The sequence below is a fragment of the Rheinheimera sp. genome, from assembly GCF_030824435.1.
Classification (GTDB): domain Bacteria; phylum Pseudomonadota; class Gammaproteobacteria; order Enterobacterales; family Alteromonadaceae; genus Pararheinheimera.
In genome coordinates, this window is sequence record NZ_JAVBXS010000051.1 from 1 (window position 1) to 47,960 (window position 47,960).

The window sequence follows — 47,960 nt, forward strand, 5'->3', positions numbered from 1 at the left end:
CATCGCCTTTAAACTGCTCGTTGGCCGGTGTGGAAATGGCATAACCATTGTTACGGCAGAAAAACAGCACTGGCGCTTTATGCACAGCGGCCATATTTAAACCGGCGTGGAAGTCGCCTTCAGAAGCGGCGCCTTCACCAAAATAACAAATGGTCACGTTGGATAAACCACGTAATTTTTGCGCGTAGGCATAACCTGCCGCCTGAGGGATTTGTGTTCCCAACGGGCTGGAAATGGTCATGTAATAAATATCTTTAGAGCCGTAATGCACTGGCATCTGACGGCCTTTACCCAGGTCTTTTTCGTTGGAAAACAATTGGTTCATAAATTGTTCCAGCGAAAAACCACGGTAACGTAAAGCACCCTGTTCACGGTACTGCGCCATGATCATGTCTTTGTCATCCAGCGCAGCAGCGCTACCGACAGTGGCGGCTTCTTCACCTAAACACTGCATATAAAAGCTGATACGACCCTGACGCTGCGCAGCGAGCATCCGCTCGTCCAGCACCCGGATAAAACTCATGCTGTGATACATTTTCAGCGCAGTTTCTTTATCCAGCTCAGGTGCCACAGCACCAGGATAAAGAGTACCGTCGTCCTGCAGAATACGAAGAGTTGGGATCTGTAACGCGTGCCCACTGATAAATCCGGCTGTATGCACAGTCGAAATGGTGGCGTTGTTAGGGTTGGTCATAGGTCTCTCTTTAGGTTTCGGGTAACGCGGACCTTGGTTGTTTGCCGGCATTACCTTGAAATTGAACCAGACTGGTGGCGCACCATTGCTCTTTGGCAATTATTGGCAGGCAAAACCAGCTTCTCCCCATGGTGCGACTTGCATTGTTAGCCTGAGCAAACGCTTTGCTGGTATTCAGACTTCTGCGAGTCTGTACTTTACGTGAGCGTCAACCCAAGCTGTGCTGGCAGCACCCGCTATTCTCGTTTTTAGAATGCGATCGATTTTAGAATGCGCCGCAACTTTACCTTTACGTAAACTGCATTGCAACCGGATCAGCCATTAAAAATTAGCAGAAAGCAGAAAATACGCTGGCGCTATTTTAGTGTTTTGGCTTTTTGTTGGCCGGTAAAGCAATGGCATTTTGCTGGTTCACAACAGGCCAAAGCCCCTGATGTTCAACATTTGCAGCCTGTTACAACAAAAAAGCTGCCAACAAAGGCAGCTTTTACAGAGGAAAAAAATAGCTCAAACCTCAGGCGGTACGGCCAGCCACTGACACTGGTTTGACCATCAGCATAGCTCTTTGGCCAATGGCCACTTTGGCATTCGGGAAAATTAACGCTTCACCCGGCTGATCCACCTTATATTCAATACCTTGATCCCGCGCCAAAACAGTCCCTATCGGAAACTGGGTAAAGTTTTCGATATTGGCCGCAAAACAAAGCTCAAAAGCTTCAGTTTGTTTGTTAATGGAGCGATACACTTCGAACAGCTGAAAATCAGTTTCTACAAAGGCTTTGGTATTTATCACTTCGCCGCTGATAAGTTGACGCAAAAGCACAGCAACCTCGGCAAAACGGCTATGGTCGTTTTCGCCAAAAGGCCGTGCTTTACCAAGCTCCAGCGTAAATGCGTGGGCGTTATGGCTTTGGGCACCGTAATAACTAAAAGTAGTGGCTGGTGTTTGCATTAATAAAAAGGTGTTTACCCCACAACTGCCCCATAAACTGAACTGCTGTTCAGACCAGGGTTTGTCATGTAAATACGGATACACCGCAAATTTTTCAAACTTAGAACCACGAATAGCGGTATGTAAATCGTATAAAGCACGTTGCCGCCCTGTGGGCATCACCTGGTAAAAACGGCTAACGTATTGCTCTAACCGGGCACAACGTAATTTTTCAAATGATAAACCAAGCTGCTGTGCCTGATTTTCAAAGGCTGCCGTTGCCAGCACAGCAGCATCTATCTGATGGGCACCGGAAAAAAACCTGTTCATATTGTCTGTTATTTCGCGCACCCCGGCATTCATCGCCGCTGGGTTACCAAATAAAAACAACACTCTTTCTGTCAACTGCAGCTTTTCCTGCAGAATGTCTTTGGTAAGTGCAGCGCAAATTTCAATTGGCGCAGTTTCGTTACCATGTACACCAGATGACAACACTATGTCGTTATTGCCATAACGCACAGGCGTAAAACAAATCACGCCGGTGTCCCAAATTTCACATTGCGTTCCGTTATTAAGTACAAAACTGCTGGCCGGGTAAAATTCAGGGTGTTTGAGCGTAAAAGCCAAAAAGTCGGCATCGGCAAGTTGTTCGGGTAAAGCAGATGACATAACTGGTCCTTGTGGTTTTATTTGCCGGTTTTGTTGCCGGCTATTGTAGACAGCAAGGGCCTAGTTTTGCAGCAAAAAAATGACGGCCAAAGGCCGCCATTTTGAGAGAACAACAAAGTTTATAACGAGTGGCCTCAGTGCGGCGAACTGCTGTTATAAAGAACGGCTGTTCTTTATGGGCAGGCGCTGCCATAAATTGAGCTCGCCCATTGTGGGTTGTCGATAAAAGGATTGCGGTTTTTTTGCAGTTCATAAATCCTGTTATTACGGCGCTGCTCAAAACTATCGACCGGATCGGCCAGATGCCAGGCCAACAACACACAAAGTTTGCCCATTTGTGGTGCTGTGCTGCCGGTTGGTGCAATATTTGGAATAGATAAGTCTGGTGTGCCGCTGTCATCACCGCCCTGATAACGGACGTCCATATAAAACAACATCCGGGCTACGTCGCCTTTCACCGCTGCGCGCGGTTCAAAACTGTCGCTGTCGGTTTTGTTTAATGGCGCTTCAGCAACTGCAGTACCACCATTATCAAAATCTTTATTACCGCGGGTGGAATTAAGCGACACGTCTTCCGGCCTTAAATGATGTAAGTCGGTATGGGCATATTGGCTTTCATCCGGAAAACCATGGCTTTTTGCCCAGACATGCTCGCGGTTCCAGGCGTCTAACGAACTGCTGGTGTTTACTTTAAAGGTTTTTGGCGTGCTGCGACCCGCGTACAACAAAATTACATTGGCGGTATTGGCCGGATCTTCATCGGTATAACTAATGGCATCCCAGACTTCGCTGTAGCTAAAACGGACATGGCCACGCAAAATATTGTTTAATGCGGTTTTAAGCGCCGAACCGGTTAAACCTGTGGTGCCGACATAATAAGTCGGCAGATTGACAGTGCCGGAACCGCCTGTATCACCACCACCGCCATCACAAGAAGTAGCCAGTAACCCAGACCCCGGCGTGCCTGCATTGCTGCTGACCTGCCAGTCGGCTGCTGTGTTGCTGTCCGGCACGTTTTTGCGTGCGACAGATTTATCTACAGCATTTAAACCCCAACCGCTTAAGGCATTTTCAAAAGCAACCAGATCAACGTCAGTGCTGCCCTGGCGCAACTTAACATAATCACCGCTGTTGCCAAGGGATAAAGTCATACCGTTTTGATTGGCACTTTTACCGGTTAGTGCCAACAAAGCACTGCTGTTTTTTGCCACCACAAAATAACCACCGGCGCTGATAGTGCCGGTTAAGTTAAAGCTGCCACTGTTATCGGCCAGGTTATAACCGGTCAGACTGACGGCTGCGCAGCTATCGTTATAAATTTCAACATATTCTTCGGTACTGTCGTTATTAGGTGCGTCATACAGCACTTCCGACAATAATAATTTGGCTTGTACAGGTTGTAATATAAGGCAGCAACAAGCCGCCAATATCAGACGTTTCATCAGTTCCCCACTTTTTTATATTGTTTGTCTTGTGCTATTGGCAGCAAAAACTACTGACAACAATCACTGTCACTGATCTTGTATAGACCAGCCCAACAGCATAAAGCAGGAATATGACAATTGTCTTATTTAACTTTACCTTATTAACAAATGTCTGACATTTCGAAACCTGATGTTTCGAAATCAAACACTCAAAGTCAGATATGACAAACTAAAGTGGCGTCCACTTTAAGCCCACATCACCAAAATAGCGGCCAGCACTATCAGTCCAAGCCCCAGATAATGTTGTTTTTTCAGTTTTTCTTTAAAGAAAAATGCTGAAATAAGCAAAGTAAACAGCACTTCCACCTGCCCCAGCGTTTTGACCAAAGGCACTATTTCCAGGCTCATAGCGGTAAACCAGCCCAAAGAGCCAATACAACTGGTGACACTGGTCAGCAGCGTTAACCTGGGTCTGAGCCATAAAGCACGCAAGGTTTGGGCGTCACGAACAACCAGATACAACAGCAATAGTACTGTTTGTAAACTTATGACAAAAAGCAACACCCAGGCCGCACCATAAGGAAATGGCAAACCAAGCGCCAGACTTGCTTCACGCACCCAAAGTGAAGTCAGCGCAAAAGCCAGACCAGAGGCTGAACCTATCAGCACAGTGGGCCAACTGATGCTTTTCATACTGCTTAAACCGCTTAACAAAAATACCGCTATGCTGCCGAGTAACACCCCAAGCCAGCCAAGCAGTGTGAGGGAACTTGCAAAAAACAACACCCCAAGCACAGCAGCAAAAATGGCTTCACTTTTGGCAAGCCCCACCCCAATGGCGTAGTTTTTTTGTTTAAACAGCACCACCATTAAAGCCGTTGCCAGAATTTGCATTAAAGATGCCGCCACCACATAAAACACAAAACTGCCGTTCAATTGTGGCAACTGCGCAGTGGGCTCCCGATATAACAACCACAGATACAAAGCCGCCAAGGGGCTGGCGTAAATAAAACGCGCCAGCGTCACGCCAAGCACATTCACATCCACACTTAGCTGTTTTTGAAAGGCATTGCGCCAGGCCTGCATAAAAGCGGCAAGCAAGGTAAATAAAATCCACATAGGGTTATTTTCTCTTCGGAACTTATCCGGTTTGGCAATTACAGGCGACAAAACTGCTTGTATTGTCGCAAAAAGCAAACTGCCAGATGGCCGGATGGATGTGATCTATGGTGTTAATGTAACGGATTTTGGCAGCATGTATTGTGGATATTCTGCAGAAACCGGTTAAAAACCCAGCAGTTAAACCAGAAGAGCCAGACATTCCGTTGCAATCAGGGCGAAAAGCATTATGATAAGCCGCAATGTCGGTACGTAGCGCAGCTTGGTAGCGCACTTCGCTGGGGGTGAAGGGGTCGGAGGTTCGAATCCTCTCGTACCGACCATTAATCCCCTGTTTTATAAAAGCTTTCTCATAAACTCATTGGCGTGCTGTAGTGCACTCGTTCTGCGTACATAGACAATAGCCAAGCGTACTCTTTATCCTTTAAATACCTGATAACCATAACGAAGCAGTTTATTGCGTAATAACATATGGTGTTTTATCCATCTTTGCCCTTCTGCCCAGGCAAGTTCATTTACATCTGCATTGGTATAAAATTCAACAGTCTTGACACGTTTAAGCGCAAATTCTTGTTGTAGCAGAAGATATAACAACAAACGCCCAGGCGAATAACATGCATGATTTGGATCATGAGCTGTTTTTAGTAAAATCAACATCTCTGCAGACAAAATGCATAATTCCATCGCGACGGATTCACCACCAAACATCAGTTCATATACACAGGCTTGACCACTACCGGCGAAGTTTTCCATCATCGCCTGATAAAAATGGCCTTGTTCATTTTCAACATGCACAGCAGTGCCCTGAGTTTGCTTCCAGCCTTTTGATTCCATGTCGCCAAAACGCGTGATGGCTGAATGCATTTGCTCCGGATCTTCTATCTGCTTCAGGCACAGGTCATAACCTGCTTCCCGTACTTTTTTAAAACGCCGGGACAGATTATTTCTGAATCTGGTGGTGCGGGACGCCAGATAATCATCAAAACTGCCGTTATCCAGCCTGATATTGATAGTTAAAGCGTGTTGAACAGGGGCACTTTGCCAGTCGGGCAGTGTGTTATCCAGCGGGCTGTAACAAGGATCCTGACAGGGAAAGTCCAGCCCAAGCAACAAGCCAGGCAGCTTTGGCAATAAGGTCCTCAGGTCTTGTGGCTGGGTTAAGAATAAGGGTGTGATCTGAGCCTGTGCCGGAGTAAAAACCGACCATTTGGCCGGGCCTTTTGGTTCAATTAGCAACATACCATCAATAGTTTCAGCACTGCGATGCACACAAAGTTGCACCTGATCATTGGAAAAATATTTTAATAAAGGTGCAATAAACTTGCTGTCAAAATAAGGATGGCCAGCAAACAAAAAGGCATTAAGCCGGTCCCATGCTTGTTGATACTCACCAAGGCCATTTTTTGCCGGATATAAGCTCCAACTCTGCACTGCCTGCCCCTTTCTAATCAGAACTTATATGCCAGAACCAGCACCGGCTCCGGCCTGAGGTTAGTGTTGATCCCGACTGATACTTACAACTTGGTTGTTGTACAGGTAGAATAAAAACCGGTTTTTATATCTGGTTGAATTCTCTGACTATCAGCCACTACAGCTGAGCATAGCAAAAACAGTTGTGCTGAATATTGTCGCAGGAAGATTTATCTGTCACTGCCTGCAAAGTTGTTTTTTTATAGTGGTTTAAGTTTGTTGTCACTCAAGGATTATCGATGTCAAAAAAAGTTTATTGTATAGCGCAGTTTTTACCCAAAGCCGGCCAGGAACAGGCGTTGTTTCAGGTATTGCAAAGTCTGGAAGCCAATACCCTGCGTGAAGATGGGTGTTTGCAATACCGCGTCACCCGGCAAATTCCAAGCCCTTTTGCTGAAGGCAAAAGTTTCCCTATTGTTTTTAACGAAATCTGGGCCGATTTAGCCAGTTTTGAAGCCCATTGCCAGCGCCGTGAAATTCAAACCTTTTTCAGCCGTTATTGCCTGGCTGAAGATGGTCTGGCTGCGGACTGGAATGTGTGTATTTATTCAGACGAACCCCAAGGTTATGACGCGCCGGTATTTGAGCACGCAGGTTAAACTGCCTGCTCAAACTTGTATTACTTTGTTTGTGTTTAAGCCTGTGATTAATAAAACCAACCCAGCCACTGTTGATAAAGCGGTAAACCAAACAATACATTCACCGGAAAAGTAATACCCAGGGCGGCCAGCATGGCAAGACCAATATTGGCGCCCGGTATGGCCGCTTTAATAGCAGCAGGCGCTGCAATGTAAGAAGCACTGGCACATAATGCAGCCAATACCAGCGCACTACCCTGAGGTAATTGCAACACAAGGGCAGCTGCTATCCCCACCCAGGCCAACACAAAAGGCGCTATGGCGGCAAAAGCCAATAAACGCCAGTGCTGCAGTGGCAAAGGTGAACAAACCCGGGCGGTACAAAGCCCCATTTCCAGTAAAAACATCGCCAGCATGGTTTTAAAACCACCGAGCAGCACTGGCGATAACGGCGCTAAACCTTCAGGACCATAAGTTGCGCCAATCAGCACACCACCACCCAATAACAACACACCACGGCTGGTTAAAGACTCACGCAAAATGCCACCTGCACTGCCCTTGCCGGTTAAACGCCGGTGCAACCAAAGCATCATCACAATGGCGGGTAGTTCCAGCAATACCAGATATAAGGTGGTTTCGGCATTCAGTGGCAAACCAGCCTGCTCGGTAAGCGCCAGCACCACGGCAAAAGTACCGGCACTGACAGAACCATAATGGGCGGCGATACTGACGGCATCATCCTGATTCAGCCGCACCAGAGTACGTAACACCGGATAACAGAGCAGCGGCAAGGTAAAACCCAAAGCGGCGATGGTTAAAAGTTCAGGAATAATTTGAGCTGAAAGCTGGCCATGCAAAGCCAAACCACCTTTAAGTCCAAGCACCAGCATTAATAAAATGGATAAAGTGTCATAAATCGACTGTGGCACTTTTAAATCAGATTTTAATAAACCGGCCACCAGTCCCAATGCAAAAAACGCGATAACAATATCTGGCACTTTCCCCTCCAGCGATAAAAAAGTTGTTTAAAAACCAGGGTTTTATCCGGCTATAACTAAGCCAGATAAGCCCCTGTTGTTGCTGGCTGGCGATTTTGCCTGCCTTTGGGTATATTGAATAATTAAATCTTTCCGAAACATGTATAGATAATTATCAATGGATATTCGTCATTTAACGTTTCGTTTGCTGCAGGTGTATGTACAAGTGGTGCGGCTGGGATCGGTTTCGGCGGCAGCCAGAGCCTTACACCTGACTCAGCCAACAGTGTCGTTGCAGCTGAAAAAACTCAGTGAAGAAATTGGCTCGCCGCTTTTTGAGCAGCGCCAGCAGCAGATGGTACCTACCCATGTGGGTCAGCAGCTGTATCAGGCCGCTTGTGATGTTTTGGGGCGTTTTGATGATTTTTCGCTGACGCTGACAGAAGCGGAACAAGGTATGTCCGGCCATTTAAGTTTGGGTATTGTGACCACTGCCAGTTATGTGATGCCACACATTCTGGGTGGTTTTTACCGGCATTTCCCCAATATTAAAGTCACGCTGAATGTGGGTAACCGCGCTCATATGCTGGCGCGTTTTGAGCAGCAACTGGATGATTTATATCTGTTTAGTCACCCGCCTATTGGTCATGCAGTGCAGGCAGCCCGTATTCTAAAAAACCCCTTGTGCCTGATTGCACCAGCTTCGCACCCTGTTAGCACCACAAATAACATGCTTAATATGGCAACTTTACGCCAGCACAGATTTTTATTACGAGAGCCCGGCTCTGCCACCCGGCTGATGTTCGAATCCTGGCTCAGCAGTCAGGGCATTGAGCTTAGCGATACCATGCAGATAGAAAACAACGAAGCCATCCGGCTTGGAGTGGCTGCCGGTTTGGGTTTAGCCGTGGTATCGGCCCATAGTTTGCCGCGCCAGCCTGAAAACGATATCAAAGTGCTGGACGTGGCCGGTTTTCCGCTGGATGGCCACTGGTATCTGGTACGGCGAAAAGACCGGCGTTTACCCCAAACGGCAGAGCAGTTTGTGCGTTTTATCAGTCAGCATATTCACGATTGTGTAGCGCCGCAGTGGATAGTGCCAGGTATTGAAAATTTAACAACGGCGCTTTCAGCAACGGCAGTTTCGACAACGGCACTTTCAACATCAAAACAGCCAACAGCATCACAGTGAAACCTACCTTGTTATCAAGTCGCTGCACTTAACCTTTGCACCGGCACAACTGCCGCAGCCGCATATTGTTTTAAAGCTGTTTCAGGCACAATAAAGCGCTTTTTTTGATACAGACCCAGTCTTTACCCGGTTTTGTCACAACGCCTTAATCACCCAAACGATGCAAAAGCAGGAAGGTTTTATGATTGATTTACGCAGCGATACTGTCACCCGCCCAAATGCCCAAATGCGCGAGCTGATGGCCAAAGCCGAAGTGGGTGATGATGTCTTTGGCGACGATCCGTCGGTCAACCGGCTGCAAGGGTATGCAGCAGAACTGCTTGGTTTTGAAGCGGCCTTGTTTGCGCCAAGCGGTACTATGACCAACCTGATTGCGCTGATGAGCCATTGCCAGCGTGGTGATGAAGCGATCCTGGGCCAAAACTGGCACACCTACAAATGGGAAGCTGGTGGTATGGCCGTATTGGGCTCTATTCAGCCGCAACCTTTGCCACATCAGGCTGATGGCTCTATTGCCCTTGCTGATATCGCCGGTGCCATCAAACCTGATGATCCGCATTTTGCCCGCACCCGACTGATAGTGATAGAAAACACCACAGGTGGTCAGGTATTGCCTGTTGCATATATGCAGCAGGTGCAAAGGCTTGCGAAACAACATGGCCTGGCCTGTCATATTGACGGTGCCCGCATTTTTAACGCTGCCACTGCCCTGGCGGCACAAGATGGTGCTGATGTTTATCAAAAAGCACGGGAACTGACCGCAGGTTATGATTCAGTGTCCATTTGTTTATCCAAAGGACTAGGCGCACCTGTTGGCTCTTTGTTATTGGGTTCAACAAGCTTTATCCAAAAAGCTATCCGTATCCGCAAAATGCTGGGCGGCGGTATGCGTCAGGCCGGTATTCTGGCTGCTGCCGGTTTATTCGCGCTGGAGCATCAGGTGCGGCGTCTGGCCGACGATCACCAACATGCTGCTTTGTTGCAACAAGGTCTGATGGCACAGGCAGAAGCTTTTGGGCTTAGTGATGTTTTTCAACCAGCACCAGTGCAAAGCAATATTCTGTTTTGTGATTTAGCGCCTGAATTTGCGGCTTTTTACCAGCAACAATTACAGCAACAAGGTATTCTGTGCACCGGCGGTCGTTATCAGGCCAGCCAGGGCCCAAGGGTGCGGCTGCGTTTTGTCACTCATCTGGATATTAGTGCAGCACAAATCCAGCAAGTGTTGTTGGCAAGTGAAAACGCACTTCGGGCCTGGTGTTTAACACAACAATAACGAATGCGGAAACAATCAGTTTCCTCAGTTGCAGCTGTTGCTGCTTTTCGCTTTTGTTAAGCTGTGTTGTTATTTTTTAGCTGTTCCCACAGGTTTATTCCGCTGTTTTTAACGCTTTGTGATGTAAAGCTTTTTAGTTTCAGAGCTGGTGTTTTAAAAGTATTTTTTAGTGAAGGTATTTATGCTGCGTTTTTTCGAAAAACTCACCCAACCCTTTCCGGCCGGCGAGCCCAGTCAGCCGCCCCAGGGCTTATGGGCTTTTTGCCGTCATTACAGTCAGGGCATGACAGTGCCGCTGCTGGTGATGGCGACCCTCACCGCTTTGTTAGCCATGCTGGAAGTGTCGTTGTTTGGTTTTATGGGGCAGCTGGTGGACTGGCTGATTGAAAAAGACCCGGCCACTTTATGGCAAAGCGAAAAAGACACCCTTATTCGGATGGGCTTTTTAACTGCTATCGGTATTCCGCTGTTGGTGTTGTTACATTCGGCCGTTATTCACCAGATGATCCTCGGCAATTTTCCTATGGCCATCCGCTGGCAGGCGCATCGTTATCTGCTGAAACAAAGTGTTAGTTTTTATCAAAATGACTTTGCCGGCCGTATCGCCACTAAAGTAATGCAAACTGCGTTGGCCGTGCGGGAAACCGCCACCAAATTGCTGGATGTGATGGTGTATGTGTTGGTGTATTTTGGCTCTATGTTGTATCTGGTGGCCGACGCCGACTTTCGTCTGGTGTCGCCGCTGCTGATATGGCTTTTGTGTTATATAGGCCTGAATATTTATTTTGTGCCACGGTTAAAAGCTGTGGCCAGCCGTCAGGCCGATGCCCGCTCTGAAATGACCGGCCGTATTGTTGACAGTTATACCAATATCAACACCATCAAGTTGTTTTCGCATACCAGCCGCGAAGCAGAATATGCCAAAGACAGCATGTCGCAGTTTTTATTGCCGGTGTATCAACAAATGCGGCTGGTCACCTGGCTGACTTTTTCAGTACAAACCCTGAACTACCTGCTGGTATTTGCCGTCGGTGCTATGTCTATCTGGTTGTGGACAGAGCAGGCGGTCAGCATTGGTTCTATCGCTATTGCAGTCAGCCTTTCATTACGTTTAAACGGCATGTCGCAGTGGATCATGTGGGAAGTCAGCAGTTTATTTGAAAATATCGGCACAGTGGCCGATGGCATGACCACCCTCGCCCAGCCGCAACAAGTGCAGGATATGCCCGCAGCCAAACCACTGCTGGTGAACGGCGGTGCTATTGAGTTTACTGATTTAAGCTTTAACTACAGTAAAGTGGTCAAAGACAACCGCGGCCCTGTGCTTGATCATTTAAATCTGCAGATCCAGCCCGGCGAAAAAGTGGGTTTAGTGGGTCGTTCCGGTGCCGGTAAGTCCACTTTAGTGAACTTACTGCTGCGTTTTTACGATGTGGAACAAGGCAAAATTCTGATTGATGGCCAGGATATCAGTCAGGTGCAACAAGAAACCTTGCGCGCGCAAATTGCCATGGTGACGCAGGATACTTCGTTGCTGCACAGGTCGGTGCGGGAAAACATTTTATACGGTAAACCCACAGCCACTGAAGCTGAACTGATTGCCGCCGTGCGTGCTGCAGAAGCCGATACTTTTATCGACGAGCTGACTGATCCTAAAGGCAATTCTGGTCTGGATGCTCAGGTGGGCGAACGGGGTGTAAAACTGTCCGGTGGCCAGCGCCAACGTATTGCTATTGCCAGGGTGCTGCTTAAAAACGCACCTATTTTAATTTTGGATGAAGCCACCTCAGCACTCGATTCTGAAGTGGAAGCTGCTATTCAGCAAAGTTTAAATACGTTAATGGCAGGTAAAACTGTGATTGCCATCGCCCACCGGTTGTCGACCATAGCGGCGATGGACAGGCTGATAGTGCTGGATCAAGGCCGCATTGTTGAACAAGGCAGTCATCAGCAGCTGATTGCCCAAGGTGGCATTTATGCTCAGCTGTGGGCGCATCAAACCGGTGGTTTTATTGGTTTGGATTAACCAGTTGTCTTGCTGGCTTTTATCTGGCACACCCGTTGTTTTCGGCTGTCACTGAACAACAACGGGCTTTCAGGCTAACTGCTTTGGTTACAGCAACACCTGTTAAGACAGACGTGGATCTGTTTCTGCAACACCGGCATGCTGTGCTGCAGTCACCACAAATTCCAGTAATGCGCTAAAAGGGGTTAAATCCGCAAGTTTGCGAAACGAAGCCCAGTCCAGCAAAGCATACAAACTCATTGCCAGATAGTTCCAACGGGCAAACTCCCCTGCAGCCGCTTTTTGCTCAAGCACTGCCAACACAGCTTCGGTACGTTCACGTTGCAGATTAAAAAACAGTTTATTGTCATTGGTGTCAAAACCACTGCGCTGGCATAACAAAATTTCAACCAGTGAATCATTCACCGCATTGATCAGGGTTAAAGTATTTTCTTCATCCCAGCTCAGTGGTGAAAAACCGAACTTGGCCGACAGATAACGATAAATCACACCTGAGTCAAAAATAACCTGTTCGCCGTCCATCAACATCGGCACCTTGCGGGCTGGGTTAAGTTTGATCAGCCTTTCCCGGTCGGCTGATTCAAAAATATTCATGCCGATAAATTCATAAGTTTGCTCTGCCAATAACAGACGTAAACGGCGGACAAATGGTGACGATTGTGAACCATATAATTGCATGTTGACTCCCTTTTTAATAACAAGACGCCCGCAATGCGGGCGTCTGACTCATCTTTTTTATTCGATCTGCCGGTTTGACTCTATCGGCCTTTCCTGCCGCTCAACTGGGGGTTGATACACAGGCTCTGGCTGTTGGTACACAGGTTCTGGCTGTTGGTACACAGGTTCTGGCTGTTGATACACCGGCTCTGGTTGTTGATACACCGGCTCTGGTTGTTGATACACCGGCTCTGGCTGTTGATACACAGGTTCTGGCTGTTGATACACAGGCTCTGGCTGTTGGTACACAGGCTCTGGCTGTTGGTACACAGGTTCTGGCTGTTGGTACACAGGTTCTGGCTGTTGATACACAGGTTCTGGCTGCTTATATACGGGCTCAGACTGCCGGAATATTTCATTTCGCCGCTCGCGTTCAAGCTCAGCTGGCACTTCGTTTTGAAGTTCAGGCTGTGTTTCTAAAGACTCGCGGGGAGTTTCGACCACAGTGCCAAAACCTGAACCTTGTTGCAGCGTCGTGCCTGAGTCGCCGTTGTTGCTGGATTCGGGCATAGGCTCAGGCAATGGCGCCGGATCCTGTTCAAATTTTGGCATTCTGCCACCACGACCTTCACCTGGTTCTGGTCGCTCGCGGTTCTGGCCGCCTCCGTCGTTTTCTCTTGGCATTGGTGTCAGCTCCAGCTCTGCCGGATTTTGCACCGTATCGCCTTCCTGTTCAGTGACTTCCATCCTGTTGCCACTTTGCCCGGTGGAACTGTCATTCTGCCGTTCAATCACTGGCGCTGTCTGACCAGGGACTCTCATCAGGTCGCGATCAGCTGGCACCCGTTCAAAATCATCAGCTACATCAGGTCGCACCTGCTGTTGCGGATCACCGGATTGTTCTGTGACCGGATATTGCTGTCTGATGTTTTGATCACCAGGCAGCACCACATTCTGTTGTTGCCGTTGTTCGACCGCCCAGCGTCTTCTTTCGCCAACATCATCCTGACGATAGTCGTTGCCGCTTTGCTCGCGGGTTGGCTGATAACTGGTGTGATAGACCACACCATGACGATGGCGCGGATTATGCCGCCAATGACGGCGCTCTTCATGACGGATAATGTCGTCATAACGGTAATAACGGTCGGGTCTGTGGTAATGGTTAATCACCACTATTTCGCGCCTTGGCCAATAAAAAGTGGAAAAATAAAAACCAGTAGACACCCGGGCACCACTACCCCAGTACACCATGGACGCATGATTGCCATAACCAGGATGGGGCCAGTGAATAGGTGGGTAATCACGCCACCACCAGTCACCATACACCACACGGGTGTCGTATACAGGTACGTACACAACTTCGCGTTGACGCGGTTCGATAATAATGACTTTTTCTTTTTCACGGCGTTGTACTGTGATGTGTTCCTGATCTTTCAGGTTACCTGCCGCATATGCTTTTTCACGCAGTGCCTGCACAGTTGCCATTACTTGTTGTTGCTGTACCAAAAAGGCATCACCGAGTTTTTGTGTCCACTCCAGCTCGTTATTCATTTTGGTAAGCAGCGGTGCAAAAGCCACTAAAGCACGTACGCTTGGGTCCCAGGGCTCGTTCTCAGCAGCTTTAAGCGCTTGTTCCGATGTCATGCCTTTTTGTGCACTCAACCAGCGGGTTGCTTTGACAATTTCGAGCGGATAAGTAGCAGCTATTAACACGTGCGACAACACTGTGTCCGGATACAGCGCCACAGGGGCCAGCATTTGGTCAAGTTCGGCCTGACTAAAGAGTTTTTGTCCTGCAACTGCATTTTGTTGACCGGCAGCCGTTGTTGTGGCGTTTTTTGTACTGCCCGCCGACACTGTTTTGGTCTGCCGTTTTTGTGCTGCAGCATTGGGCTCGGCAGCGTCAGCAGGAGGCAGTTGCAATGCCAGCGCAAGACTAAGCGTTATAGTTGAAAACCGCAACACTGAGCTTTTCATCAACGAACTCCTGCTGCCTTGGCAGCTTTCATGCTAAAGATGCCGGTTTGTGTTGATTCAACCAGACCAGCTTTATAGGTGTTATGACACAATGGATCTGAACAGGTTCTGAATTGAGGTGATAAGCAGTTATCTTTTTGCCCATAACTGCACTGGACGAAAACCTGTGACCAGAGCAGTGCCCGTTAACACTGCCAAAGCGCCAAAAGCTGTATGCCAGCCGACTTGTTCACCCAAAAACAAAGCGCCCCATAACACACCAAAAACAGGTATTAAAAAGGTCACTGTCAGTGTCTGTGTAGCGCCAACTTCCTGCACCAGCTTAAAATACAATAAATAAGCGACACCGGTACAAACAACCCCCAATGCCAGTACGGCCAATGCAACGGCCGGGCTGATATCGGTTTGTGGCCCCTGTATAAGCGCTAAAGGCAGCAACATCAATAGCGCCCCCCACATACTGCCATGTGCATTGGCAAAAGGCTCCACAGCTTTGGCCCGGCGGGTGTAATGTGTAGCAATGCCATAACAACAAGCCGCACTTGCAGCAGCTGCCACCGCTAATAAAGCGCCAGGTTTTACCAGCACAGGGTCAAACCCAACCAGAATAGCCACACCGCTGACACCAAGCACAAGGCCAGCCATTACAGACACTGATAACGGCTGACGGAAAAACAATATACCTATCACAGCACCCCAGATAGGTGCAGTTGCGTTCAGAACCGACAACAACGAAGCGGTTAGCACAGTGGCGCCATAAGCAAACAGTAAAAAAGGTAAAGCGGAGTTAATAAATCCAAGTTTGATGTAATGTTGCCAGTTGTCCCGCCAATACAGCTTTTTATGCAGAAAAACCGCGATCAAAGATAAGAACAAAGCCGCAAATAATACCCGACCGCCCATCAGCATGGCTGGACCAAGAGACGGTACTGCAATACGGATAAATAAAAACGAAGCGCCCCAGATAGCAGCCAGCAACAACAAACGACCAATATTTAACAACGACATCATGTATTTCCCTGATTGCCCTGCCGCCCTTTGTCATTTGGCAGCGGTTGATAACTGTTAAATATGCAGTAAAACTGCAATCTTCTGCAAAAACACGCTTGCATGACTTCGCAGATTTATTGCATAATCACCGCGCTTCATTTTTGCTTTATTGCTTCCGCCCATGCATTTTTGCATGGGCTTTTTCATTTTGGTGGATCTGTAACTGGCAAGCTGCAAATATTCAGCGCCCTGATACTTTGTCGTCCTGATTAATCCGGCTTGCCACTGCACCTGTTTGTTGCTGATACTTGGCGTCTGTTCTTTTGTTATAAGGCCTGTCGGCCGCACCTGTCATCAGTTCAAAATTCAGCGCACCAATTTTCATGCCCGGACGCAATGCCAGCGGTAACCGGCCACTGTTATAAAACTCAAGCACTATATTGCCAGACCAACCCGGGTCAATCCGGTGGGCAGTCACGTGCACCATTAAACCCAAACGCGCAAGACTTGAACGTCCGTCCAACCAGCCAACAATGTCGGCAGGCAAAGTGACAGACTCAAGGGTGACAGCCAGCGCTAATTCACCCGGGTGCAGATAAAATGCTTCATCGTCTTTGAGCACCAGCTCATCACTCATCACTGAATCAAGTGCTTGTTGTACTTCTTCCCTTGGGCCACTTAAATCAATAAAAGGCGCAGCATAAGCGGTAAAGCTTCTGAATTTATGGCCAAGGCGGATATCTACACTAACGCCACTGATCATGTCCTGGGAGGGCATAGGGTCAATACAAATTTTGCCGTCTGCCAGATAGCGTTCGATGTCGCGGTCACAAAGTCTCATGTTAATCGTCCGTTATAATAATTTGTGGTTGTTGGGCAATTTTGTGCTGGGCTTGCCAGTATAAAGCGAAGATTAGTTGCCTGGCTATTTTCTGATAAATTTCAGAAGATTGTTCATTTTGATTCAGCACTACAGGGCTGCCATTGTCGCAGTGTTCGCGGATTTGTTTTTGTAGTGGCAGCTGGCCTAAAACCGGCACCTGATAACGTTCTGCTAACGCGATGCCACCCTTGCTGCCAAAGATATCGTCAATATGACCACAGCTGCTGCACTGGTAATAACTCATGTTTTCCACAAGGCCAAGCAATGGAATATTCACTTGCCGGAACATGTTTATGCCTTTTTGTGCATCGGCCAAAGCCACGTCTTGTGGTGTTGTCACAATAATTGCGCCCGCCACCGGTAACTTTTGTGACAGCGTCAGCTGAATATCACCAGTGCCTGGCGGCATGTCTACCACCAGATAATCAAGTTCCGGCCATAAGGTTTCGTTTAATAGCTGCAATAACGCCTGACTGGCCATTGGGCCACGCCAGACAGACGCTTGTTGCGGGTCCACCAGAAAACCAATAGATTGCATAAAAATGCCAAATTTATGCTGTGGCGCTAAGTGTTTATCATCAGGTGAAGTGGCTTTACTGCCGACAAGTCCAAGCATAGTAGGAATAGAAGGGCCGTAAATATCAGCGTCTAATAAACCAACCTTAGCGCCCTGTTGTGCCATTGCTATTGCCAGATTGACTGCGGTGGTTGATTTACCTACACCACCTTTGCCCGATGCCACCAGAATAACCTGGCGGATGTTACCAAGGCTCGGTGGCAAAGGATTCTGATACGTCAGAGACACATCACCACTAAAACCAGCTTCGGCCAGTGCCTGACGCAACGGCGACAATATGGACGTTGCAGCAAAAGGTAACTGGATACAAAGACTGTTATCGCTAAGCTCAATATCGGTGGCAAGCTGCGATAACGCCACCGGTATCTCTTCGGTCTGAAAATTATCCAGTACCTGTTGTTGTGCACTGCTGAGCTTTGTTGTGTTTTTGTTTTTCCACCAACCAAACATCGGATACCTGCTATGAAAAAACCAGTTTATGGTTTGGGGTTTTTGACGCAGGCGCACTTTAACAAAAAAACTGCCGGTGCCAGCAACAGAAAAGCTGGCGGAACTGCAGCAGCGGGAGTGCGCTTTAACGGCCGTTATTGTATCATGATGCCATCTCTTTTCAGTTATTTATGCATTCAGAGTTCTATTTGATGACACAACGTAAAATTTTGATCACAAGCGCCCTGCCATACGCCAACGGCCCTATCCATTTAGGCCATTTATTGGAATATATTCAGACCGACATCTGGTCGCGTTTTCAAAAAGCGCGCGGTCATCAATGTTATTACGTCTGTGCTGACGACGCGCACGGTACCCCAATTATGCTCAAAGCGCAGCAACTGGGTTTAACGCCTGAGCAAATGATTGCACAAACCTCTGTTGAACATCAGGCTGATTTTAAAGAGTTTTTAATCGACTTTGATAACTACCACAGCACTCACAGTGATGAAAACCGTGTTTTTGCCAGTGAAATTTATCAAAAACTCGATGCCGGTGGTTATATCAAACGCAAAACCATCAGCCAGCTGTTTGACCCGGAAAAACAAATGTTTTTACCGGACCGTTTTGTCAAAGGCGATTGCCCTAAATGTGGTGCTTTGGATCAAAACGGCGACAGCTGCGACTCCTGCGGCGCCACTTACAGCCCGACTGAACTGAAAAACCCACGTTCAGTGGTGTCAGGCGCCACGCCGGTGTTAAAAGATTCCGAACACTATTTCTTTGATTTACCTGCCTTTGAACAAATGTTGCAGGACTGGACCCGTGGCGGTTCGTTGCAAAGTGAAATGGCGAATAAACTGCAGGAATGGTTTAAAGAAGGCCTGCAGCAGTGGGATATCAGCCGCGACGCGCCTTATTTTGGTTTTGAAATTCCAGGTGCACCAGGCAAGTTTTTTTACGTTTGGTTGGATGCGCCAATCGGCTATCTGGCGAGTTTTAAAAACCTTTGTGATAAAACCGGTATCAACTTCGACGACTTCTGGAAACTCGATTCTGACGCTGAGGTGTATCACTTTATCGGCAAAGACATTATTTATTTCCACAGTTTATTCTGGCCAGCCATGCTGGACGGCGCCGGTTACCGCAAACCAAGCAGCGTTTTTGCCCATGGTTTTGTTACTGTCAACGGCGCCAAAATGTCGAAATCGCGTGGCACCTTTATTAAAGCCCGTACTTATCTGGATAACTTAAACCCTGAGTATCTGCGGTATTATTTTGCCTCAAAACTCACCTCAGGCATTGTTGATCTGGATTTAAACCTCGAAGACTTTTCGCAAAAAGTGAATGCCGATTTAGTGGGTAAAGTGGTCAATATCGCCAGCCGCTGCGCCAGCTTTATCAGCAAAAAATTCGACAGCACTTTATCTTCCGACATCGCCGAGCCTGAGCTGCTGGCAGAATTTGTGGCTCAAGGTGAAAGTATTGCCGCTTCATTTGAACAACGGGAATATGCCCGTGCTATCCGCGACATTATGGCGCTGGCTGATAAAGCCAATCAGTATATTGACGCTAAAGCGCCATGGGTGCTGGCCAAAGATGAAAGCAAACAAGTTGAAACCCATCAGGTTTGTTCTATGGGCATCAATCTGTTCCGCGTGCTGATGCATTATTTAAAACCCGTGCTGCCGGCCATGGCCGCTGAAGTAGAAGCCTTTTTAAATATTCAACTGCGCTGGGACAATTACCAAAACGCTTTGGTGAATCACCGCATTAAGACTTTTAAAGCTTTGATGCAGCGGGTTGATCCGCTGAAAGTACAAGCCATGGTGGACGCGTCCAAAGAAAATTTACAAACAGCTGAGCCTGCAAAAGCTGCAAGCAAAACTGCGGTAAAAGCTGACGGCAAAGCCGACGAGAAAAATGCAAAAACAGCTGATGCAGCAGGATATGAGCCGTTAGCGCCGATGATTCAGTTTGATGATTTTGCCAAACTCGATTTGCGGGTTGCCCGTATTGTCAGTGCTGAGCATGTGGAAGGCGCGGATAAACTGGTGAAACTGCAACTGGATTTAGGTTTTGAAAACCGTCAGGTATTTGCTGGTATTAAATCAGCTTACGACCCTGCCGATTTAGTCGGTCGGTTAACTGTGATGGTCGCCAATCTGGCGCCACGCAAAATGCGCTTTGGTATGTCCGAAGGCATGGTGATGGCGGCAGGCCCTGGTGGCGCAGATATTTTCCTGCTCACGCCGGATGATGGTGCTACACCTGGCATGCAGGTGAAGTAACTAAGCTTGATATAAAGCAAATAATCACCAGAGCCAATTCTATAGCTAAAAAGTAAGTTGTATACCCAAAATTATTGACGTTGCAGGTAGGCGACAAGTAAGCGAATCTCCAGGAGCATAGTTGTACTATGTGACTGGGGTGAGCGAACGAAGGCAACAACCCTGCGGCTTCAAGGATGAAGGGTATAGCGTAAGGACAGCAGATGTCTGCCACAATCCGCTCATTTTCTTCGTTATACCTCGCCACTTTACTGATGGTATTGGCGGCCGGTTTACTGACTACTTATCTGGGTTTACGCCTGGCGGCTATTGACGTTTCCAAAATATGGATTGGCGCCATGATGTCAGCTTATTACCTTGGGCTGGTGGCGGGTTCTAAAATTGGCCACAGGTTAATAGCCAGAGTTGGCCATATCCGGGCTTTTGTGGCGACGGCGGGTATTGTCACTGCGTCGGCGTTGGGCCATGCATTGATTGACGATTTAAACGTCTGGTTATTGCTGCGGCTGGTGGTTGGTATTTGTATGATGTGCCAGTACATGGTGCTGGAAAGCTGGTTAAACGAACAGGCCGACAGTAAAAACCGCGGCACTGTGTTCGCAAGTTACATGATTGTCTCTTATTTAGGTTTGGTGCTTGGTCAGGGCGCGATGAGTTTAAACCCTGAACTGACGATAAAACCTTTGTTATTAGTGGCGATTTGTTTTGCGCTTTGTATCGTACCCTTGGCATTGACCCGTCGTATTCACCCGCAACCTATGCGCCCTGCACCGCTGAAGATTAAAGCTTTTTGGCTCAAAGTGCCGCAGTCGCTCACCACCATTGCTATGGCGGGCATGATAGTGGGTTCTTTTTATGGTTTAGCCCCTGCTTTTGCCGCAGCTCAGGGTATGAATACCGAACAGGTTGCCGCTTATATGGCAACTACAGTGGTCGCTGGTTTATTAGCACAGTGGCCTATGGGTAAATTGTCAGACAGAATAAGACGTTCGCGCCTTATTCGCACCAATACAGTGATCTTAGGTGTATTGGTGCTGGCCATCGCTTTGTTGCCTTTGTCCGGTTACGTACAACTGGCCTTTACCTTTTGTTTTGGCATTCTGGCTTTTACTTTGTATCCGCTGGCCACTGCAATGGCCAATCAACATATTGAACAAGATGAACGGGTTGCACTTTCTGCCACCATTTTATTAACCTTTGGTTTAGGCGCCAGTACCGGCCCTTTAATTGCGTCGGCTTTTATGCAGTTTGGCGGCAGCCGGATGTTATACGCTTTTATGGCACTGGTCGCTGCCCTGCTGTTTTTGCGGTTAACTCAGGTAAATTATCAACAGAAACAACAGGATAAATCGCAACCAAAAGATTATGTGATGGCATCAGGTGACTTGGTTTCGTCGCCATTGGCAGCAGCATTGGACCCAAGGGTGGATCAGGCCACTGCCCAGCAACAGCTGATGGCCGAGCCACAAACACCGGTTGTTGAACCTGGTCAGGGTGTGCAGCAGGAAATGATGTTTGAATACCATGCTGCAGCCAGAGCTGCGCAGAATTCAGCAGATTCAGCTGCAACAACAGCAACTGATCCCGGCGGTGTTGAAGCTGATGCAGCGATGATTGCAGAGCAACAAGGTAAGCCTGCTGACCACAACAATACAAAACCTCAGTAAATACATCAAAACATCATCTTCCCGGAGTGTCAGCCCTATTGTGGGCTGATACTCATGGACAGATGCTTAACACCAGTTTGCCGACAACAGCGTTATTCGCCAGCAGCTGATGGGCTTTGTCAGCCTCTCGCCAGTCAAAGCTTTGCGCTATCAGCGGGCGGAGTGCACCTGTTGACAAGTGCCCGCCAAAACGCTGTAAAAAAGTCTGACAAAGTGCCGTTTTGTAACTATCAGTGCGGTTGCGAAGTGTTGAACAAATCAGCTGGCCGCGTTTTTTAAACATCAACGCCAAATCAAAAGCCGGAACCTGCCTGCCGCCCATCATCGCCAGCACCACAATACGACCATCGAGCGCCAATAATTGCAAATCTTTGGGGATATAATCCCCTGCCACAGGGTCGACAATAACGTTAAAACCTTGCGGCACTAGAGCTTTGAGCTCAGCAGAAAAATCAGCATTTTTGTAATTAATACAAAAATCAGCACCCAGTGCTTTGCAGGCAGCGGCTTTTTCATCTGATCCAACCGTCACAGCAACAGTGGCGTTCATTGTTTTGGCCAGACGGATGGCGGCAGTACCAACACCGCTGGCGCCGGCATGAATAAGCACAGCGCCGCCTGCAGAAAGGCCGCCGAGCTCAACCATGGCCTGATAAGCCGTTAAAAACACTTCGGCTGTGCCTGCCGCCTGTAAAGCGCTGATCCCATCCGGACGCTGTAAAATATGGCCTTTATGCAACAGCGTATATTCGGCATAACCACCACCAGGTACTAAACCAAATACTTCCTGGCCCAGCCAATGTTGCTGACTGTTATCACCAACAGCGACCACAGTGCCGGCAACTTCTAAACCGAGAATGGGGCTTTCCCCAGGTGGTGGCGGATAAATACCGGCCCTCTGGGCTAAATCTGCTCTGTTAATGCCGGCAGCAGCCACTTTGACCAGCACTTGATCCGCTGAAGGCACCGGCAGTGGCAACTCAACAAATTTGAGTGTGCTGTCTGGCCCCGGATGTTCTACATCTATGGCACTCATGGTTTTGGGTAGTGATATGTTGTTGGATAACAAAGTTGTGGCAGCTAAATGTGGCATAGAGCATCCTTTTATTCTGCTTTTATACAGCAGCTTTTTTGCGGTTATGCAGAGCAATAGTTTTAACATAAGGGCTTAAACCACAAACTCCAAGCAAAACACCAGGCAAGAACAGAAGTTTTGCTTTAGCTTTATACTTTTCGTGCTTAAAATGCGCCTCTTTTATTTTCAGGTGGATATCCCAACATGACAGCCAGCATCATTTTACAAAGCGACCGCGACAAATCGTTAAAACGCCGCCATCCATGGGTGTTTTCACAAGCAGTCAAGCAGGTGCATGGCACTCCCAATTCAGGAGACACTGTGGATATCCTGACCGAAGATGGCAAATTTGTTGCCCGCGGTGCTTATTCGCCCAATTCACAAATCCGCGCCCGAGTCTGGACCTTTGATCAAAACGAACTTATTGATGTAGAATTTTTCCAGCGCCGCATTCAGCAAGCCTGGTTTTTGCGCCAGCAACTGTTTGATTTAAACCAAACCAACGGGATCCGGGTGGTGGCTGCTGAGTCTGATGGTTTACCTGGTGTGACTGTTGATTTATACGCCGATGTGCTGGTTTGTCAGCTGTTAAGCGCCGGCGCTGAGCGTCAACGCAAACACATAGTAGCTGCGCTGAAACAGCTGTTTGATGGTTACAGTATTTATGAACGTTCTGATGTGGACGTGCGTAAAAAAGAAGGTTTAGAACCACGCACCGGCTGGTTACATTTGCCGCGCGAAAGCGGTGAAGTCACCATCAAAGAAAATGGCCTGAATATTCTGGTGGACGTCATCAATGGCCATAAAACCGGTTTTTATCTCGATCAACGCGACAGCCGTGCCGCCGCTGGCCGTTATGCCAAAGGTAAAACTGTACTGAACTGTTTTAGCTACACCGGCACCTTTGGTCTGTCGGTATTAGCAGGTGGCGCCACTCATGTGACCAATGCCGATTTATCTGATCTGGCGCTCGCAACAGCAGAGCGCAATATGGAACTGAATCAGCTGGATTTATCCAAAGCCACTATGACCAAAGCCGACGTGTTTAAACTGCTGCGCCAATATAAAGAAGAAGGCAAACAGTTTGATATGGTGATTTTAGATCCACCAAAGTTTGCCGAAAACAAAACCCAGTTGGTCGGTGCCTGCCGGGGTTATAAAGATATTAACCGTGTTGCTATGCAAATTGTGAAACCAGGTGGTTTGTTATTAACCTTCTCCTGCTCTGGTCTTATGGAAGAAAGTTTGTTCCAAAAAGTGGTAGCAGACGCAGCCCTTGATGCCAACCGTGGCTGTTTATTTATTGAAAGGTTAAGCCAGGCGAAAGACCACCCTATTGCCAGTTTTTACCCTGAAGGCCATTATTTAAAAGGTCTGGTTTGTATTATTCAATAAGTCAGTATTTTCAATAACAGGGCTGGTGTTGCGCTTTAGCACCAGCCTAACGTCCCACTGCGATACACATCTTTATTCCTTTTGTTGCTTCTGACTTTTGCCAGCTTTTTTCATCCGGGGCAAAACATTAAATTCATTAACTTTTGCTGGTTGTCATGGCTCGACTTGGTTACCATCAGCCTGTTGTTGTTTCAGTCTTGCCAACACAGGCAAAATCCATTCAAACAGGAGTTTTTATGCGTTTATTATTGGCCGCTGTTGCCCTCTCCACCAGTTTTGCAAGTCAGGCTGCCTGGCAGCTGAGCCCTGAACAATCCCAACTGCGTTTTGTGTCGGTAAAAAACGGGACTGTGGCTGAAGTACACAAGTTCAGCCAACTGTCGGGCAATTGGGCTGATGATGGCAAAGTTTCCATTCAAATTCCGGTGGCAACTTTAGATACCATGATCCCAATCCGTAACGAGCGCATGCTGGAGCATGTATTGAATGCTAAAAGCTTCCCGCACATCAGCGCCAGTGCCCGGATTGAACCAAAACTGCTGTCTGATTTAACAGTAGGCGCCAGTATGCAGCACAGCACTGAGCTGAGCCTGACGTTGCTGGATAAAAGTCAGACTTTGCCGGTGCAGCTGACGCTGACCAAACTAGCTAACGACAAAATTCAGGCAACAACCACAGCGCCTGTGCTGGTGAACAGCGCGGCCTTCCAGTTAGACACCGGAGTGCGTAAATTGCAGGAAATCGCCAAGCTGAACGACATCAGCCTGTTGGTACCAGTCACTTTCCATGTGGAATTTAAACGCAACTAAAAGCGGCAATTCTCTAAACGCCTGAATAAACGGCAGAAAAAAAAGACAAGATGAACCTTGTCTTTTTTTATTTTAAATCAGCAACCTGAGATAAAAACTGGGTTTTATTAAACCTATATTAAAACAGTATTAAAACAATAAATGCGCCATACCAGCTATCACCGGCAACGTTACTAAAGTACGCAGCAGGAATATCAGCAACAAATCCCATAAAGTGACCGGAATTTTACTGCCAAGTAACAAAGCGCCCACTTCAGACATATAAATCAGCTGAGTCACTGACAAAGCAGCAATCACAAAACGGGTCATGTCACTGGGCACTTCGGCAATAAGAATCGACGGCACAAACATATCGGCAAAACCCACCATCACAGCTTTAGAAGCGTCCACCGCAAAAGGAATTTGCAAAAGCTCAAATAAAGGCACAAAAGGTGCGCCAAGCCAGCTAAAAACAGGCGTGTACTCGGCAACCATTAAAGCGCAGGTGCCAACCGCCATAATCACAGGCAATACACCAAACAACATGTCCAATACAGTTTCAACACCCTCACGCGCCGTTGCTTTGACACCAGGCGCCATACTGGCCCTGTGTAAACCATGGGAAAATGCCCGGCGCCAGACCGATGTCTGGTTAAAGTGGCCACCTTCGGCTTTCATATGATCAAAACCATCAATAAAAGTGTCAGGTTTACCACGAAGTGGTGGCAGATAAGGCAACACTATTGCGGCAACAATACCCGCAAGACAAATGGTGCCATAAAATGGCACAAACATATGCTCAAGCTTCACCTGCCCCAGCACCACTAAACAAAAAGTCACTGAAACCGCAGAAAAAGTAGTGCCAATCACCGCAGCTTCGCGCGCTGTGTAAAAACCTGCTTCGTATTGTTTGCTGGTCAGCAGAATACCCACACTGCCATCACCGAGCCAGGAAGCGATACAATCCACAGCCGAGCGGCCAGGCAAACGGAACACCGGCCGCATTATTTTGGTCATCAGGGTGCCAATCATTTCCAGCAAACCAAAATTCAGCAGCAAAGGCAAAAACAAACCGGCAAACACAAAAACACACAAAAGCACCGGCAATAAGTCGTTAAATACTAAACCGCCGGTCGCGCTGCTATGAATGGCGTTGGGTCCAATGGCAAAAAGCGTGGCAAGAATAAACACTGCGCCTGTGAGGCGCACCCATAACCAGACGGGCGCTGGTTTAAACAATTTTTGCCAGACATGATGTTGCATAAAAGCCGCTGGCTTCACAAAGGTCCATAGGGTCAATAAAGCTGAGCTACTGACAATAGTTGCCAAAATCCAGGGCATCATCGCTGCCAAACTGGTTTTTAGCCAATTGGCCAGCACAGCCACCGGAATGGTCAGGCCTTTTTCTGCCGGAATAGGCGTCATAAACAAAAATAGCCCGAGCGCCGAGGGCACAGATAAAACGGCGAAATTACGCCAGCTGAAATAATTAGTTGTGGTGTTGGCTGACATCTTTTATCGATAGAACAAGATTAAAAGTGCGGCAAGGGTAAAGGCTTTAGGCTGAACTGTCATCCAGAAAAAACGTACAAACACTGTGAATGCTGATTTTTTAACTTCTTCCCGTCACGGATATAAGTAGTGAAACTCATACTTTATAGTAGCGATAACAAGTAAATTACTGGAAAAAAACCAATAAAAACAGTTAATTCATTTCAATAAAAAGCAAACCCAACAGATATAAGTCTTCACTTTCCTGTGCACAACGCACCACTTTAGCATGAGCATCTAATGGCGCCACACTGGCGTTATTGGAATCAAGCCGTACATGCAACATCATGCCCATTTCCAGCGGTTCATCCACCTCAACCGACATGCCTGTTGCACTTAAGTCACGGCAAATACCGTCAAGCTCACGGCCTGACTCCGGATCGTTAATCAGGATCTGCACGTCACAATTAATCATCATCCTAAAATAATTGCGTTTGTCATTTCTGCTCAGCATACAATCCCCGGGCTTTTTTTAGGCTCTGCATTGTTATAATGCCAATAAGGCTCAGTGTAAAGGCAATAATCCGGCACTGTCAGGCCGCAATGAAAGCAAATAAGTCTGTCTGTTATTTCAGCTCCTGCACCGCCAGCAATACCCTTTTACCGGAAATTGGGTAAGGTGTGCCCAACTGCTGCGCGAATAACGACACTTTGAGCTCTTCCAGCATCCAACGAATGGCTTCCACCTCTGCCGGTATTGGCTTACCGGCAAATTTGCCCAACAGATTTTTATAAGCGTCTTCAGCTTTTTGATACTCGTGCATCATTAATCTGTCACGTTGTGGATCCACCGGCAGTTTCTCCAGCCGTTTTTGTAAGGCCAGCAAATAACGACGGACATCATCCAGCTTTGCCGCGCCATGTGCCGACACAAAACCTTTAAATAACAAGGTATCAAGCTGTTGTTTAATATCAGCATTGGCATAAGCCAGGGCTAAATCCAGCCGGCCGCGCAGCCTTTTCGAAATATCATGGCCAATGGTCAGAATTTGTTCGACTTTCAGCGCAATTTGCAGCACTGTGTCGCCAATCTCAGCGCGTACTTTGTCACGAAGCTGCACAAAATCCTGCTGATTTTGTGGCCATGGCTGAATTGCGATGAGCTGGTCGACACCCGCAGCAATACAATCATCAATCAGCTCCAGCACTTTGCCAAAAGGATTAAAATACAAACCCAGCTTGGCTTTATTGGGCAATGAATCCTGCAAATACTTCACCGGTGACGGAATATTTAAAAGCACTAAACGACGAAGGCCCAGTTTTGACAAAGCAGCAGCTTGCTCTGGGTTATCCAGCAATTTGACCGACACACTGTGCTTATCATCCACCAAAGCCGGAAAAGCTTTGATCTGATAACCACTTTGCACCTTGATATATTCGCGTGGCAGCTCGCCAAAACTCCATTCAGTGAGTTTGTCCTGCTCTATACCCTGCTCGGCCACTGCACTCAGGCTTTGTTGTACCTTGCCCTGCAGTTCTTGTTTTAACAAAGCTAAAGAGCGGCCTTGTTTCAGGGTATTGCCTTTATCGTCCACCACTTTAAAGTTAAATTTTAAGTGCGCGTCAAGCAGGCTAAGCTCCCAACTTTCATCGGGGATAGTGACGCCGCTCATGCGTTTTAAACGTTGTGCCACGACTTGCAATAAAGGCCCATCGCCTGGTTGAATGGTTTGCATCAGCGCATCGGCATAATTAGGCGCCGGCACAAAGTTACGGCGTAGGCTTTTCGGTAAAGATTTTATCAGCGCTACTAACAGTTCATGCCGAAGGCCAGGAATAAGCCAGTCAAAACCTTCATCTTTAAGCTGATTCAGCAAAGTTAAAGGCACTATCAGGCTAACCCCATCATCAGGCGCACCAGGTGAAAAATGATATTCCAGCGGCAATGTTAAATTATCCTGACACCAAATCTCCGGATAACTGTCGGCGGTAATGCTGTCGGCATTGTGTTTACGCAGCTGCTCTGGGTCAAAATTCAGATAAGTGGCATCTTTTTGTTTTTGTTGTCGCCACCATTTTTGAAAATCAATGCGGTTATTTGCCCAAAGCGGTATTTTTTCAGCGTAAAAACCGGCCAGGGTGTCTTCATCCACCAGAATGTCACGCCGTCTGGATTTGTCTTCAAGTTCAGTGACTTCGTTAATCAGCCGTTCGTTAAAACTTAAAAAAGCTTCATTCAGACCAAGCTCCTGATTCACCAGCGCTTCGCGGATGAACAGCTGATGACAAAGCGCTTCATCAATTTTGCTGTACAGCACCGGTCTTTTGGCAACAATAATCAGGCCATATAAAGTCACTTGCTCATAAGCAATCACGGCACCGCGTTTTTTCTCCCAGTGCGGCTCGGCATAACTGCGGTTTACCAGATGCTGTGCCAGCGGCTCTATCCACTCAGGCTCAATTTTGGCGAGAGTCCTGGCATATAAACGGCTGGTTTCCACCAACTCGGCGCTCATCACCCACTTCGGTTTTTTCTTAAATAAACCACTGCCAGGGAACACAAAAAAGCGGCTTTGCCTTGGCCCCATATAATCAGCTTCAGCATCACGCTGACCAATCTGGCCCAATAAACCGGTTAAAATGGCGCTGTGAATACTGTGATAATCGGCAGGCTCAGTATTGAGTTTGAGCTGCATTTCGTTACAAACCTGCGACAGCTGACCAAATAAATCCTGCCATTCACGCACTCTTAAATAGTTCAGCAATTCCATTTTGCACATCCGGCGGAACTGGTTGTTGCTGAGCGCTTCTTGTTGGTTTTGCAGATAATCCCACAGCTTTAACATCGACAAAAAGTCAGAATCAGGCTCGGTAAAGCGGCCATGCAGTTCATCCGCTTTTTGTTGTTTATCCAGTGGCCGCTCACGTGGATCCTGAATAGACAGTGCAGCCGTGATCACCAAAAGTTCGCGTAAAGCATTGGTGCCAGCCGCGGCCAGCACCATACGCGCCAGTTTTGGGTCGACCGGTAAACGGCTTAACTGTTGCCCCAGTGGCGCCAGTGCCAATTGGTCGCCGCGCCCGGGTTTTAACGCGCCCAGCTCTTCCAGTAAGCGAATACCATCGTTGATAAAACGGCTGTCTGGTTTTTGTAAAAACGGGAATTGCTGAATATCGCCCAAACCAAGCGCCAGCATTTGCAAAATAACGGAAGCAAGGTTGGTACGCAGAATTTCCGGATCGGTAAATTCCGGCCGGCTTAAAAAGTCTTCTTCACTGTAAAGCCGGATACAAATACCAGCCGCCACCCGACCACAACGGCCTTTACGCTGATTGGCGCTGGCCTGACTAATAGCTTCTATCGGCAGCTGCTGCACTTTAGAGCGGTAGCTGTAACGTGACAAACGTGCAGTACCAGGGTCTATCACATAACGGATACCAGGCACTGTTAACGAGGTTTCTGCCACGTTGGTGGCAAGCACAATACGACGGCCGGTGTGACTCTGGAAAATGCGGTTTTGTTCGCTGGCACTTAACCTGGCATATAACGGCAACACTTCAGTATGCGGCAGTTTGAGTTTATCCAGCGCATCAGCAGTGTCACGGATTTCCCTTTCACCATTTAAAAAAATCAGAATATCGCCTGGCGGCTCACGGTACAGCTCATGCACGGCGTCAAAAATGGCTTGCAGCTGATCGGCGTCTTTATCGTCGTTATCCATGGGGCTTCGGTAACGCACTTCCACCGGATAAGTGCGGCCCGACACTTCAATCACAGGAGCGTTGTTAAAGTGTTTGGAAAAACGCTGTGGGTCAATAGTGGCCGAGGTAATAATCAGTTTGAGATCGGGGCGACGTGGCAACAACTGCTTTAAATAACCCAGCAGAAAATCGATATTCAGACTGCGTTCGTGTGCTTCATCAATAATGATGGTGTCGTATTGATTTAAGAATCTGTCTTGTTGAATTTCGGCCAGCAAAATACCGTCTGTCATTAACTTAATATGCGAAAGTGGCGAGCTGTGGTCGCCAAAACGCACTTTATAACCCACCTGATTGCCAAGCTGGCATTGCAGCTCGTCAGCCAGGCGCTGCGCCACACTGCGCGCGGCTAAACGCCTTGGTTGGGTATGACCGATAAAACCTTCCACACCCCGGCCAAGCTCAAGGCAAATTTTCGGCAGCTGGGTGGTTTTACCCGAACCCGTTTCACCGGCAATAATCACCACCTGATGCGCTGCAATAGCAGCTTTTATATCTTCGCGCTTCGCAACCACGGGCAATTCAGGCGGATAAGTGATAGTTGGCAACGTGGCCAGACGTTGTAACTTGAGCGCAGCAGAGCGGTCTATATCAGCAGCAATTTTTTCCAGCACTTTGGGCAAAGCATCGACACTTAATTTTTCTGCGCCATGCAAACGTTTTTTCAGACCAAAACGGTCTTTTGGCATACAAGCGGCTAATTGGGAAAATAAAGCAGATACAGTTACAGCAGCAGTCAAAACAACGCCCTCACAGCAAAGAGGGCGTTATGCTAACAAGTTTCATTGAGGCAAATCCAGCAAACTCAGTCCGACGCAGCAAGATAAGTTTCAAGCCGCACCAAAGTGCTGAAAAAGCACGCAAAGCGGCTTAACTCACAGCACGATAATGTGAATGTAACTCCTGATCTATGGCTCTTAATACGTCAGTGCGGCTAATCACCCCCAGCAGCACACCATTGTCATCCACCACCGGATAAATTTTTGGTTTAGCGCCCAACATTTGCTGGGCCAAATCAATAATGCCGGTATAAGGTTTGACCGTCAGCACTTCAGTACGCATCACATCGCTGACATGGGCGCTGACCTGATCATGATAAGACGACAACAACATCCGGGCTAAACAATCCTGCTCAGATAAAAACCCTACCACTTTACGGTTTTTATCAATCACAGGGCCGCCCAACTGACCGGCATCTGTCAGTTTGTCGACCGCCGTTTCCAACGTCATATCGGCACTGAAAGTGACGGGATGATGGTTCATCTGGTCTGCCACTTTTAATAAATTCATGTGTTCCCCCTCAGGAATATGGCTTTATGCGACATCAAAGCAGCGAATTAACGCTGCCGTTTCAAAAGCGTAGTGCATATTCATGAGTTCAGCCCTGCTATTGTGGTTTTTTCGCAAGGTCCTGAAAAATAGCCACTTGCGCTGCCTGCCCCGCAACTCTTTTGCCGCGATACATGCCTTCGGTATTAAAAGGCCAGCTGATATTGCCTTGTTTATCCATCACAATGACACCACCAGTGCCACCTGCTTTTACCAACTCCTGATGGATCACCTGATCTGCAGCTTCTGCTGCGCTGACACCACCGTATTTCACTCTTGCACAGATATCAGCAGCAACGCGGTATAGGATAAAAAACTCACCATGGCCAGTGGCAGAAACAGCGCAGCTTTGATTGTCGGCAAAATTACCGGCACCAATAATAGGCGCATCACCAATACGGCCGTATCTTTTTGCTGTCATACCACCTGTTGAAGTGGCAGCTGCCAGATTGCCTTGTTTATCAAGCGCTACTGCGCCAACAGTGCCCATATTCCAGGCTGGGTTCCAGGCTGGCGATAAGCGCAAAGACGCCTGATGGGGGGATTTTTGCTCCGCTTTTTTCATCGCTTCTTTGGCTTTTAGCAAAGCGTTATAACGAAATTCAGTATCAAAATGACTGTTGGCGACCAGCTGCAGGCCTTGTAGTTTGGCAAACTCTTCGGCGCCTTTGCCCGATAACATCACATGCTCAGACTTTTCCATTACAGCCCTTGCCAGCAAAACCGGATTTTTCACTATGGTGACACCGGCAACAGCACCGGCTTCCAGGGTGTCGCCGCGCATAATGGAAGCATCTAAATCATGACCACCTTCATAGGTGTAAACTGCACCTTTTCCGGCGTTAAACAGCGGTGAATCTTCCATCACCAGCACCGCCTGAGTCACAGCATCCAGACTAGTGCCACCAGACTCCAGCACCTGATAACCGGCATTCACAGCTTCTGTCAGTTTTTGCTCATACGCCTGTTGTTGTGCCGGGCTTAATTGCGCTTTGTTAATAGTGCCGGCACCGCCGTGGATAACGATGGCATAGGGCGCCTGAGCCACCACTGCGCCGCTGATAAACAGAGTTATCAGCGACAACATCAATTTTGATACACGCATTCAGTTCACCTGGTTGATTTTGCAAAAAGTACTGTAGTGATACCCCGAAGACAGGTCGGATTGCAATGCGCTCAGATGCTGTTGCGCTCAAACAGCAAAAGCTTGCGTTAAATCAAAACAGCGTTGTGTCAGCTTGTTAGCATCATGTCATCACAACATGATAAGACCGTTGGTCTGCACTAAGGGGTAACGATATGACATTAGAAAAACACAGTTTATTGCAGGAGTTTCCGGAGTTTCGTCAGCGTATCCATCAGTTAAAAACAACTGACCATCACTTCGCCAGATTATTTAGCGAATATCACGAAGTGGACCACGAGGTTTTTCGTATTGAACAAGGCACTGAGGTGAGCTCTGATGACTACCTGGAAGAGCGCAAAAAACTGCGGCTGAAATTAAAAGATCAGTTGTTCAGTGCGCTGAATGCCTGACAACCCACATAAAAAGCATCGCTACTGACGATGCTTTTTATGTGTTCACTCAGCCGTTGTCCGGCTATAGCTGCATACAACTGATACTGGCTGCTTATTGGCAGTTTTTAGCTTTACGAAAGCCTGCCTGCAACGCTTGTTGTTCAGTCTGGAACCAACGTTGATTCTTAACCCCTACCTGACTAAAGCCCGGACAGTCGGACAGATGATAAATCTTACTGTTTTGATTGCCGAGCACCTGCGTTTGTTTTGTAACGGTATTTTTATTTGGCAAAGCCTTTGCAGCATCTTCTGCAGTTACAGACCGGGCCTGCGTTATTGTTGCTACCGGCGTTTTATCCGACAAGCGACCAGCTAAACCATAAGCTGTTGGTTGGTAACCCAAAACCCATTGCCGTACTTCGGTGACAAAATAATTCGGATGCCCCATCTGCTGGGCAATACGGCGGTTTAACAGCCTTTCCCGGTCGTCCACCGGATCGTCCTGATGCCACCTTATCAACAACAGTTGTTGTGATTTTGGTAGAGCCAAAGCGTATTTATCGGCCATGTAAAAATAAATCCGCGCTATATCCCCCCGGACCTGAGCACGGGGTTCAGCCAGTTGTGCCTGAAAATCGACTTTAAAGGGGCAAGCGCCATACTGCGGCGGCTGAGCAGGCAATTCAGCAAAAGCAAAGTTGGCTCTATCGCCATTTACTTCGCCAATAGCCGGCTTTAAGTTAAATAAATCCGCTTCCATCCTGCCAAACAAGGTATCTGTTTGCTGACAGTTGTCCCGCCCACCTTGCTGCCAACATGGCAGGCTTTTACCAAAATGATGTGCTGGTACTACGTGTTCCCACTCAATACGCTGGGCACGAGGCCCATTTTTCCTGACTTTGTAACCACAGCTTTTTAAATCGGGGATCCCTTTACCTCCTTGCCAACGCAAAGGGCAAGCACAATAAAATGTTTGGTTTTCATCACTATAAATACGCTGGGCTAAACGTTTTGCTTCACTAAAATTATCAGGTGCAGCACGAACTTGCAGTACAACGAACAGGCAGAGCAACACAAAAGCAGTGCCTAAAAACCGCAACAACATAAATTTCACTCTTGTTATACAACAGACCACAGTGTTCTGCTTTGACGATAGCCATATTATGCCACAGCGCGCTGTGGCAATAAAATCAAGGCATTGCATTTGCGCCTTGATTTTATTGCCTTATACTGCCGCGAGTTTTGCGTGTTATCGGGGTGTATTTTGCCAGCAACTTTTTACTTTCACGACTACGAAACCTGGGGGGCGGATCCGAAAAAAGACCGCCCAGCTCAGTTCGCAGGCCTTCGCACAGATATGGCGCTGAATGCTCTTGGCGAAGCGCAGATGTGGTATTGCCAACTGGCTCCGGACTATTTGCCCCATCCGGTTGCCGCTTTAATTACCGGTATTAGCCCGCAGTTGTGTCAGAAAAAAGGTTTGCCGGAAGTCCATTTTATGCGGCAAATCCTCACAGAGTTCAGTGCGCCCGAGACCTGTGTGGTCGGCTATAACAATCTGCGTTTTGACGATGAAGTCACGCGTTACAGCTTATGGCGTAACTTTCTTGACCCTTATGGCCGTGAATGGCAACAAGGCAACAGCCGCTGGGATTTAATAGACGTGGTGCGGGCTTGTTATGCGTTACGCCCTGAAGGTATTCAGTGGCCATTACACGACAATGGCACACCAAGTTTTCGCTTGGAAGATTTAACCAAGGCCAATGGCCTGACGCACGAGCATGCCCATGATGCCCGTTCTGATGTCTACGCCACTATCGCTATGGCAAAACTTATTAAAGAAAAACAACCGAAACTCTTTCAGTATTTGTATGAACTTCGCAAAAAAAGTCAGGTTCAGGCGCTGATAGATGTTGCCGGGTTAACACCATTAGTGCATGTTTCATCCAAGTTTCCGGCGTTGCAGGGTTGTTGTAGCTGGATAGTGCCGCTGGCTTATCACCCCAGCAATAAAAATGCGGTTATTTGTTTTAATCTGCAGTCGGATCCAAGACTCCTATTAGATTTACCTGTACAGGAATTGCATCAGTTGCTCTATCGCAAAACCGCAGATTTGGCCGCAGATGAGCAACGGCTTGGGTTAAAACTAATCCACCTGAATAAGTGCCCAGTGCTTGCCAATGCTAAAACTTTAACTGAACAAAGAGCTGCAGAGCTTGGTATCAGTCGCAGTAATTGTCTGGCAAATCTGGAATGGCTGAGGCGGCACCGGGAACTACAACAAAAAGTGGTGGCCATATATCAACTGGAAAATGAATTTAAAGCCGAAACAAACCCGGATTACGCTTTATATCAAGGCTTTTGCAGCGACAGTGATAAACAACTGATGCAACAATTACATCAAATGAGCCCAGAGCTGCTGGCAGCAACGCCTTTGCTGTTTCAGGACGACAGGCTGAATCAAATGTTGTTCAGGTTCCGGGCCCGGAATTACCCTCTTACACTGAATCACGATGAAATGTTGAAATGGCAGCGTTACTGTCACGACAAATTAACTTTAGGGCTGGATAATCCTTCGTTAACGCTGGAGGAATTTACCATTGCTTTGGAGAATGCCGCTGAGCAGCATCAGAGCGATGAGCATAAACTACAGCTGTTGCAGGCACTGTATCGCTTTGTTGCTGTTGGTTGAAGCGGCACGCAAACGCTGACTGGACTGACTACGTAAATCAGCGTAGGATCACTGTCAATTCAGTTTACAAAGATTTGTTTTTTATCCGAGCTTTCGGCGAAAAAACACTATGATACAACGACATATGTTTGTGGCACAAAATATGCTTAACACTAGTCTGTTGTATTAGGAGGAAGTTATGCAAGAGCAACCCGAAAACAAGTCAGTCGAATCATCCGTTCCTTCGGTCTCTGCGCATGCCACAGATTCTGGTAAGTCACGTCGCCAGTTTTTGACAAAAGCAACAGCAGGTTTAGTGATTGCCAGTCTGCCAGCACGCTCAGTTTGGGCAAGTGGCGGTGGCGTAGCGCAGTCTATCGTCGCTTCAGGGCACGGCTCTGACTTCTCCGGTGGCGATCCTATCGAATTATTGTCACCTGGTTATTGGTCAAATCATGAAATTCAGAACCATACATTAAACTTTTACACAGTGTTTGGTGGTCGCGCCTTTACAAAAAGCGGTTCTCCTGCGTTAAAAACATCCCTGACCTTTGGTGACATTCTGGTTGGTGATCCCAAAAACAAAGGTGCGGGTAACTGTAACTTCCATATGGTAGGTATCTATCTGAACGCTATCTATCATGGTCAATTTGGTATCAATTATCCTATTATTGGTATTGGTCAGCCTTTTGCAACCGCAGGTGATTTTGCCAGTTACCTATACAACAAAGCCTTGCTTGATCCTTACAGTGTCGGCAGCGAGCTGAGCTCCATTATCGATAACTACCACGCTTAATACCACTGTCTGCAATGGAGCAGTGGTTTCAACAAGCAGTTGTTATTCACAGTTTTGCGGATAACTCAGGTACAGTGTTTTTTCATATGCACAGCGGCGAAACTTTAGCTTTAAGTTTGCCGCTTTTTGCTATTTATCAGCAATTGGCTGAGACCTCATCAGAATTACGTCAGAATCGGTTAGTGATGCAACGACTGAAATTGTTTCTGTCTGACACTGCGGTCAACAATCTGAGCCCCTCCGATGACATTTAACGTCAGATACCTGAACCTGCCACCTTTTTGTTTTGAAATCCGCACTGACATCAGCAAAGTCGCTGCCAATTTGCAACATATTTACGGTGATACTTTGTCATGCACAGCACAAATACCTGATTATTATCTGACTTTAAGTGCCGGCAGCGGGCTGCGTAAATATATCAGGCCTCAGGCGAGGTTTTTGGCAGATCAGCAGGAGCCTTTTAAACCAATTGAGGTTGATAACGGTTTTGCATTACTCGAATGGGGTATGAACTGGTGTATTGCAACCACGGAAATGCGGTTTGTCATAGTGCATGCCGCTGTTCTGGCAAAAGATGGCAAAGCGGTGTTGTTTCCAGCGCCGCCTGGCTCGGGCAAAAGTACCCTCACCGCCTGGTTGGCATTTAATGGCTGGCGTTTATTGTCTGATGAAATGGCGTTGTTGATCCCGGGTACTAATACAGTTATTCCTTTTGTGCGCCCTATTTGCCTTAAAAATCAATCTATTGATTTGGCCAGAAGCTGGTTCCCTGAAGCCAGGTTCTCGTCCGTTGCCAAAAACACCCATAAAGGTGATGTGGTTCATTTGTCGCCCCCTGCCGACAGCTGGTTGCAGAACACTGTATCTGCTGAAGTGGTTGCTATCGTCTTTCCTAAATATAACAAAGCCCAACAACTGGAAATTACCGCTTTAAGTCAGGCGCAGGCCTTTATGGCACTGGCAGAAAATGCCTTTAACTTTAGTTTGGCTGGAGCCGAAGGTTTTCACACCATAGTGAAGCTGGTAGAACAATGTCAGAACTACGAAGTAACGTACAGCCAGGTGGCTGAATTGGCAGAGTTTTTACAACAGGATGTGTTGCCTTATGCCCATCCGTGACATCATTATTCAGTTATTCCTCGGCAAAGATCCGGGACCACTACAGCCGCAAGACTGGGCCAGTATAATCCGGGTACTGCGGTATCAACAGTGTCTGGCCCGTTTGGGCTGGCGGCTGCGAGATAAGGGGTTATTGGCAACTTTGCCTGATTATGTGCTGAATCATCTGAAAAACGCTGAGCTTATTGCACAAAAACAGTATCACCAGGTGCAGTATGAAGCCAAACTGTTAAACCGTTTGCTGAAGCCTTTGACTACAAACCTGCTGTTTCTTAAAGGTGCAGCTTATTCGTTAACAGAGCACGCCAATGTTGGCCTTGGGCGCACTTACAGCGACATCGACCTGCTGGTCGATCGACCAAGTTTATTGCGGATCGAACAAGAACTGTGTTTATACGGTTTTTTTGCAGAAGATCTCGATGAATACGACCAGAAATATTACCGTGAGTGGTCGCATGAAATACCGCCATTACGCCATGGCAACCGCGGTACCCTGCTGGATGTGCACCATAATTTATTACCGCTGATGACAGGCAGAGCACCCGACATCCAGCTGTTTTTTCGCCATACCCAACAAACCAGCGCTGGTTACTTTGTGTTTAGCCCGGCAGCCATGTTGTTACACAGCGCAATACATCTGTTGCTGAGCGAAGAAATTAAACATGGTTTTCGCGATCTCACCGATTTGTATTTAATTCTTGAGCAGTATCAAAGTCCGGATTTTTGGCAGGAATTATTGCTGTTGGCCACACAAAGCGGTTTTGCCAGCGAACTTTTTTTAGCTTTGCGTTATAACCAGAAAATTCTGGCTTTTGATGTTCCACCACAAGTTTGGCAACAGCTGGAGCCCTATCAACCCGGCAAATTTCAACAACGCTGCCTTGATTTTATCTTTATGCGTAAGCTCCAGCCTGCTCACCCGATATCTGCCACAAGCGCCGACGCCATTGCTGATTTTTTGCTGTTATTACGTGGCCATTACCTGAAAATGCCATTGTGGTTGCTGTTAAAACACCTTAGCCGTAAGTTCAGCCGGCAAATGCTCAGCGCTGTTTTTGGCAGTAATATTTTTGACAAAAAGACCGACCAGTCCAGCCAGAAGTAAATTCAAGTTGTATTTTAAGTAACAAAATAATTATACTCGGCCCCACTTGTCGGAGTGCCCATTTGGGCTGAGACCGCTTTATGCGGGATCCGTTGAACCTGATCAGGCTAGAACCTGCGAAGGGAACAAGGGTAATGTGCATCCACCTCACTGTTGCCTTGGCTTTGTTCACCAAGTTTTTGGCACCAATTTATGCAGCGGCGAAGTTAGTATTAACGCCGTCATTACTCCAACTCACTCCAGATAAGCAATTTAATTTAACCCTTTGGTTTATTAAGGATTGCTATGTCTAAACCACAAAACCGCCGCGCCGCACGAGTGCAGGCACAACAAAATATTCATGCCTTAACCCCTCATTTATTCTCTGGCTCCAGCCGGGTTTACCTGGATGCAGGTGACCATATTCAGGTGCCCTGCCGTGCTGTAACCCTGACCGATAAAACGCAAAGTCAGGTGTTGCTGTACGATTGCAGTGGTGCTTTTGGCGACCCGGCGCAAAGCCTGGACGTTCGCCGTGGTTTACCACAACTGCGCAAAACCTGGCTGGAAGAACGTGGAGATACCCAGGAGGTGAAGCGCAGTTATCAGGATGACAGTATTGAACTGGACGCCTGGCCTACAGAATTTGATGTAGCTTGCCGCGTTGCGCAACAAGGCCGAAGGGTTACTCAGCTGCATTATGCCCGCGCCGGTATGATCACCGCCGAAATGAAGTTTATTGCTTGTCGGGAAAATATGGCGCTTGCCGATTTAGCCAGGCAGCAGGATGAACGTTTAGCGCCACAACATCAGGGCGAAAGTTTTGGTGCTGCTATTCCCAAACAAATTACTGCCGAATTTGTCCGCGCTGAAGTTGCCGCTGGCCGCGCAATTATTCCTTTAAATATCAATCACCCTGAAGCAGAACCTATGATCATTGGCCGTAACTTTCTGGTGAAAGTAAATGCCAATATCGGCAACTCTGCGGTCAGCTCCAGCATTGAAGAAGAAGTAGAAAAGCTGATTTGGTCGGTGCGCTGGGGCGCTGACACTATTATGGATTTATCCACTGGCCGGCGTATTCACCAAACCCGCGAGTGGATCATCCGCAATAGCCCTGTGCCTGTGGGTACTGTACCTATTTATCAATGCCTGGAAAAAGTTGGTGGCCGGGTCAATGAGCTGAGCTGGGAGTTATTTAAAGAAACGCTGATAGAACAAGCCGAACAAGGGGTGGATTATTTTACTATTCATGCCGGTGTGTTACGGGCGTTTTTACCACTCACCGCCAAAAGGTTAACCGGCATAGTGTCGCGCGGCGGCGCAATTATGGCGCAGTGGTGTGAACTGCATCAGGCGGAAAACTTCGCTTACAGCCACTTTGAAGAAATTTGTCAGCTCTGCGCCAAATACGATATTTCCCTGTCTTTGGGGGATGGCCTGCGCCCTGGTTCTATTGCCGATGCCAATGACGAAGCGCAGTTTGCTGAACTTCGAACTTTAGGTGAGCTGACCAAAATTGCCTGGGCTTATGATGTACAAGTGATGATTGAAGGCCCGGGCCATGTGCCTTTGCATCTTATTCAGGCCAATATGACAGAGCAGTTAAAACATTGTCATGAAGCGCCTTTTTACACTTTAGGCCCCTTAACCACCGACATAGCACCGGGTTATGACCATATTACTTCCGGCATTGGCGCTGCGCTGATCGGTTGGTTTGGCTGCGCCATGCTTTGTTATGTGACGCCAAAAGAGCACCTGGGTTTGCCAGACAAAGAAGATGTAAAACAAGGGCTTATTACTTACAAAATTGCCGCTCATGCCGCAGACTTGGCTAAAGGCCATCCGGCGGCACAGCTCAGAGACAACGCGTTGTCGGCTGCCCGTTATGATTTTCGCTGGCAGGATCAGTTTAATCTGGCGCTCGATCCCGACACAGCACGCAGTTATTACCAGCAAAGCAGCCCGCAGGCCGATGAACATGCCGAATTTTGCTCTATGTGTGGGCCAAAATTCTGCTCGATGAAACTCAATCAACAATTGCGTGAGTTGTCGGTGCCGGTGGATGCGGTGCGACCACAAACCGCTGCTGTCGCCGGCACCACAATGGCGGAATTGCCATGAACGGCGAAAAACCCATTGTCTGGTGTATTGGCGGCAGCGACAGCGGCGGTGGTGCCGGTATTCAGGCCGATTTGTTAACTGTGACTGATTTAGCTGCCCATGGCTGCACTGTGATCACGGCAGTCACAGCACAAAATAGCGTGACTGTAGCGGGTGTATTCCCGCTGCCTGCCGACATTTTGTGCAGCCAGCTGGATGCACTCTGGCATGACTTACCGCCAGCTGCCATTAAAATTGGTATGCTCGCTGATGACAAACAAATTGAAGCTTTGGCTTGGTGGCTGGCCAAACATCAACCGCAATGTCCGGTGATCTGGGATCCTGTTTTAATGGCAAGCACAGGCCGTTGTTTATCTGACATCAGCTGGCAGGCTTGTCTGGCACTGCTTAAACAGGTGCAGCTGCTCACCCCTAACTTGCCGGAGCTGGTATATTTTGCCAAAAAGAACCAGCAAGCGGCTGCTGCTGATACAGAGGAAGCAACAACACAGCTGCTGGCACTGCGGGATATATATCAGGGGGCCATTTTATTAAAAGGTGGCCATGCCTCGCTGAGCGACAGCGACAGCGACAGCGACAGCGACAGCGACAGCGACAAAATAGTGGATCTGCTTGTGCCCACCGCGGATAACCTTGTGGTGAAACTTTATAACGACAGGCTGGATAACCCACATCAACATGGTACAGGCTGCACTCTGGCGTCGGCCATCGCCGCTTTATGGGCGCAGAGCTACGACCTTCTTGATGCCGTTGTATTAAGCCGGGCTTATTTACAACAAAGCCTGCGCGCCGGTTATGCCACTGGTCAGGGCGCAGGTTCGCTTGGCCGGTTGGGCTGGCCGCTGCAACAACAGGATTTTCCGGCACTTTATAGGGTATCAGCCAATACCGGATTGCCAGAGCAAAAGGCTCTGGCAGAGGAAAACCTGAACATCAAAACAGCTTTATTCCCGCGTTTAAGCCAGAGTATTGGTCTTTACCCTGTGCTTGACGATATCAGCTGGTTAAAACGGCTGTTGCCACTTGGTTTGCAGACAGTACAGCTGAGGCTGAAAAACAAAACGGAACACGAGCTGAGGGCGCAAATTTCGGCCGCTGTGGAATTTTGCCACGATTATCATATCCAGCTTTTTATTAATGATCACTGGCAGTTGGCGATTGAATATCAGGCTTATGGGGTACATCTGGGGCAAGAAGACTTAGAGCAGGCTGATTTAACAGCTATAGCCGGCGCAGGTCTTCGTCTTGGCATTTCCACCCATGGTTATGCTGAACTTGCCACTGTGTTACCACTTCGGCCTTCTTATATTGCGCTTGGCCATATATTTCCAACCAAAACCAAAGAGATGCCATCCAAACCTCAGGGCTTAAAACGCCTGGCTGACTATGTCTGGCTTTGTGACGATATTCCAACTGTCGCTATTGGCGGTATCAATCAACAGAATATAACCGAGGTGCTGCAAACCGGCGTGCGTGGTGTAGCTGTGGTGTCGGCTATTACAGCGGCAGCGCAGCCGGAACTGGCACTTAAACAGCTGATTTCCTGTTGCCAGAGTTTGTATCAGCCCGCCCAAAAAAAACCGCTGAAAGGAGCTTATGATGTCCTTTGTTAAGCCAATAACACTCAGCGACAACGAGTTTTTATATTATAGCCGTCAGCTGTTATTGCCCGACTGGTCGGAAAGCCAGCAACTGGCACTCAAACAAAAAACGGTGCTGATCATAGGTTTGGGTGGTTTGGGTTGTCCGGCAGCAACGTATCTTGCTGGCGCTGGTGTCGGTCAGTTGTGGCTTTGTGATGGTGACAAAGTTGAGCTCAGTAACCTGCCGCGTCAGCCGTTATATAAACCGGCAGATGTGGGTATGTTGAAAGCAACAGCGGCCAAAGCGGCTTTATCGGCTTATAACCCCTTTATTCAAATCACAGCATTCACCCAAAATGCTGATGAGCAAATGCTGCATCTGCTGCTAACTAAAGTCGATTTTGTGCTGGACTGCTCCGACAATCTTGCAACCAAGTTACTGCTGAACCGCTTGTGCCTGCAGTATCAACGCAGCTGGGCCGGCGCCTCAGCAGTGGCTTATCAGGGTTATAGCTGGTTTATGCCGGCCAGTGTTAAAGAGGATAAAGCCGCATCTTTGCCACAAAACACCACAGGTTGCCTGCAATGTCTGGGACATAACGTGCCTTTAGCTGTCGGCGGTTGTTCCAGTCAGGGGGCTTATGCACCTTTAGTGGCTACCCTGGCACTGCAACTTTGTATAACGGCGCTTGATTTTCTGCGTGGCATCGCCGTTAAAACCCGCTTTCAGTTGTATCAACACCAAAACCAGAACTTTGTGCCTTTAAGCATTGCAGTGGACCCACAATGTTCGGTTTGTCAGCTTCCGCGGTTACAGCACATCAAAAGCCCGCTGCCCGCAAGACCGCAACAGCAAAAAACCTGCAATCAGCCAGAGGAGCATGGGCTATGACAGCACTGATGCTGGAACTCAAAGTCAATCAACAGCCCTTTTTTATCAGCGCAAACAGCACTGTCACAGAGCTATTAACAAAGTGGAGCGGTTTGCCGCTGGCGGAGCTGAAAGTAGCGGTGGCGCTGAATCAGCAGGTGCTGGCCAAAGTGCAGTGGCCAACACAACAACTGCAAGCGCAGGACGAGCTGTTAATTTTTAATCTGGTGGCAGGAGGTTAAAGTGTTTGAACTTGGTCATGAACAATTTCACAGCCGTTTGCTGCTTGGCAGCGGCAAGTTTGCCAGCCCACAGCAGATGCTGGAAGCCATCAGTGCCAGCGGCACGCAAATGGTCACTCTGGCACTAAAAAGGCTAAAACCAGGCCAGCCCTCACCCGATTTATTAACGCCTTTACAACAAGCTGGTGTGCGGCTTTTGCCCAATACTTCAGGGGCAGTCAATGCCAAAGAAGCGATATTTGCTGCAGAGCTGGCCAGTGAGCTGTTAGAAACCAACTGGGTTAAGCTGGAAATTCACCCCGACCCACGTTATTTATTGCCGGATCCCCATGAAACCCTGTTGGCAGCAACAGAGCTTTGCAAACTGGGTTTTATTGTGTTGCCTTATTGCAGCGCTGATCCGGTGCATTGCCAGGCTTTGCAGGACGCAGGTTGTGCAGCAGTGATGCCGCTGGCTTCCCCTATCGGTTCGAATCAGGGGCTGCAAAACCGGCTGATGCTGGACATTATTATCAGTCAGGCCAGAGTGCCGGTGATTATTGACGCTGGTATTGGCAAAGCATCCGATGCCTGCGCCGCCATAGAAATGGGCGCCAGCGCTGTGTTGGTCAATACCGCTATTGCCACGGCCCAAAATCCGGTGTTGGCCGCCCGGGCATTTAAGTTGGCGGTAGAAGCCGGATTTGCCGGATCCAGAGCACAATGCGCGCCGGCACAAAACGCTGCCAGTGCCACCAGTCCGGTGGACGCTTTGTTGGATTATTTACGATGACTGATCACGGTATCATTGTGGCTACAACGCCATTATCTGAACAATATCAGCAACATTTTCCAGACACTGCGGCTAGCCCTCTAGCAACACAACAATCAGTGGAAGCACAGTTATCAGGAAAAACCCCGCTTTTTAGCGAAGTGCTGGCACAGACTGATTTTTCCACTTTGCAGTTAATACCAGCCGATGAAAACCGCATTAAACAAGCACTTTATGCCCAAAAGCCAGAGATTGCCGATTTAGCTGTGTTGTTAAGCCCGGTCGCAACAGCCTTTTTGCCAGAGCTGATACAACGTGCAGCGCAGCTGACAAAGCAGCACTTTGGTGCTGCAAGGCAATTATTTGCGCCACTTTATATGTCCAACCTGTGCGCCAACGAATGTACTTATTGTGGTTTTTCGATGAGTCAGGCCGTGAAACGACGGGTGCTAAATAGCGAAGAATTATTACAGGAAGCAGAAGCGGTAAAAGCGCTAGGGCATGATCAGTTGTTGCTGGTCACAGGTGAACATGAACGTAAAGTGGGCATGGATTATTTTCGCCGGCAAATTCCGCTGCTGCGGCCATTATTCAGCCGCCTGATGCTGGAAGTGCAGCCACTGACAACTATTGAATATCAGGAACTTAAGCAGCTTGGCATCGACACTGTGCTGGTCTACCAGGAAACTTATCAGCAGCAGGCGTATCAGCAATATCATTTAAAAGGCAATAAAACCGATATGCGCTGGCGGCTTGATTGCCCGGACAGGCTTGGTAAGGCCGGTATCGACAAAATTGGTTTAGGCATTTTATTGGGCCTGGCGGATTGGCGGTTGGATGCATTTTACCTGGCAACACATCTGCGCCACTTGCAAAAACATTATTGGCGTAGCCAGTTCAGTGTGGCTTTTCCAAGGTTAAGGCCTTGTAGCGGTGGTATTGAGCCCAAGGTGCTGGTGGGTGATAAGGAGCTGGTGCAGTTGTATTGTGCTTTTCGTATTTTTGCCCCTGAGCTGGAGCTGATTTTATCCACCCGCGAACGCGCCCGACTTCGCGATTTATTGTTGCCGCTGGTGATCACCAGTATCAGTGCCGGCTCTAAAACCCAGCCAGGGGGTTATCAGGTGGCGCCCGAAGCTTTACAACAATTTAGTATTGATGATGAGCGTAGCCCTAAAGAAATGGCCGCTGTTTTAACAGAACTTGGTTTACAACCGGTCTGGACCAACTGGCATCCGGCTTTTGGCCGGGGCTCATCTTGCTCATAACTCTTTATGCTGCGTGTTGTGCTGATCAGAGTGCTGTTGTTTTAATGTCTTTTATTTGAGTTTCTATTTTCTAAGTGCCTTTACTGGCAAAAAGGAGGTCCGGTTCCGAGCTACTCTGGCCGCTTATCTTTTGCTGTGGTAGCCTGTCGGCCAAATTTTATTCATTTTTAAATCAGGGATATTCGAGTGTCAGCATTTTTAAATCGATTCCGGCAATATTCAGTGGTAATGGCTTTTAGCTTATTGCTTGGTGCTTGTGTAGCACCAGCTCTGTTGTTATCACCTCAGGGACAGTTGATGTGGGCATTATTAAAACCACTGGTGGGTCTTGATCCCAATGAAATGAACCTGCTGGAACAACCGCTGATCAAAAACCGCATGCAGCCGTTATTGGGTGAACATTACGACACTGCAGTGACCTTATTAAAAACGGCAGATAAAGTGCAACAGGAAGGCCCGTTGTTTTATCTGGTCTCTAATCACACCCCTATTCCACAATTGGCAGAAAAAGCCGGTTTTGTCTGGAACTCGGAAACAAACCAGATGGCCGTGTTGTTAGTCTCGGGTGGTGCGCCTTTGGTATTTGCCGAACAGTTAAATAATCAGGCCGCCAAAGTGGTACCAAGCTGGCCGGCCGATTTAGCTGACTATGCCGATCCGGTGAAACTCAAACAAAAAGCCTTACAAAAAGCGACCAGCGAGGCGTCCGGCCAGCTTGGGCTCGACAGCGACCAGCAACATCTGGCCACTGCAGTGTTAGGCGGCGCTAAGGTTGAAGATTTAGCCAAAACGAAGATTGAACAGAAAAAACAACAGCTTGTTGATACAGTGACAGCGCCTGTCAGTGCAGAAATAAAAGGTGTTCAGGATCAGATTTCAGCGGTAAAAACTCAGGTTAAAGCAACAACAGATATTAAGGCGCAAACCCAAAACGCCCTACAACAAGCTATTGATATCAAAGCACAAACAAAAACGCTTACGCAGCCTGTGGTTGATGCAAAAGTGCAGGCACAAGATGCTGTATCACAAGCCGTTGATATCAAAGCGCAAACCAAAGTTTTGACTCAGCCTGTGGTGGATGCAAAGGCGCAAGCGCAAGACGCTGTAACACAAGCTATTGATATAAAAGCACAAAGCAAAGCTTTGACTCAGCCTGTGGTGGATGCAAAAGTTCATGCGCAAGAGGCTGTACAACAAGCTGTTGATATCAAAGCACAAACCAAAGCGGTGGCTCAACCTGTTATCAATGCCAAAGCTCAGTCGACAACAGCTGTGTTGGCTGCTGAAGATGATTTGGCAACTGAAATGGCGGCTGAACAAGCTCAGTTAAGCCAAAACAGCCAACAACAGACTATGGTTCAACAGACTATGGTTCAACAGACAATAGTTCAGCAAAAAGCCGCACAGTTACAGGCGGCTAAAGCTGCTGTTATCAAAGCTCAGGCGGATGTTACCGCTGCAGCGGCGCTGTTGGCAAAAGCCAATAGCCCGGCTGAATTTGCTGATGCTAAACAACAACTGGATGCCGCCAGCAAAACACTGGAGCGAGCCAGGCAGTTGGAACAAAAATTAACTGATAAATAAGCAGCTAAAACTAACAGCTTCTCCAGTTGGTTCGTTATGGCTGATAAAACAAAACCCCGCAAAAGCGGGGTTTTGTTTTTTAGAGATACTGAGCCTTTTAGATACTTCATTGTTATGCCGGAATAAAGACCCGCCTGTTATCTTCTAAAATCATTTTTTAAAACAATTTTTCTTAAATTTATGTTCGTAAACCTGTCATCTTCGACCTGTATTCGAATGGTTTCAGTACAACAACAGATATATTCAACTATTGAACGATGAAGTTGCCGCCAGCGCCTTATCAGGCGGCAACCAGGTTCAGCTCTGTCGTTTTGACACTTTCAACTTCTGCTACGGGCTGTTTGTTGTCATCCGCAACATTGTCATCAGCAATTTTGTCTTTTTTAACGGTTTTTGCTTTAGCGCCCAGTGCCTGCAATACATCGTCTTTATGCTGCGCCAGATAAAGCGCTAGGGTTTCCTGCATGTTTTCATCAGTGATCAGCTGACTGGCCCCAAGTACCACAAACAAGTCATCAGCCATATCCAGCATTTTGTCATAAGCATCGGCTTCGCTTTTTGCAGCAAAAGTCATTTTTTCTACTCCGTTGCGTTCAACCACATATTTTACGATCACGGCCATGTTGTGTTGCCTCTTTCTGTGATAATCAGGGATAAAAAGTCAGGTGAAATACATTACTGT

Annotated in this window: 40 protein-coding genes, 1 tRNA gene and 1 riboswitch; of the genes, 22 read left to right on the plus strand and 19 right to left on the minus strand. The window is 47.8% G+C overall.

Annotated elements, in window-relative coordinates:
* The 4 genes from RCH83_RS11170 to RCH83_RS11185 all read right to left on the minus strand — a co-directional run.
* Positions 1–694: thiamine pyrophosphate-dependent dehydrogenase E1 component subunit alpha (locus RCH83_RS11170; protein ID WP_306522020.1), on the minus strand; the 694-nt coding region annotated here is incomplete at its 3' end.
* A gap of 514 nt (positions 695–1,208) precedes the next feature.
* Positions 1,209–2,294, minus strand: a complete 1,086-nt coding sequence (gene astE / locus RCH83_RS11175) for a succinylglutamate desuccinylase (RefSeq protein WP_306522022.1) — start codon at positions 2,292–2,294, stop codon at positions 1,209–1,211.
* A gap of 173 nt (positions 2,295–2,467) precedes the next feature.
* Positions 2,468–3,736 carry an endonuclease gene (locus RCH83_RS11180; RefSeq protein ID WP_306522025.1) on the minus strand — a complete coding sequence of 423 codons (1,269 nt, stop codon included), beginning with the start codon at positions 3,734–3,736 and terminating at the stop codon, positions 2,468–2,470.
* A gap of 228 nt (positions 3,737–3,964) precedes the next feature.
* Complete coding sequence (locus tag RCH83_RS11185; RefSeq protein WP_306522027.1) at positions 3,965–4,837, minus strand: DMT family transporter; 873 nt, start codon at positions 4,835–4,837, stop codon at positions 3,965–3,967.
* A 246-nt stretch (positions 4,838–5,083) separates the two neighbouring features.
* On the opposite strand from RCH83_RS11185, the gene RCH83_RS11190 reads away from it, so the two are divergent.
* Positions 5,084–5,160: transfer RNA gene (locus RCH83_RS11190), tRNA-Pro, on the plus strand.
* Positions 5,161–5,254: 94 nt separating this feature from the next.
* Here RCH83_RS11190 and RCH83_RS11195 read toward each other — a convergent pair.
* A complete protein-coding gene (locus RCH83_RS11195; protein ID WP_306522029.1) occupies positions 5,255–6,268 on the minus strand; it encodes a GNAT family N-acetyltransferase in 1,014 nt (337 codons plus the stop codon).
* A 278-nt stretch (positions 6,269–6,546) separates the two neighbouring features.
* Here RCH83_RS11195 and RCH83_RS11200 point away from each other — a divergent pair, with 278 nt between their 5' ends.
* Entirely contained in the window at positions 6,547–6,906 is a 360-nt protein-coding gene (locus tag RCH83_RS11200; protein ID WP_306522031.1) for a putative quinol monooxygenase, read from the plus strand.
* Between the two features lie 47 nt (positions 6,907–6,953).
* Here RCH83_RS11200 and RCH83_RS11205 read toward each other — a convergent pair whose 3' ends face one another.
* The gene (locus RCH83_RS11205) at positions 6,954–7,883 is read right to left on the minus strand and encodes a sodium-dependent bicarbonate transport family permease (RefSeq protein ID WP_306522033.1); all 930 of its coding nucleotides are present in this window, start codon (positions 7,881–7,883) and stop codon (positions 6,954–6,956) included.
* A gap of 157 nt (positions 7,884–8,040) precedes the next feature.
* On the opposite strand from RCH83_RS11205, the gene RCH83_RS11210 reads away from it, so the two are divergent.
* From RCH83_RS11210 to RCH83_RS11220, 3 genes are all read left to right on the plus strand, one after another.
* Positions 8,041–9,054 (plus strand): LysR family transcriptional regulator, encoded by a 1,014-nt coding sequence (locus RCH83_RS11210; protein WP_306522035.1) that lies wholly within the window; start codon positions 8,041–8,043, stop codon positions 9,052–9,054.
* Between the two features lie 181 nt (positions 9,055–9,235).
* Positions 9,236–10,330 (plus strand): low-specificity L-threonine aldolase, encoded by a 1,095-nt coding sequence (gene ltaE / locus RCH83_RS11215; protein ID WP_306522037.1) that lies wholly within the window; start codon positions 9,236–9,238, stop codon positions 10,328–10,330.
* Between the two features lie 181 nt (positions 10,331–10,511).
* Positions 10,512–12,356 (plus strand): ABC transporter ATP-binding protein, encoded by a 1,845-nt coding sequence (locus RCH83_RS11220; RefSeq protein ID WP_306522039.1) that lies wholly within the window; start codon positions 10,512–10,514, stop codon positions 12,354–12,356.
* Between the two features lie 102 nt (positions 12,357–12,458).
* Here RCH83_RS11220 and RCH83_RS11225 read toward each other — a convergent pair whose 3' ends face one another.
* The 5 genes from RCH83_RS11225 to apbC form a co-directional block, all read right to left on the minus strand.
* The gene (locus RCH83_RS11225; protein ID WP_306522041.1) at positions 12,459–13,034 is read right to left on the minus strand and encodes a glutathione S-transferase family protein; all 576 of its coding nucleotides are present in this window, start codon (positions 13,032–13,034) and stop codon (positions 12,459–12,461) included.
* Between the two features lie 57 nt (positions 13,035–13,091).
* Positions 13,092–14,990 (minus strand): DUF3300 domain-containing protein, encoded by a 1,899-nt coding sequence (locus tag RCH83_RS11230; RefSeq protein WP_306522043.1) that lies wholly within the window; start codon positions 14,988–14,990, stop codon positions 13,092–13,094.
* A 129-nt stretch (positions 14,991–15,119) separates the two neighbouring features.
* Positions 15,120–15,998, minus strand: a complete 879-nt coding sequence (locus tag RCH83_RS11235; RefSeq protein WP_306522045.1) for a DMT family transporter — start codon at positions 15,996–15,998, stop codon at positions 15,120–15,122.
* A 223-nt stretch (positions 15,999–16,221) separates the two neighbouring features.
* On the minus strand, positions 16,222–16,821 hold the full coding sequence (dcd, locus tag RCH83_RS11240; RefSeq protein WP_306522047.1) for a dCTP deaminase: 600 nt from the start codon (positions 16,819–16,821) through the stop codon (positions 16,222–16,224).
* A gap of 1 nt (position 16,822) precedes the next feature.
* Positions 16,823–17,890, minus strand: coding sequence for an iron-sulfur cluster carrier protein ApbC (gene apbC / locus RCH83_RS11245; RefSeq protein WP_306522049.1), 1,068 nt, complete (start codon positions 17,888–17,890; stop codon positions 16,823–16,825).
* A 191-nt stretch (positions 17,891–18,081) separates the two neighbouring features.
* Here apbC and metG point away from each other — a divergent pair, with 191 nt between their 5' ends.
* Both metG and RCH83_RS11255 read left to right on the plus strand, forming a co-directional pair.
* Positions 18,082–20,160, plus strand: a complete 2,079-nt coding sequence (metG, locus tag RCH83_RS11250; RefSeq protein WP_306522051.1) for a methionine--tRNA ligase — start codon at positions 18,082–18,084, stop codon at positions 20,158–20,160.
* A gap of 203 nt (positions 20,161–20,363) precedes the next feature.
* Entirely contained in the window at positions 20,364–21,827 is a 1,464-nt protein-coding gene (locus RCH83_RS11255) for an MFS transporter (RefSeq protein WP_306522053.1), read from the plus strand.
* A 52-nt stretch (positions 21,828–21,879) separates the two neighbouring features.
* Here the strand turns inward: RCH83_RS11255 and RCH83_RS11260 are convergent, their stop codons facing one another.
* On the minus strand, positions 21,880–22,920 hold the full coding sequence (locus tag RCH83_RS11260; protein WP_306522055.1) for an NAD(P)H-quinone oxidoreductase: 1,041 nt from the start codon (positions 22,918–22,920) through the stop codon (positions 21,880–21,882).
* Positions 22,921–23,106: 186 nt separating this feature from the next.
* On the opposite strand from RCH83_RS11260, the gene RCH83_RS11265 reads away from it, so the two are divergent.
* Together RCH83_RS11265 and RCH83_RS11270 are read left to right on the plus strand one after the other, a co-directional pair.
* On the plus strand, positions 23,107–24,297 hold the full coding sequence (locus tag RCH83_RS11265) for a class I SAM-dependent rRNA methyltransferase (protein WP_306522057.1): 1,191 nt from the start codon (positions 23,107–23,109) through the stop codon (positions 24,295–24,297).
* A 236-nt stretch (positions 24,298–24,533) separates the two neighbouring features.
* A complete protein-coding gene (locus RCH83_RS11270) occupies positions 24,534–25,106 on the plus strand; it encodes a YceI family protein (protein WP_306522059.1) in 573 nt (190 codons plus the stop codon).
* Positions 25,107–25,235: 129 nt separating this feature from the next.
* Here RCH83_RS11270 and RCH83_RS11275 read toward each other — a convergent pair whose 3' ends face one another.
* From RCH83_RS11275 to RCH83_RS11295, 5 genes are all read right to left on the minus strand, one after another.
* A complete protein-coding gene (locus tag RCH83_RS11275; RefSeq protein ID WP_306522062.1) occupies positions 25,236–26,510 on the minus strand; it encodes a YjiH family protein in 1,275 nt (424 codons plus the stop codon).
* Between the two features lie 280 nt (positions 26,511–26,790).
* A complete protein-coding gene (locus tag RCH83_RS11280; RefSeq protein ID WP_306522064.1) occupies positions 26,791–27,090 on the minus strand; it encodes a PilZ domain-containing protein in 300 nt (99 codons plus the stop codon).
* A 112-nt stretch (positions 27,091–27,202) separates the two neighbouring features.
* A complete protein-coding gene (gene hrpA, locus RCH83_RS11285; RefSeq protein WP_306522066.1) occupies positions 27,203–31,078 on the minus strand; it encodes an ATP-dependent RNA helicase HrpA in 3,876 nt (1,291 codons plus the stop codon).
* 130 nt (positions 31,079–31,208) lie between these two features.
* A complete protein-coding gene (locus RCH83_RS11290) occupies positions 31,209–31,628 on the minus strand; it encodes a CBS domain-containing protein (protein ID WP_306522069.1) in 420 nt (139 codons plus the stop codon).
* 97 nt (positions 31,629–31,725) lie between these two features.
* On the minus strand, positions 31,726–32,772 hold the full coding sequence (locus RCH83_RS11295; RefSeq protein ID WP_306522071.1) for an isoaspartyl peptidase/L-asparaginase family protein: 1,047 nt from the start codon (positions 32,770–32,772) through the stop codon (positions 31,726–31,728).
* Positions 32,773–32,966: 194 nt separating this feature from the next.
* On the opposite strand from RCH83_RS11295, the gene RCH83_RS11300 reads away from it, so the two are divergent.
* On the plus strand, positions 32,967–33,203 hold the full coding sequence (locus tag RCH83_RS11300; RefSeq protein ID WP_306522073.1) for a YdcH family protein: 237 nt from the start codon (positions 32,967–32,969) through the stop codon (positions 33,201–33,203).
* Between the two features lie 94 nt (positions 33,204–33,297).
* Here the strand turns inward: RCH83_RS11300 and RCH83_RS11305 are convergent, their stop codons facing one another.
* Positions 33,298–34,290, minus strand: coding sequence for an endonuclease (locus RCH83_RS11305; protein WP_306522076.1), 993 nt, complete (start codon positions 34,288–34,290; stop codon positions 33,298–33,300).
* 159 nt (positions 34,291–34,449) lie between these two features.
* Here RCH83_RS11305 and sbcB point away from each other — a divergent pair, with 159 nt between their 5' ends.
* The 12 genes from sbcB to RCH83_RS11365 all read left to right on the plus strand — a co-directional run bounded on the left by sbcB (position 34,450) and on the right by RCH83_RS11365 (position 47,278).
* Positions 34,450–35,877 (plus strand): exodeoxyribonuclease I, encoded by a 1,428-nt coding sequence (gene sbcB, locus RCH83_RS11310; RefSeq protein WP_306522078.1) that lies wholly within the window; start codon positions 34,450–34,452, stop codon positions 35,875–35,877.
* A 178-nt stretch (positions 35,878–36,055) separates the two neighbouring features.
* Entirely contained in the window at positions 36,056–36,652 is a 597-nt protein-coding gene (locus RCH83_RS11315; RefSeq protein ID WP_306522080.1) for a hypothetical protein, read from the plus strand.
* A 14-nt stretch (positions 36,653–36,666) separates the two neighbouring features.
* Positions 36,667–36,906 (plus strand): hypothetical protein, encoded by a 240-nt coding sequence (locus tag RCH83_RS11320; protein ID WP_306522082.1) that lies wholly within the window; start codon positions 36,667–36,669, stop codon positions 36,904–36,906.
* Positions 36,896–37,771, plus strand: a complete 876-nt coding sequence (locus RCH83_RS11325; protein WP_306522085.1) for an HprK-related kinase A — start codon at positions 36,896–36,898, stop codon at positions 37,769–37,771. Before RCH83_RS11320 ends, RCH83_RS11325 begins: the two co-directional genes overlap by 11 nt.
* Entirely contained in the window at positions 37,758–38,876 is a 1,119-nt protein-coding gene (locus RCH83_RS11330; RefSeq protein WP_306522088.1) for a nucleotidyltransferase family protein, read from the plus strand. Before RCH83_RS11325 ends, RCH83_RS11330 begins: the two co-directional genes overlap by 14 nt.
* Before the next feature lie 40 nt (positions 38,877–38,916).
* Positions 38,917–39,018, plus strand: a riboswitch (TPP riboswitch).
* A 143-nt stretch (positions 39,019–39,161) separates the two neighbouring features.
* Positions 39,162–40,979, plus strand: coding sequence for a phosphomethylpyrimidine synthase ThiC (thiC, locus tag RCH83_RS11335; protein WP_306522091.1), 1,818 nt, complete (start codon positions 39,162–39,164; stop codon positions 40,977–40,979).
* Positions 40,976–42,592, plus strand: a complete 1,617-nt coding sequence (gene thiE / locus RCH83_RS11340; RefSeq protein ID WP_306522093.1) for a thiamine phosphate synthase — start codon at positions 40,976–40,978, stop codon at positions 42,590–42,592. Before thiC ends, thiE begins: the two co-directional genes overlap by 4 nt.
* Positions 42,579–43,454, plus strand: a complete 876-nt coding sequence (locus RCH83_RS11345; RefSeq protein WP_306522095.1) for a HesA/MoeB/ThiF family protein — start codon at positions 42,579–42,581, stop codon at positions 43,452–43,454. The genes thiE and RCH83_RS11345 overlap by 14 nt, the downstream gene beginning before the upstream one ends.
* Positions 43,451–43,675: a sulfur carrier protein ThiS gene (gene thiS, locus RCH83_RS11350; RefSeq protein WP_306522097.1), complete on the plus strand. Its 225-nt coding sequence runs from the start codon at positions 43,451–43,453 to the stop codon at positions 43,673–43,675. Before RCH83_RS11345 ends, thiS begins: the two co-directional genes overlap by 4 nt.
* A 1-nt stretch (position 43,676) precedes the next feature.
* Complete coding sequence (locus RCH83_RS11355) at positions 43,677–44,447, plus strand: thiazole synthase (RefSeq protein WP_306522099.1); 771 nt, start codon at positions 43,677–43,679, stop codon at positions 44,445–44,447.
* On the plus strand, positions 44,444–45,694 hold the full coding sequence (gene thiH, locus RCH83_RS11360) for a 2-iminoacetate synthase ThiH (RefSeq protein WP_306522101.1): 1,251 nt from the start codon (positions 44,444–44,446) through the stop codon (positions 45,692–45,694). Before RCH83_RS11355 ends, thiH begins: the two co-directional genes overlap by 4 nt.
* A 186-nt stretch (positions 45,695–45,880) precedes the next feature.
* Entirely contained in the window at positions 45,881–47,278 is a 1,398-nt protein-coding gene (locus RCH83_RS11365; protein ID WP_306522103.1) for a hypothetical protein, read from the plus strand.
* 280 nt (positions 47,279–47,558) lie between these two features.
* Here RCH83_RS11365 and RCH83_RS11370 read toward each other — a convergent pair whose 3' ends face one another.
* Positions 47,559–47,900: a YebG family protein gene (locus RCH83_RS11370; protein ID WP_306522105.1), complete on the minus strand. Its 342-nt coding sequence runs from the start codon at positions 47,898–47,900 to the stop codon at positions 47,559–47,561.
* Positions 47,901–47,960 lie beyond the last annotated feature (60 nt).

What these genes read in the sequence shown, in the direction of transcription:
- astE (WP_306522022.1), bottom strand. Translation starts at nt 2,294, where the DNA reads ATGTCATCTGCTTTACCCGAACAACTTGCCGATGCCGACTTTTTGGCT.
- RCH83_RS11180 (WP_306522025.1), bottom strand. Translation starts at nt 3,736, where the DNA reads ATGAAACGTCTGATATTGGCGGCTTGTTGCTGCCTTATATTACAACCT.
- RCH83_RS11185 (WP_306522027.1), bottom strand. Translation starts at nt 4,837, where the DNA reads ATGTGGATTTTATTTACCTTGCTTGCCGCTTTTATGCAGGCCTGGCGC.
- RCH83_RS11200 (WP_306522031.1), top strand. Translation starts at nt 6,547, where the DNA reads ATGTCAAAAAAAGTTTATTGTATAGCGCAGTTTTTACCCAAAGCCGGC.
- RCH83_RS11210 (WP_306522035.1), top strand. Translation starts at nt 8,041, where the DNA reads ATGGATATTCGTCATTTAACGTTTCGTTTGCTGCAGGTGTATGTACAA.
- ltaE (WP_306522037.1), top strand. Translation starts at nt 9,236, where the DNA reads ATGATTGATTTACGCAGCGATACTGTCACCCGCCCAAATGCCCAAATG.
- RCH83_RS11220 (WP_306522039.1), top strand. Translation starts at nt 10,512, where the DNA reads ATGCTGCGTTTTTTCGAAAAACTCACCCAACCCTTTCCGGCCGGCGAG.
- RCH83_RS11225 (WP_306522041.1), bottom strand. Translation starts at nt 13,034, where the DNA reads ATGCAATTATATGGTTCACAATCGTCACCATTTGTCCGCCGTTTACGT.
- RCH83_RS11230 (WP_306522043.1), bottom strand. Translation starts at nt 14,990, where the DNA reads ATGAAAAGCTCAGTGTTGCGGTTTTCAACTATAACGCTTAGTCTTGCG.
- RCH83_RS11235 (WP_306522045.1), bottom strand. Translation starts at nt 15,998, where the DNA reads ATGTCGTTGTTAAATATTGGTCGTTTGTTGTTGCTGGCTGCTATCTGG.
- dcd (WP_306522047.1), bottom strand. Translation starts at nt 16,821, where the DNA reads ATGAGACTTTGTGACCGCGACATCGAACGCTATCTGGCAGACGGCAAA.
- apbC (WP_306522049.1), bottom strand. Translation starts at nt 17,890, where the DNA reads ATGTTTGGTTGGTGGAAAAACAAAAACACAACAAAGCTCAGCAGTGCA.
- metG (WP_306522051.1), top strand. Translation starts at nt 18,082, where the DNA reads ATGACACAACGTAAAATTTTGATCACAAGCGCCCTGCCATACGCCAAC.
- RCH83_RS11255 (WP_306522053.1), top strand. Translation starts at nt 20,364, where the DNA reads ATGTCTGCCACAATCCGCTCATTTTCTTCGTTATACCTCGCCACTTTA.
- RCH83_RS11260 (WP_306522055.1), bottom strand. Translation starts at nt 22,920, where the DNA reads ATGCCACATTTAGCTGCCACAACTTTGTTATCCAACAACATATCACTA.
- RCH83_RS11265 (WP_306522057.1), top strand. Translation starts at nt 23,107, where the DNA reads ATGACAGCCAGCATCATTTTACAAAGCGACCGCGACAAATCGTTAAAA.
- RCH83_RS11270 (WP_306522059.1), top strand. Translation starts at nt 24,534, where the DNA reads ATGCGTTTATTATTGGCCGCTGTTGCCCTCTCCACCAGTTTTGCAAGT.
- RCH83_RS11275 (WP_306522062.1), bottom strand. Translation starts at nt 26,510, where the DNA reads ATGACGCCTATTCCGGCAGAAAAAGGCCTGACCATTCCGGTGGCTGTG.
- RCH83_RS11280 (WP_306522064.1), bottom strand. Translation starts at nt 27,090, where the DNA reads ATGCTGAGCAGAAATGACAAACGCAATTATTTTAGGATGATGATTAAT.
- RCH83_RS11290 (WP_306522069.1), bottom strand. Translation starts at nt 31,628, where the DNA reads ATGAATTTATTAAAAGTGGCAGACCAGATGAACCATCATCCCGTCACT.
- RCH83_RS11295 (WP_306522071.1), bottom strand. Translation starts at nt 32,772, where the DNA reads ATGCGTGTATCAAAATTGATGTTGTCGCTGATAACTCTGTTTATCAGC.
- RCH83_RS11300 (WP_306522073.1), top strand. Translation starts at nt 32,967, where the DNA reads ATGACATTAGAAAAACACAGTTTATTGCAGGAGTTTCCGGAGTTTCGT.
- RCH83_RS11305 (WP_306522076.1), bottom strand. Translation starts at nt 34,290, where the DNA reads ATGTTGTTGCGGTTTTTAGGCACTGCTTTTGTGTTGCTCTGCCTGTTC.
- RCH83_RS11315 (WP_306522080.1), top strand. Translation starts at nt 36,056, where the DNA reads ATGCAAGAGCAACCCGAAAACAAGTCAGTCGAATCATCCGTTCCTTCG.
- RCH83_RS11320 (WP_306522082.1), top strand. Translation starts at nt 36,667, where the DNA reads ATGGAGCAGTGGTTTCAACAAGCAGTTGTTATTCACAGTTTTGCGGAT.
- RCH83_RS11325 (WP_306522085.1), top strand. Translation starts at nt 36,896, where the DNA reads ATGACATTTAACGTCAGATACCTGAACCTGCCACCTTTTTGTTTTGAA.
- RCH83_RS11330 (WP_306522088.1), top strand. Translation starts at nt 37,758, where the DNA reads ATGCCCATCCGTGACATCATTATTCAGTTATTCCTCGGCAAAGATCCG.
- thiC (WP_306522091.1), top strand. Translation starts at nt 39,162, where the DNA reads ATGTCTAAACCACAAAACCGCCGCGCCGCACGAGTGCAGGCACAACAA.
- thiE (WP_306522093.1), top strand. Translation starts at nt 40,976, where the DNA reads ATGAACGGCGAAAAACCCATTGTCTGGTGTATTGGCGGCAGCGACAGC.
- RCH83_RS11345 (WP_306522095.1), top strand. Translation starts at nt 42,579, where the DNA reads ATGTCCTTTGTTAAGCCAATAACACTCAGCGACAACGAGTTTTTATAT.
- thiS (WP_306522097.1), top strand. Translation starts at nt 43,451, where the DNA reads ATGACAGCACTGATGCTGGAACTCAAAGTCAATCAACAGCCCTTTTTT.
- thiH (WP_306522101.1), top strand. Translation starts at nt 44,444, where the DNA reads ATGACTGATCACGGTATCATTGTGGCTACAACGCCATTATCTGAACAA.
- RCH83_RS11370 (WP_306522105.1), bottom strand. Translation starts at nt 47,900, where the DNA reads ATGGCCGTGATCGTAAAATATGTGGTTGAACGCAACGGAGTAGAAAAA.